The sequence below is a fragment of the Sulfuricaulis sp. genome (assembly GCF_049587675.1).
Taxonomy (GTDB): domain Bacteria; phylum Pseudomonadota; class Gammaproteobacteria; order Acidiferrobacterales; family Sulfurifustaceae; genus Sulfuricaulis.
The window spans coordinates 1-45531 of record NZ_JBAVEJ010000298.1 but is presented as its reverse complement, the minus strand read 5'-3'; the positions used below and the strand labels follow the sequence as shown (position 1 = coordinate 45531).

General features: G+C 58.8%; 54 protein-coding genes and 1 tRNA gene. 18 read left to right on the top strand and 37 right to left on the bottom strand.

Translation table 11 applies throughout. The annotated features are described in order from the left end of the window. The 15 genes from WB402_RS15305 to pcnB all read right to left on the bottom strand — a co-directional run. Window positions 1-378 (bottom strand): HAD family hydrolase (locus WB402_RS15305; RefSeq protein WP_424209375.1); only part of this gene is annotated, 378 nt, incomplete at its 3' end. Further along, a complete protein-coding gene (zwf, locus tag WB402_RS15300) occupies window positions 375-1787 on the bottom strand; it encodes a glucose-6-phosphate dehydrogenase (RefSeq protein WP_424209373.1) in 1413 nt (470 codons plus the stop codon). The genes zwf and WB402_RS15305, both read right to left, overlap by 4 nt. A 1-nt stretch (window position 1788) precedes the next feature. Then, a complete protein-coding gene (gene gnd, locus WB402_RS15295; protein ID WP_424209371.1) occupies window positions 1789-2811 on the bottom strand; it encodes a phosphogluconate dehydrogenase (NAD(+)-dependent, decarboxylating) in 1023 nt (340 codons plus the stop codon). 215 nt (window positions 2812-3026) lie between these two features. After that, a complete protein-coding gene (locus WB402_RS15290; protein ID WP_424209369.1) occupies window positions 3027-3191 on the bottom strand; it encodes a hypothetical protein in 165 nt (54 codons plus the stop codon). Window positions 3192-3725: 534 nt separating this feature from the next. Further along, window positions 3726-4067 carry a hypothetical protein gene (locus WB402_RS15285; RefSeq protein ID WP_424209367.1) on the bottom strand — a complete coding sequence of 114 codons (342 nt, stop codon included), beginning with the start codon at window positions 4065-4067 and terminating at the stop codon, window positions 3726-3728. 146 nt (window positions 4068-4213) lie between these two features. Next, the gene (locus WB402_RS15280; protein WP_424209365.1) at window positions 4214-4588 is read right to left on the bottom strand and encodes a helix-turn-helix domain-containing protein; all 375 of its coding nucleotides are present in this window, start codon (window positions 4586-4588) and stop codon (window positions 4214-4216) included. 13 nt (window positions 4589-4601) lie between these two features. Continuing rightward, complete coding sequence (locus WB402_RS15275; protein WP_424209363.1) at window positions 4602-4904, bottom strand: type II toxin-antitoxin system HigB family toxin; 303 nt, start codon at window positions 4902-4904, stop codon at window positions 4602-4604. A 650-nt stretch (window positions 4905-5554) separates the two neighbouring features. Continuing rightward, the gene (locus WB402_RS15270) at window positions 5555-6517 is read right to left on the bottom strand and encodes a patatin-like phospholipase family protein (protein ID WP_424209361.1); all 963 of its coding nucleotides are present in this window, start codon (window positions 6515-6517) and stop codon (window positions 5555-5557) included. Window positions 6518-6715: 198 nt separating this feature from the next. Continuing rightward, window positions 6716-7366: a hypothetical protein gene (locus WB402_RS15265; RefSeq protein WP_424209359.1), complete on the bottom strand. Its 651-nt coding sequence runs from the start codon at window positions 7364-7366 to the stop codon at window positions 6716-6718. Between the two features lie 240 nt (window positions 7367-7606). Then, entirely contained in the window at window positions 7607-7987 is a 381-nt protein-coding gene (gene panD / locus WB402_RS15260) for an aspartate 1-decarboxylase (protein WP_424209357.1), read from the bottom strand. 57 nt (window positions 7988-8044) lie between these two features. Then, window positions 8045-8896 carry a pantoate--beta-alanine ligase gene (gene panC / locus WB402_RS15255; RefSeq protein WP_424209355.1) on the bottom strand — a complete coding sequence of 284 codons (852 nt, stop codon included), beginning with the start codon at window positions 8894-8896 and terminating at the stop codon, window positions 8045-8047. Next, the gene (gene panB / locus WB402_RS15250; RefSeq protein ID WP_424209353.1) at window positions 8893-9699 is read right to left on the bottom strand and encodes a 3-methyl-2-oxobutanoate hydroxymethyltransferase; all 807 of its coding nucleotides are present in this window, start codon (window positions 9697-9699) and stop codon (window positions 8893-8895) included. The genes panC and panB overlap by 4 nt, the downstream gene beginning before the upstream one ends. Then, on the bottom strand, window positions 9696-10346 hold the full coding sequence (locus tag WB402_RS15245; protein WP_424209351.1) for a deoxynucleoside kinase: 651 nt from the start codon (window positions 10344-10346) through the stop codon (window positions 9696-9698). The genes panB and WB402_RS15245 overlap by 4 nt, the downstream gene beginning before the upstream one ends. 36 nt (window positions 10347-10382) lie before the next feature. Beyond that, a complete protein-coding gene (gene folK, locus WB402_RS15240) occupies window positions 10383-10889 on the bottom strand; it encodes a 2-amino-4-hydroxy-6-hydroxymethyldihydropteridine diphosphokinase (protein ID WP_424209349.1) in 507 nt (168 codons plus the stop codon). Next, on the bottom strand, window positions 10882-12237 hold the full coding sequence (pcnB, locus tag WB402_RS15235; protein WP_424209385.1) for a polynucleotide adenylyltransferase PcnB: 1356 nt from the start codon (window positions 12235-12237) through the stop codon (window positions 10882-10884). The genes folK and pcnB overlap by 8 nt, the downstream gene beginning before the upstream one ends. A 124-nt stretch (window positions 12238-12361) precedes the next feature. Here pcnB and WB402_RS15230 point away from each other — a divergent pair. Continuing rightward, window positions 12362-12437 (top strand) — tRNA-Glu (locus WB402_RS15230). A gap of 55 nt (window positions 12438-12492) precedes the next feature. On the opposite strand, the gene WB402_RS15225 is transcribed toward WB402_RS15230, so the two are convergent. From WB402_RS15225 to queD, 3 genes are all read right to left on the bottom strand, one after another. Continuing rightward, window positions 12493-13143 (bottom strand): ankyrin repeat domain-containing protein, encoded by a 651-nt coding sequence (locus tag WB402_RS15225; protein WP_424209347.1) that lies wholly within the window; start codon window positions 13141-13143, stop codon window positions 12493-12495. A 186-nt stretch (window positions 13144-13329) separates the two neighbouring features. After that, the gene (locus WB402_RS15220; RefSeq protein WP_424209345.1) at window positions 13330-14019 is read right to left on the bottom strand and encodes an alpha/beta hydrolase; all 690 of its coding nucleotides are present in this window, start codon (window positions 14017-14019) and stop codon (window positions 13330-13332) included. 6 nt (window positions 14020-14025) lie between these two features. Beyond that, window positions 14026-14385, bottom strand: coding sequence for a 6-carboxytetrahydropterin synthase QueD (queD, locus tag WB402_RS15215; protein ID WP_424209343.1), 360 nt, complete (start codon window positions 14383-14385; stop codon window positions 14026-14028). Window positions 14386-14533: 148 nt separating this feature from the next. Here queD and WB402_RS15210 point away from each other — a divergent pair, with 148 nt between their 5' ends. After that, a complete protein-coding gene (locus tag WB402_RS15210; protein ID WP_424209341.1) occupies window positions 14534-15349 on the top strand; it encodes a sulfurtransferase in 816 nt (271 codons plus the stop codon). On the opposite strand, the gene WB402_RS15205 is transcribed toward WB402_RS15210, so the two are convergent. After that, window positions 15339-15548: a hypothetical protein gene (locus WB402_RS15205; protein ID WP_424209339.1), complete on the bottom strand. Its 210-nt coding sequence runs from the start codon at window positions 15546-15548 to the stop codon at window positions 15339-15341. The genes WB402_RS15210 and WB402_RS15205 overlap by 11 nt on opposite strands. Before the next feature lie 389 nt (window positions 15549-15937). Between WB402_RS15205 and WB402_RS15200 the strand changes: the two genes are divergently transcribed. Beyond that, a complete protein-coding gene (locus WB402_RS15200) occupies window positions 15938-16384 on the top strand; it encodes a host attachment protein (RefSeq protein ID WP_424209337.1) in 447 nt (148 codons plus the stop codon). Between the two features lie 151 nt (window positions 16385-16535). Further along, entirely contained in the window at window positions 16536-18782 is a 2247-nt protein-coding gene (locus tag WB402_RS15195) for a response regulator (RefSeq protein ID WP_424209335.1), read from the top strand. Here WB402_RS15195 and WB402_RS15190 read toward each other — a convergent pair. Then, entirely contained in the window at window positions 18779-19936 is a 1158-nt protein-coding gene (locus WB402_RS15190; protein WP_424209333.1) for a pyridoxal phosphate-dependent aminotransferase, read from the bottom strand. The genes WB402_RS15195 and WB402_RS15190 overlap by 4 nt on opposite strands. Then, window positions 19933-20697 (bottom strand): HAD family hydrolase, encoded by a 765-nt coding sequence (locus tag WB402_RS15185; RefSeq protein WP_424209383.1) that lies wholly within the window; start codon window positions 20695-20697, stop codon window positions 19933-19935. Before WB402_RS15185 ends, WB402_RS15190 begins: the two co-directional genes overlap by 4 nt. Window positions 20698-20857: 160 nt before the next feature. Between WB402_RS15185 and dksA the strand changes: the two genes are divergently transcribed. The 7 genes from dksA (at window position 20858) to WB402_RS15150 (ending at window position 26709) form a co-directional block, all read left to right on the top strand. Further along, window positions 20858-21307, top strand: coding sequence for an RNA polymerase-binding protein DksA (gene dksA, locus WB402_RS15180; protein ID WP_424209331.1), 450 nt, complete (start codon window positions 20858-20860; stop codon window positions 21305-21307). 68 nt (window positions 21308-21375) lie between these two features. Next, on the top strand, window positions 21376-22683 hold the full coding sequence (locus WB402_RS15175; RefSeq protein WP_424209329.1) for a dihydroorotase: 1308 nt from the start codon (window positions 21376-21378) through the stop codon (window positions 22681-22683). Between the two features lie 23 nt (window positions 22684-22706). Beyond that, window positions 22707-23501, top strand: coding sequence for an undecaprenyl-diphosphate phosphatase (locus WB402_RS15170; protein WP_424209327.1), 795 nt, complete (start codon window positions 22707-22709; stop codon window positions 23499-23501). Window positions 23502-23510: 9 nt separating this feature from the next. Beyond that, window positions 23511-24146, top strand: coding sequence for a DedA family protein (locus WB402_RS15165; protein ID WP_424209325.1), 636 nt, complete (start codon window positions 23511-23513; stop codon window positions 24144-24146). A 108-nt stretch (window positions 24147-24254) separates the two neighbouring features. After that, on the top strand, window positions 24255-25493 hold the full coding sequence (locus tag WB402_RS15160; protein WP_424209323.1) for a diguanylate cyclase: 1239 nt from the start codon (window positions 24255-24257) through the stop codon (window positions 25491-25493). Between the two features lie 30 nt (window positions 25494-25523). Then, window positions 25524-25724: a hypothetical protein gene (locus tag WB402_RS15155; protein WP_424209321.1), complete on the top strand. Its 201-nt coding sequence runs from the start codon at window positions 25524-25526 to the stop codon at window positions 25722-25724. A 31-nt stretch (window positions 25725-25755) separates the two neighbouring features. Next, entirely contained in the window at window positions 25756-26709 is a 954-nt protein-coding gene (locus tag WB402_RS15150; RefSeq protein WP_424209319.1) for a hydrolase, read from the top strand. A gap of 17 nt (window positions 26710-26726) precedes the next feature. Here WB402_RS15150 and WB402_RS15145 read toward each other — a convergent pair whose 3' ends face one another. The 12 genes from WB402_RS15145 to WB402_RS15090 form a co-directional block, all read right to left on the bottom strand. After that, window positions 26727-27194 (bottom strand): DUF2127 domain-containing protein, encoded by a 468-nt coding sequence (locus tag WB402_RS15145; RefSeq protein WP_424209317.1) that lies wholly within the window; start codon window positions 27192-27194, stop codon window positions 26727-26729. A 39-nt stretch (window positions 27195-27233) separates the two neighbouring features. Beyond that, entirely contained in the window at window positions 27234-28445 is a 1212-nt protein-coding gene (locus WB402_RS15140; protein ID WP_424209315.1) for an MFS transporter, read from the bottom strand. A 9-nt stretch (window positions 28446-28454) separates the two neighbouring features. Beyond that, on the bottom strand, window positions 28455-28874 hold the full coding sequence (locus tag WB402_RS15135) for a chromate resistance protein ChrB domain-containing protein (protein ID WP_424209313.1): 420 nt from the start codon (window positions 28872-28874) through the stop codon (window positions 28455-28457). Window positions 28875-28886: 12 nt separating this feature from the next. Next, window positions 28887-29228, bottom strand: a complete 342-nt coding sequence (locus WB402_RS15130; protein ID WP_424209311.1) for a thiosulfate sulfurtransferase GlpE — start codon at window positions 29226-29228, stop codon at window positions 28887-28889. Between the two features lie 74 nt (window positions 29229-29302). Then, the gene (gene chrA, locus WB402_RS15125) at window positions 29303-30700 is read right to left on the bottom strand and encodes a chromate efflux transporter (RefSeq protein WP_424209381.1); all 1398 of its coding nucleotides are present in this window, start codon (window positions 30698-30700) and stop codon (window positions 29303-29305) included. A 268-nt stretch (window positions 30701-30968) separates the two neighbouring features. Next, a complete protein-coding gene (rluB, locus tag WB402_RS15120) occupies window positions 30969-31853 on the bottom strand; it encodes a 23S rRNA pseudouridine(2605) synthase RluB (protein ID WP_424209309.1) in 885 nt (294 codons plus the stop codon). Next, window positions 31846-32541 (bottom strand): SMC-Scp complex subunit ScpB, encoded by a 696-nt coding sequence (scpB, locus tag WB402_RS15115; protein ID WP_424209307.1) that lies wholly within the window; start codon window positions 32539-32541, stop codon window positions 31846-31848. Before scpB ends, rluB begins: the two co-directional genes overlap by 8 nt. Further along, on the bottom strand, window positions 32541-33344 hold the full coding sequence (locus WB402_RS15110; RefSeq protein WP_424209306.1) for a segregation and condensation protein A: 804 nt from the start codon (window positions 33342-33344) through the stop codon (window positions 32541-32543). Before WB402_RS15110 ends, scpB begins: the two co-directional genes overlap by 1 nt. After that, window positions 33341-34564 (bottom strand): tryptophan--tRNA ligase, encoded by a 1224-nt coding sequence (locus tag WB402_RS15105; protein ID WP_424209304.1) that lies wholly within the window; start codon window positions 34562-34564, stop codon window positions 33341-33343. The genes WB402_RS15110 and WB402_RS15105 overlap by 4 nt, the downstream gene beginning before the upstream one ends. After that, window positions 34561-35217 (bottom strand): site-2 protease family protein, encoded by a 657-nt coding sequence (locus WB402_RS15100; protein ID WP_424209302.1) that lies wholly within the window; start codon window positions 35215-35217, stop codon window positions 34561-34563. The genes WB402_RS15105 and WB402_RS15100 overlap by 4 nt, the downstream gene beginning before the upstream one ends. 79 nt (window positions 35218-35296) lie before the next feature. Then, a complete protein-coding gene (locus WB402_RS15095; RefSeq protein ID WP_424209300.1) occupies window positions 35297-35920 on the bottom strand; it encodes an L-threonylcarbamoyladenylate synthase in 624 nt (207 codons plus the stop codon). Between the two features lie 6 nt (window positions 35921-35926). After that, window positions 35927-36838: a PHP domain-containing protein gene (locus tag WB402_RS15090; RefSeq protein ID WP_424209298.1), complete on the bottom strand. Its 912-nt coding sequence runs from the start codon at window positions 36836-36838 to the stop codon at window positions 35927-35929. Window positions 36839-36895: 57 nt separating this feature from the next. Between WB402_RS15090 and WB402_RS15085 the strand changes: the two genes are divergently transcribed. The 6 genes from WB402_RS15085 to WB402_RS15060 all read left to right on the top strand — a co-directional run bounded on the left by WB402_RS15085 (window position 36896) and on the right by WB402_RS15060 (window position 41001). After that, on the top strand, window positions 36896-37636 hold the full coding sequence (locus WB402_RS15085) for a hypothetical protein (RefSeq protein ID WP_424209296.1): 741 nt from the start codon (window positions 36896-36898) through the stop codon (window positions 37634-37636). A 143-nt stretch (window positions 37637-37779) separates the two neighbouring features. Beyond that, complete coding sequence (locus WB402_RS15080; protein ID WP_424209294.1) at window positions 37780-38373, top strand: septation protein A; 594 nt, start codon at window positions 37780-37782, stop codon at window positions 38371-38373. A 3-nt stretch (window positions 38374-38376) separates the two neighbouring features. Further along, complete coding sequence (locus tag WB402_RS15075; protein ID WP_424209379.1) at window positions 38377-38676, top strand: YciI family protein; 300 nt, start codon at window positions 38377-38379, stop codon at window positions 38674-38676. Window position 38677: 1 nt separating this feature from the next. After that, complete coding sequence (locus WB402_RS15070) at window positions 38678-38944, top strand: BolA family protein (RefSeq protein WP_424209292.1); 267 nt, start codon at window positions 38678-38680, stop codon at window positions 38942-38944. A 43-nt stretch (window positions 38945-38987) separates the two neighbouring features. After that, on the top strand, window positions 38988-39848 hold the full coding sequence (locus tag WB402_RS15065; RefSeq protein WP_424209290.1) for a peptidylprolyl isomerase: 861 nt from the start codon (window positions 38988-38990) through the stop codon (window positions 39846-39848). Window positions 39849-39990: 142 nt separating this feature from the next. Further along, window positions 39991-41001, top strand: coding sequence for an esterase-like activity of phytase family protein (locus WB402_RS15060; RefSeq protein WP_424209288.1), 1011 nt, complete (start codon window positions 39991-39993; stop codon window positions 40999-41001). Window positions 41002-41032: 31 nt separating this feature from the next. Here the strand turns inward: WB402_RS15060 and WB402_RS15055 are convergent, their stop codons facing one another. From WB402_RS15055 to WB402_RS15045, 3 genes are all read right to left on the bottom strand, one after another. Next, window positions 41033-41401, bottom strand: a complete 369-nt coding sequence (locus tag WB402_RS15055; RefSeq protein ID WP_424209377.1) for a DUF1499 domain-containing protein — start codon at window positions 41399-41401, stop codon at window positions 41033-41035. 87 nt (window positions 41402-41488) lie between these two features. Further along, window positions 41489-42433, bottom strand: coding sequence for an alpha-E domain-containing protein (locus tag WB402_RS15050; RefSeq protein WP_424209286.1), 945 nt, complete (start codon window positions 42431-42433; stop codon window positions 41489-41491). Further along, window positions 42430-43884 (bottom strand): circularly permuted type 2 ATP-grasp protein, encoded by a 1455-nt coding sequence (locus tag WB402_RS15045; RefSeq protein ID WP_424209284.1) that lies wholly within the window; start codon window positions 43882-43884, stop codon window positions 42430-42432. The genes WB402_RS15050 and WB402_RS15045 overlap by 4 nt, the downstream gene beginning before the upstream one ends. Before the next feature lie 201 nt (window positions 43885-44085). On the opposite strand from WB402_RS15045, the gene WB402_RS15040 reads away from it, so the two are divergent. Next, window positions 44086-44829, top strand: coding sequence for a peptidase (locus WB402_RS15040; RefSeq protein ID WP_424209282.1), 744 nt, complete (start codon window positions 44086-44088; stop codon window positions 44827-44829). Here the strand turns inward: WB402_RS15040 and WB402_RS15035 are convergent. Further along, window positions 44826-45531: putative zinc-binding metallopeptidase (locus WB402_RS15035; protein WP_424209280.1), on the bottom strand; the 706-nt coding region annotated here is incomplete at its 5' end. The genes WB402_RS15040 and WB402_RS15035 overlap by 4 nt on opposite strands.

The following is a 45531-nucleotide window of genomic DNA, read 5'->3' as shown; positions in this document are numbered from 1 at the left end:
TCGCTGTACCTTGCGCGGCTGGAACACCACGTCGCCATCCGACAGAATCACCGTCGGTCCCCAACGGCGCAGATGGGCGACGACGTCGAGTGCGCCGGGGTACAAGCGATCTACAAACGGGTAGTCCACCAGAAACGAAGACATCATCAGCAAGCGCGGATCATTCATGACGCCAACACGGTAGCGTTGCAAGGCGCCCAGGTAGTCCGCATAGCCGAGTTCAACTCGCAGCGCTTCGAAAATTTTCCAATATCTATCCCGGCTCTCGTCGCCGAACTCCTGCGCAAGATGCCCGCCCAGGTCGGCTACGATGCGATCGTTATCGAGCAGGGTGTTGTCCACATCCAGCAGGAACACCACCTCGCTCGACGCTGTCATTTTGACGCCTTCACCGGTATTGGATTGTGCCAACCTCCGTTTACCGCGATGAGCGCGTCAGCTTGTTTCGGCCCCCAGCTGCCGGGTTTGTAGGAGTGAGTCCGGTGGTGGTTATTAAGGACTGGATCGACCGCGGCCCAAGCAGCCTCCACGGCATCCTCACGGGTAAAGAGCGCGCCATTGCCGGCCATGGCGTCGCCCAAAAGCCGCTCGTAGGGCGATTCCTCTCCCGGCCGTTCATCAATCAGAAAGAGTTCACGCTGGTCGCCGACGAACTCCTTTCCCGCGCGCTTGACGCGAGCAGCCAGGGCCACGGCGGAGTTCGGGGATAACCGAAAGCGTAGATAGTTGGCCCGCCCGGCCGGGGGCGCTGAATCGGCGAACAACCGCTGCGGCGGCGGCTTCAGCTGGACGATCACCTCGGCAGCCGTCTCGGCCAGACACTTGCCGGAGCGCAGGTACCACGGCACCCCTTCCCAGCGCCACGAGTCGATGAAGAGCCGCAGGGCGCAGAATGTCTCGACGTCGGAATCCTTCGCCACGCCCGGTTCCTTACGGTAGCCGGCGTACTGGCCGCGCACCAGGTCGTCGGACTTCAGAGGACGCATCGCCTGGAAAACATCGGCGGTTTCGCCGTGCACGGCCCCAAAGCCCCTATAGGTCGGCGGCTCCATGGCAAGCAGCGCGACGATCTGAAAGAGATGGTTCTGGATGACGTCGCGCAGGCAGCCGGCGGTTTCGTAGAACGCTCCCCGGCCCTTGACACCGAAATCCTCGGACAGGGTTATCTGGACGCTGGCCACGTAGTTGCGGTTCCAGATCGGCTCCAGGAACGAATTTGCGAAGCGGAAATACAGGATATTCATGATCGCCTCCTTCGCGAGGAAGTGATCGATGCGGAAGATCGAGTCTTCCGGAAAAAACCGACGCGCAACGCGATTGAGCTTGCGCGCGGAAGCCAGATTGCGTCCGAACGGTTTTTCGACGATGACGCGCGCCTGATCGGCCAAGCCGGCAGCGCTGAGCCCCGTGATGACCGTCGCGAAGAGCGCTGGCGGGATAGCGAGGTAATGCGCCGGGCGGTGGGCATCGCCCAGCGCCTTCTTGAGTGCTTGGAAGGTGTCTGGGTCGTTGTAGTCACCGTCGACATAGCGGAGCAAGGAGAGTAGATGGCGCAGAGCGGACCGGTTATCTATCCTGCCTGATTTCCTTATGCCGTCCTCGGCGCGCTTGCGCAAATGCGCCAGACTCCACTTCGGTGAAGCGACGCCGACTACCGGGACGTCAAGAACACCCCGCTTAGCCATCGCATAGAGCGCCGGAAAGATCATCTTATGTGCGAGATCGCCCGTGACGCCGAACAGCACCAGCGCATCGGACGGTGTCGTGCCATCTTTGGAGTTATTCATTTCAGCGCCCTCCCTTCTTCTTCTCGTCGTGCCCGCCAAACTGTTTACGCATTGCGGACAACACCCGATCGGCGAAATCCGCATCACCGCGCGAGCTGAAGCGTTCGTAGAGCGCGGCGCTAAGAACAGGGGCTGGCACCGATTCATCGATGGCAGCCGCGATCGTCCACCGCCCCTCGCCGGAATCTGACACGCAGCCCGCGTAGTTTTTCAGACCAGGGTCATCGAGAAGCGCGCTGGCGGTGAGATCCAGCAACCACGAGCCGATCACGCTGCCGCGGCGCCAGACTTCCGCGATCTCGGACAGGTCCAGTTCATACTGGTAATACTCCGGGTTACGCATCGGCGTCGTCTCGGCGTCTTCAATGCGTGGCCGCTTGCCGGCGTCGGCGTTGCGCAGAATGTTCAGCCCCTCAGCATAAGCCGCCATGAGGCCATACTCGATGCCGTTGTGGACCATCTTGACGAAGTGACCGGCTCCTTGCGACCCGCAGTGCAGGAAGCCCTGTTCGGCCGTGCCATCGCGCTTTTGTCGGCCGGGCGTGCGTGGCGCTGCGTCAACGCCGGGGGCAAGTGTGGCAAAGATCGGAGCCAGGTGCCGGACGACCTCTTTTTCGCCGCCGATCATCAGGCAGTAACCCCGCTCGAGTCCGGCAACGCCGCCGCTCGTTCCGACGTCCACGTAATGAATTCCCCGCGGTTTCAACTCGGCGCCACGCCGAATATCATCGCGGTAATAAGAGTTACCGCCATCAATGACGATGTCTCCCGCTTCGAGCAGCGGAACCAGTGTCGCCAGTTCCTGATCCACCGCGGCCGCCGGCACCATCAACCAGACTGCGCGTGGTCTGGACAACCGGGAAACCAGATCTCCGAGCGAACTCGCGCCAACGGCGCCAAGATCCGCGAGTTTCTCAACGGCTTGCGCGCGCACGTCATAGATCACGCATTGGTGGCCACCCTTTATCAGGCGCTGCACCATGTTGGCCCCCATGCGCCCTAATCCAATCATGCCAAGCTGCATTTTTGAGTCCCTTTCTTATACTTAGCTGTGCGCCCCTCTTATTCAAAGTGCGCGTGGTCTATGAATGCAGTGGTAAAGTGTTCCTGGCAGTCATTGACGAGAGGAATAGCCTGATCGTGCGGTTCAACACCATAAACAGTCACACTCGACTCGTTGTCCGCAGTACACGTTTGAAGAATGGTAATTATGGTAGACAGTCTCCCGACACCGATAGTTCATCTTGAACGTCTTCCAATCCGCCGGGGGGCGCGAAACAAAGCTCCGGGGCCACAGATCGTGCCGTCGTGCATCAGCCCGCATTTGAGAAATCCCTGCTGGCCCGCATGGATGTTGTCACTGCTGAACAGAAGCGACTCATCGGGGACAGCTACCCTGTGCATAATGGAATGGTCGCCCTGTGCATGGCGAATTGTTAATCACGCGGGGAGGTGTCCCTAACGAATTAATACTTGCCGCCACACTTATCGGAATCAGCGAGGGGATCTGGCGAACCAACCCAACCTGCCGCGTGGAAGCTTCTCACAATCGTCGCCCCGGCCTTGTGCCAGATTTGTGCCAGGGTTAAGACTGGCTGAGACTGGTTTACCGAGGATTGTGACTGGGAATGACACAGCAGCAAGCGATGCAAGTCATTGATCGGTAACAGCTAGCTGTGCCCCCCATCTTTCTCAAAATCTGGTAGGAGCAATCCCGTGTCGGTTCGATTCCGACCCTCCGTACCATAAAATCAAGGGGCCACAGCCATGTGGCCCTTTCGATTTTGGGTTCCGAACAATCACGGTTGCGGATTGATTCAGAGACCATGGCGACGTGATTTGGAATTCGCCAGGGAACCGGTGTTACCAAGGAACTTGCGGTGGCAGCCGCCTGCTCGGTGAGCCCGCAAGCAACGGCTGGCAACAGATTGGCCGGATTTATTTCCCACCCTTAGGTGGCGGGAATTTGTAGTAACGGTTGTCGAGATAATCCACCACGTCGCTGATTTCCTCCGCGCTCCAGTTGAGCTGCTGCTGGTTCGACCAGCGGATCACCCAACCTTCCAGTGCTTTCAGCGAGTTAGCGCGACGGTCGCGGCGTATGTGCGCGCTGCTCTCGTGACACGCTATGCAGTGATTTTCATACAGCATCTGGCCCTGTGCTGGTGTGATATCAGGCGCGGCTGCTGGCGGCTTTTTCTGGGGCACACTTTCAGCAGGAACTGGCGGCGGATTGGAGGTTTCGGACTTGCCGGGCACCGCTGCAAACGCCGATGTCATCACCAACGATGCTGATAAGACTATAACGCACCTATCGGTCATGCGGGTGCGAAACTTCCTGTGGTTCAATGTCGTCATTTTCGTCTAGTCAAGATGATTGCGCCGACTTCCATGATTCAAAATACGTTTCCACCTCATCCACAAATTCACGCGGCACGCGCTTTTTTGGGCTGTCGGATGAGACATTCGGCCGGGATGCCCAATCTCTTGTGCAGCGCCCAGATCATCTTTAATGTCAGCGGCCGCTTGCGGCTGAGAATCTCATAGACACGGTTGGAGCGGCCGATCATGGGTTCGAGGTCTTTCACGGACAGTCCTTTGCTTTCCATCGTGTACTTGATCGCCTCGATGGGGTCGGCCAGGTCGAGCGGGTAGTGTCTGGCTTCGTATGCCTCCACCAGCGTGACCAGCACCTCAAGCCGATCGCCTTGGGGCGTACGGGGCTTGGCATGCATCAAGGCTTCGATTTCCTTGAGTGCCGCTCGATAGTCAGTTTTGGTCTTAATGGGCTTGATGTCCATCGTCGTGTCTCCGTCAAATGGTTTGCGCGTCGATCCGGTCGTACTGGGCATGGGTTCCAATAAATCGGATATACACCACACGGTAGGCGTAGTTGATCCAGACCACGATGCGATATTTGTTGCCAGCGATGTTGAACACGGCGCGTCCATCCTTGAGGATACTGGCCGTTCCAACATCGCGTTTCAATTCCGCCGGCGATCCCCAATGTGCTTTGAGAGTATGTCGATACCACGCGAGGGCAGGTTCCTTGGCATCCAGATACGCCGGATTTTGTTCCCAGAACGCCTTCAACGTGCTCCGCGCGATCACTCCCATGAACAATATGATAGTCCCAATATGGGACTACTGCAAGGGGTAAGGACCACGCTACCGCCTTGTCCCTGGCGAATTAATACTTGCACCCACACTTGTCTGAATCGGTGAGGCGAGCCGGCGAACCAACTCAGTCGGCAACGTGCAAGCGCTCAGAATCGGTCTATCGCCCCTTGTGCCAGATTTGTGCCAGGGTGAGATTGGGTGAGACCGGTTTTCCGGGGATTGAGACTGGGAATGGCACAGCGGCAAACGATGCAAGTAGTTGATCGGACATAACTGGCTGTGCCCTCCATCATCCTCAAAATCTGGTGGTGGCGACACCGTGTCGGTTCGATTGCTCGGCACTTTCTTCGCTGCACATTCCCTGCTTCGCTCGAAAGCCGGGGCTCGGCTCCTGCCTCGCCCGCTCAGCGGGACAAATTTCTGTGCTCCACATCCACGCTTCGCACAGAAATCCGGCCAAGCCATCCCTGGCTTGGCGCTCGCGGCTCCCAGGTCCGCCGCTCGCCCGCTGGACCTTTGCCTGTTCCCGCTTCGCCCATGCGCCTTGCCCTTCGGGCCACGCTACGCGCGTCCATATCTGTTCCTGACAGAGTTGTCCGACCCTCGGTACAATCTCAACCCGCAGGGTGAGGTGATGCATCCTGCGCTTAGCTTGCCGCCTCAAGCAGATCCTTGATCTCCTCGATTTTTTCCCGCGCCGCCGCGCGGCCGGCCGCGATTGCTTCCTTGCCGCGGTAAAATTCAACTCTACCGATGCGGCCGACATCAGGCACCAGCATGAGATCTGGCGGGTTCCTGGCCGCGTGCAGTCGCACCATCTCCGCTTGCGTGATAGCCATCACCTGATCCAGCACCCGGCGCGCTGTCCACCACGGTTTCATGTCCTGGGCCTTGCGGTAATTCTCGAGCTGCGCTTCCAACCATTCCTCGAGTCCCTGCGTGCGCGCCATCCAGGGTTGCCGCAAGAGTTGCCGGATGCGTACCGGCAACTGTCTGGATTTCGGTTCGTGGACGCGCTTGGTCTGTTGACGCACGGCGAAATGCACCGCCACGGCCACCACCGGGCCACCGAAGCGTTCGCGGGCCACGTCAAACGGCACGGGATTCAGCACGCTGCCGTCCACGAGCCAACGGCTCTTGATGCGGTGCGGCGCAATCAGTCCCGGAATTGAAATGCTCGCGCGCACGGCATCGACCAATCCGCCGCGGTCGACGATCACCTGTTCTCCGGTTTCAAGATCGGTGGTGACGGCGGCATAACCCATGGGGAGATCTTCTATATCGTGTGCGCCCAGCTTGGTATTCAGAAAATCCATGATCTTCCTGCCGGACACCAGGCCTCCGGTCGGCAGGTCCGGCATGAACAGCTGCAGCGTCTGCTTCCAGTCGAATTCCGTGGCGAGACTAACCAGTTCAGCGATGGGCATACCGCTCGCCGTAAACGCGCCAATTTCGGCACCGATGCTGGTACCAACGATGGCGCGTATGGGAATGGCATTTTCCGCCAGTGTCTGCAGGACGCCGATATGCGCCAGGCCGGCGGCCCCGCCGCCGCTGAGCGCCAGCACGATGCCGGATTTTCCGTGAGAAAGATTATCCTGGGGCTGCATACCTGCGCCGATCCATGAATATTCCGCGCAGCGCGGAACTATCGAAGAAATTTACCGGACGATACCCTGTCTGAATAGGGCCGTATAGCAAACCGATGAAATCGTCGCCAGCGCGGCGGGGTCTATCTATTCGACGTTAGGCGGTAGATCGTGTCGGGAGGAAGAAGTTCAAAAACCCGGGCCGCTCAACAATACCAGCTACTGAAACGCCGAACAGGAAAGCCGCAGATGCTCTCCCTGCATGGCGCCAGCCGGTACGGTGACAGCGTATACGGTCGCAGCATTTCCGCATTTCCACTCGGCGGTGAAAACCTTGGCACAGTTCGGCGCGGCATCTTCCGGCGCGGCCATGTCGATTTGATATTGGCAAACGGCCTGTCCGTCGCAGGCACGCGCCACCTGAGTCGTGGCATTACCGGATCTTGCGCCGCAATTGCCGCCATAGGTGCCGGTTACCACCCTGATCGTGGATTTGGCGTTTTCCATTTTTTCGTTCGCGCCCGGTTTGTCCGCCGGCATGGCTCCGCCCGGAGTCGCCATGGCAAGCCTTACCATCGCTCCATCCTGGTTATTGCCCAACGCCCGCGTGGACGCAGATAACGGCGCACTCACGCTTTCACGCAGCCTGTCCCGTAGCGCATCTGTCTCGTTAAAGTGCATCGCCAACCCCACGGTCAGGAGTATGACACCCACGATGATCGCTCCGATTCTGCCCATTTTCCCGGGCTCGATCTTGCCCTCGATCTTGCCGAGCACCGCGAGCAGGAGAAAGATAGTGGAGGCAAGCACGAACATGCGCGCCAACGGCACATCAACTAGCCTCATCATGATGTCTTGCATATATTTCATCGTCCTTTGCTACCCTGGTCTTGTCATGGGCCCCATAGTGCAAATAGTAGATAGACTACCGGCATGTCATCCGGCCAATGATCTGTCCAAGTTCGCCGCTGGTCGCGGTTTGCCCTAATACTCCCGGGACCGGCATGCCAAACGCAGGCAGACTGAGGAGACAGGCATCACGGTTCGCTGATCAACCAGCGAAAACACGGAATACATCAGGAGAAACGCCGGGGATACCCGGATCGGCGGTCAGGCGACCTGGACCGGGATGGAATTACGCGTATGGGTAATGTGGTTGTGACTGTTGACGTACACCAGGCGCGGCTTGAAGGTGGCGAGCTCCTTCTCCTCGAATTCCGCGTAGGCACAGATGATGACGATATCGCTCGGGCTGGCCTTGTGCGAGGCGGCGCCGTTGACAGAGATGATGCCCGAGCCTTCCTCGGCGCGGATGGCGTAGGTGGAGAAGCGCTCGCCATTCTTGAGGTTATAGACCTCGATGCGCTCATACTCGCGGATATCGGCGGCATCCAGCAGGCGGCCGTCGATCGCCACCGAGCCCTCGTAATCGGGCTCGGAATGCGTGACGGTCACGCGGTGCAGCTTGGATTTGAGCATGATGCGGCGCATAAATTTCCTCCGGCGAATGACTATATTATCGGGTCTAATTCGCGCGGATTCAAATAGCTATTTCAGTTCGAATTCAACGTTATCAATCAGGCGCGTGCGCCTGAGCCACGCGGCCGCCAGCGCCACCAATCGGCGATCCTCGGGCTGCGGCACGGCCAGGTCGGTCTGCCGACGCACGCTGACATAATCGGGCCGGAAACCGTGGGATTTGAGCGACTCCACGGCCGCCTCCTCCGCTTCCTTGGTCAGGCTGCCGTGCCGCAGCACCCGGTCGCGCAGGGCGCAAAGCGTTTCGTACAATTGCGGCGCGGTCCGGCGTTCGGATGCGCTCAGATAATTATTGCGCGAACTCATGGCCAGTCCGTCCGGTTCACGCACCGTGTCCACGCCGACGATCTCCACGGGAATGCCGAGATCCTCGACCATGAGGCGGATCAGCATTAATTGCTGATAATCTTTTTTACCGAAGATCGCCACGTCGGGCGCGACCAGCATGAGCAGGCGATGAACCACAGTGGTCACGCCGCGGAAATGGCCGGGACGGAAGGCGCCGCAGAGATCCTCGCTCAGTCCCGGCACTTCGATGACAGTCTGCGCGCCGCGCCCGCGCGGGTAGATAACGGTGTCCGAGGGCATGAACACCACGTGCACGCCGGCCGCGAGCAAGGCCACCTTGTCATGGCCCGGCGTGCGCGGGTAGGAGTCGAAGTCCTCATTCGGGCCGAACTGCAGGGGATTGACGTAGATGCTGGCTACCACCGCCTGCGCATGCTGACGCGCCTCCTGCATCAGATGAATGTGTCCGGCATGCAGATTGCCCATGGTGGACACTAAAGCGATGCGCTTGCCGCCCTGCCGCGACTTCGCCATCTGCTCCCTGAGACCGGCGGCGGAATCAACCGTGATCATGGGGCATGAAAACTGTGCTCAGGTCCGGGGAAGGTGCCGGATTTTACGGCGGTGATGTAGGCCTTCACCGCGGCTTCGGGGCTGGCCGCGCCATGCATGAAATTTTTGGAGAATTTTGGGCTCGGACGCGGATAAAGTCCGAGCATGTCATGCAGCACCAGCACCTGGCCGTCGCAATCGGGGCCGGCGCCGATGCCGATCGTGGGAATCTCCAGGTCCAGCGTGATGGACTTGGCCAGTTCCGACGGGACCGCCTCTAGTACCAGCAGGCTCGCGCCGGCATCCTGCATTACTTTCGCGTCGTGACGTATGCGCTCCGCCGCGGTCGCTTCACGTCCCTGCACGCGGTAGCCACCGAGCTGATGCACCGATTGCGGCGTCAGGCCCAGATGCGCGCACACCGGTATGCCGCGCTCGACCAGAAACCGCACGCTCGCCGCCATCGGTTCGCCGCCTTCGAGTTTCACCACCTGCGCGCCCCCCTTCTGCATGAGACGTCCCGCCGAGGCGAAGGCGTGTTGCGGGCTTTCCTGATAACTCATGAAAGGCATGTCCGTGACGATCAGCGCGCGCTCAACGCCACGCGCCACGCAGCGGCTGTGATACACCATGTCGGCGACGCTGACCGGTAGCGTGGTATCGTGGCCCTGCATCACCATGCCCAGCGAGTCACCGACCATGATCATGTCGACACCGGCACGGTCGAGCAGGCTGGCGAAACTGTAATCGTAGGCGGTGAGGCAGGTGATTTTCTCGCCGCGGCGCTTCATCTCCCGGAGCGTACTGACGGTGACCGGCTTCACAGGCTGGCGGCGAGAGGATTCAGGAAATGACGGCCGCTGCGGATCTTGCGGATGTGCGACAACAGCATCTGGAAATCGTCTTCGTTGTCGACGATGTTGATGCGCTCGGCGTTCACCACCAGCAGCGGCGCTGCGGTGTAATGGTGGAAAAACTGGGTATACGCGTCCACCAGAAGCTGCAGGTATTCGCGATCGATCTGTCGTTCATAGTCCACCCCGCGGCGGCGCATGCGATCGTGCAGCACTTCTACCGGCGCCTGCAGGTAAATCACGAGGTCCGGCACCGGCAGGTGAAGACTCATTTGCGCATAGACCTGTTCGTAGAGCCGCAGTTCGTCGTCGTCCAGATTGGCGCGCGCGAACAGCCTGTCCTTGTCGAGCAGGAAATCGGCGACGAATCCGTTGCTGAACATGTCACCCTGCTTGAGCGACTCGATCTGGCGCGCGCGCTGGAACAGGAAAAACAATTGCGTCGGCAGCGCGAACTGCTTGCGCGACTGGTAGAACCGCTCAAGGAAGGGATTGTCCTGCGGCTGCTCAAGCAGCGGCTCGGCGCCGAACGCGTCCGCGAGACGCATGGCGAGGCTGGTCTTGCCCACGCCGATCGGACCCTCGACGACAACATAACCCGGATTGACGGTATTCATGTGCTGATGCTTCCCGCTTCTGGACCTGTCTTGTCCTTAAATATCCATCTTCTGCACCCGCTGACCGGTGCAATCCGCCAGCAGATCGCGCAGCGAACCATGCCCCGGTATCACCAGGTCCGGTTCGAGTTCGGACAAAGGATACAGGACGAAAGCGCGTTCGTGGAGTCTCGGGTGCGGTACGGTCAGCGCCGCGCTCTGGATGGCCTCGCTGCCGTACAGCAGCAGGTCGAGATCGAGCGTGCGCGGGCCGCCCTTCTCGCCACGGCGCTCACGCCCATGCTGGCTTTCAATTTCCAGCAGATCATGCATTAACGCCAAAGGGGCCAGCCCGGTACGCACACGGCAGACGGCATTGACGAAATCAGGCTGATCCTGCCGGCCCACCGGCGCACTGTGGTAAAGCGAGGAGCAGGCTTCCACGCTTGTCTGCGCCATCCGCGCCAGTGCCGCGACGCCGGATCGTATCTGCACCACGGGATTGTCCAGGTTGCTTCCCAATCCTATATAAGCGTGCGCATCGCCGTGCGATGAATTACTCATGTCGGGGCACCTGCGCGGACGATGGCCGCCGGCGACGGCGGCGTTTGCGTTTGCCAGTACCGGTGGCCGGCGCCATCTGCGCCGTCATGGCGCGGCGTTCATCGTCTCCCGCCGTCTGGAAATGCGTCCACCAATCAGCGAGTGCCTGATCGGCTTCGCCGGTGGCGGCGCGCAGCAGCAGAAAATCGTATGCCGCACGGAAGCGTTTGTTTTCCAGAAGGCGGAACGCCTGTTGACCGGCGCGCCGCTCGAAACGATCCTGCATGCTCCAGATTTCGCGCATCGGCACGCTGAAGCGCTTGGGGATGGAGACGTACCGCAATTGTTCCCGGAGCACCTGATCCGCGGCGCGGAACATGGCGTCATAGCTATTTATGCCGCTCGCGATCAGTTCACCCATCTGTTGTCTTACGGGTTCCCACAGCATGGCGGCGAACAGAAACGCGGGCGTGACCGGCTTGTCCTCGTTCACGCGCGCGTCGGTGTTGGCCAGGGCGCGTGGCAGCAACGTCACGGGAAATCCCTGTTCTTCGCGTTCGAGGCTTTTTTCGGTGAGCGGGAACAGATGCTGAAACAGTCCGTAATGACGCAACATCTCGTAGGTCTCGAGCGCGTAGCCGCTGTGAAACAGCTTCAATACCTCCTCGAACATGCGCGCCGGAGGCACGGTGGTCAAAAGTGGCGCGAGATCGCGGATCGGCGCAGCGGTTTTTTCCTCGAACTTGAATCCGAGCTTGGCCGCGAAACGCACGGCCCGCAACATGCGCACTGGGTCTTCGCGATAGCGCGACTCAGGGTTGCCGATGACGCGCAGGACACCACGCTTCAGATCCTCCGCCCCGCCGACGTAATCCATGACGCTGAAATCGCGGATGTCGTAGTACAGCGCGTTGACCGTGAAATCGCGCCGCACTGCATCCTCTTCCTGGGAGCCGAAGATATTGTGATCGGTCGCCTCCGCGGGCGCGTCGTCCTCGAATTTCTCGATATCTTCTATTTCATCTTCAATTTCTTCGGCTTCTTCGCCTTCCTGCGGAATAGGCTCCTCCGAAGCGTCATGGGGAATCGCGCGGAAAGTGGCGACCTCGATGATCTCGCGTCCAAAGCGCACGTGGACCAACCGGAAGCGCCGGCCGATCACGCGCGCGTTGTGGAACAGTTTGCGGATCTGTTCCGGGCGGGCATCGGTCACGACGTCGAAATCCTTGGGTTCGCGTCCCAGCATCAGATCTCGCACGCACCCCCCCACGAGCAGGCTGGCGTAACCGGCGTCTTTCAGACGGTACAGGACCTTGAGGGCGTTTTCGCTGATCAGCGCGCGGGAGACGTGGTGCTGCGCGCGAGGAATGATGACGGGGTTGTTAATGGTTCTTCCACCTAATCAGATGGCCGATATGTAAACGATCTGTTGGTGCTTTGTCGGCCCGCACGTATAATAACACCCCTTTCGACGCGGTGCGCCGACTCCTCACGCTCCCATCGTCTAGTGGCCTAGGACGCTGGCCTCTCACGCCGGTAACAGGGGTTCGAATCCCCTTGGGAGCGCCAAAAACAGAAAGGGCCCAAAGGGCCCTTTTTCATTGCCGGTCTCTGTCACACCCCTTCAGTTTTCCGTTGCGCCGGCCTTTTTCAGTAATTCGGTAATGCGCGTATAACCGCCGCGGATGGAGATCTTGACCGCCGTGTCGTTGCGTCCGTCCACGGCATTCACGTCCGCACCGTTATCGAGCAGCATTTGAATAATATCGCTGTAACCCTTGTAGGCCGCCGCCATCAGCGGTGTCTTGCCACTGATGGTCCGCACATTCACGTTCACACCCTGGTTCAACAGCGACTGCACGACCGCGATGCGCCCTTTGAGAATAGCGGTGAACAACGCGGCCGCGCCGTGCGCGGTCTTGGAGCGACCACTCTTCTCGAGACCCGTCGGCAACTTGAGCAGCCGATTACTTAGCGAGATAACGATCATGGCCACCAATCCCAGCATGGCGATCTGGGGATCGAAACCGAATTCATTGGCGATGTTCGACGGCACATTGGCGCCGACGGCGAGCGCCACGATCACAAGAATAAGGGTGAACTTGAGATACCTGACCAGGGCGACCGCCACCACGGCGATCAGACCTCCGAGCAGATAGCGACGGTCGAAGTTGATCTTATCCGTCCATTCGCTGGGCAGATTGGCGCCGATACTCAGAAGGATGACAACAATAACGAGACCCCAGTCACGCGGCGATTCTTTTAATATGACCACAACAGCTCTCCTCTGTTCTGATGCCTTTGAAGCTAACGCCGCCGTCTATTGGCTGCCAAGTGGCGCTTAGCCCTAAGTCTAGATGATTTTCCGCCGTGTGAAGTCCAGGGCCGATCCGATAACCACAGCAAGGAACATCGCCTAAACCACGACCACGCCACGCAAAATCCGCCCCCGCTGGCCATTTCACCCCGCCACGTTCAAAAGCGCGCGCCCCAACCAGCGGGAAATATCCCGAATTTCATCCGGGCCGACGGTGTGTCCGATGGAATAAACGCGCCATTCCGGGTAAAGCCCGTGTGACGCCATGAGCCGGTGGACTTTCTCGGCGGCGGCAAAGGGGACCATCCGGTCGTCCGTACCGTGCGCCATGAAAACCGGCACGGCGGCATTGGCCTGATGAATCTCAGCCATCAGATTTTCGGCAAATGGCACCGGTGCCGACAGTGAAATGATGCCGGCCAACGGCTTCGGATAACGCAGGCCGGTGTGCAGCGCAATAGCTCCTCCCTGAGAAAATCCGGCGAGCACAATTCGCTCGCCGGGGATGCCGCGCTGCACTTGCTCCTCGATTAACGCCTGAAGGATTTCTTGCGATTCCCGGATATGCTCCGCGTTCTGCTCAATACCGTGTTCCGTCATGGCGATGTCATACCAGGCGCGCATGATATAACCGCCGTTAATGGTCACCGGCCGGAACGGCGCCTGCGGAAACACGAAACGCAGCGCGGGCTGCGCCGGCAAGTGCAGCTCGGGAACAAGACCTTCAAAGTCATGTCCGTCGGCACCCAGGCCGTGCAACCAGATGACGCTGGCCAACGGGCGCTGCCCGGTTTCGATGACTACCGGAGATTCGTCGCGCGGGTGGATGTCCATGCGCGTTCAGTCTTCCCCGCGATATAGACAACCGGCGGTGCAAGTCTCGCGCACGACAATTTCGGAAAGCCGCGGTAGCGCAGGCTTGAGCTTGCGCCAGATCCATCGCGCCAGGCGCTCGCTCGTGGGATTCTCCAGACCTTCGACCTCATTCAGATAATGATGATCGAGTTGTTCATAAATTGGCTGGAAGGCCCGGGTGATGTCAGCGAAGTCCATGACCCAGCCTGCCTGCTCCTGCACCGGCCCGGTCACACGTATTTCTATCCGGAAGGAATGGCCGTGCAACCGGCGACATTTGTGATTTTCCGGAACATTCGGCAGAAGATGTGCCGCTTCAACGGTAAATATCTTGAATATTTCCACAGGAATAAACCGGTGTTAAAAATGATCGGACAAGTTTAACGGCTTTCCCGGTCCACGGGAACCATACGGTTCTCGCCGCATTATCCGGCCAGCGTTAGAATATCCCGTCGCTCAACTCCCATTGGTTCATCGCGTCGACAAAGGAATCATGCTCCAACTTCTTCTGCCACTAGTTGTCGAGCCGGCGGAGCTGGTCGGAAATCTGGACACAGAAAACCTATTGATTGTCGATCTGTGTCGACCCGAAATCTATGCGCAAACCCACGTGCCGGGCGCGGTACATATCGACTATGCGCAAATCGTCGCGGCACGTCCGCCCGCCATGGGAATGTTGCCAAGCGAAGCGCATCTGTCCGAAGTATTCAGCAGTATCGGCCTGACGCCAGACAGACATGTAGTGGCCTACGACGACGAAGGCAGCGGGCGCGCCTCGCGGCTGCTCTGGACACTGGATGTTATCGGTCATACGCACTACTCGCTGCTGAACGGCGGCTTGCATTCCTGGCTCAACGATCGGCATCCGGTCAGATCTGAAGCGGTTCGCGGGCCGCAAAGTAAATGCGCGGTGAAATTTCACGACACAGCGGTGGCGGACAAGAACTACATCACGAGTCACCTGCGAGATCCGAATGTGGTCTTCGTGGACACGCGGACACCGGCTGAGTACCGCGGTGAAACCCGACGCGCCGATCGCGTCGGCCATATTCCCGGGGCGGTCAACTTCGACTGGGTCAACGCCATCGATCAGACGCGCAGCTTGCGCTTGAAGCCGGCGCAAGAACTACAGCAGATCTTGTCGCAAATGGGAGTGACGCCGGACAAGGAAGTGATCGCCTATTGCCAGACGCATCACCGTTCGGCGCATACTTATATAGTTCTGAAAAGCCTCGGATACCCCCGCGTGCGGGGGTATCCGGGTTCATGGTCGGAATGGGGCAACAGCCCCGAAACGCCTATCGAATAAATGGCCACCCGGCATCGCGGCGATGATCAGCCCAGCGGTTGTCCACTCGCGTGAGATGACGCACCGCACGATCGCGAACCAGCACGGCGTAGATGTCTCCCCCGTACACCATGGCCGCGGTTTCCCACCGCCCGGCATCGTCCGTCTGCGCGGATTTCAATGCCGTTATTTTTCTTTTTAACGCCTTCACCCATTTCATTATTATCGACCCCCCTTTTTTCCTCCAACCCGTGGTAATTCGGGTACTGCCAGATACTAATGGCAATTCCTGTGCCACTCGGGAGAAAACTAAGGCCACGCTTATTCAACACACTGAATTACAGATGAATTGGTAAAAAAAATTCACTCGTCTGCCTGACAGTTATCAGAGATGAACGGTTGATTTGTAATGGCAGGTTTACACAATTTGATCCTCCAAATGCATCATTCATGCAAACGGATAACTCGCCTGTTCTTCTGCGATGATTCTTGTCGCGACTAATCAAGGATTTAGATAACATCCCAAAAACTGCTGCACGGTCTTTTCTTCATCCGGTAGAATGTAAAAAAACCCGACGAAACATTCTTAGTTTGCAGAGGGGCATACTTATGATGAACAACACATGGATTCTCGTAGCCCACCGGGGTGGGGCAAGGCTATTCGAAAACAAGGGCCCGGGTAAAGGGCTGAACCTCCTCCACAACATCCCGCATCCCGAGGGTAGACTCAAAAACAAAGACATCGGTGCCGACAAACCAGGACGCAGTTTCGACAGCAATGGCCAGGGACGTCATTCGTTGAGCTCCGAACAGGAACCCACGGCACATGTCACAGAACAATTTGCCAAACAGTTAAGCACGATGCTGGATGACGGACGCCACCAGCAGCTTTACGGGAAACTCGTGCTGGTCGCTGAACCGCGTTTTCTGGGCAACCTGCGTGCCGCCTTGAGCACGCCGACTGCAGCGCTGGTGACAGCGACGGTCGGAAAGGACCTGGGAGGCGTGGAACTACACAACATGCCCAAACATCTGACCGATACTATCCGCCTGTAAGTTGTCCTTCCCGAACCGGTTTCCTCCCGACTTTTTTGCAGCGCGGCGTAGTTGCACGTGCCCTGCGTTCTGGCCTGCGCACGGCCTCTCCGTCATAACATCTACACTTAGAGAGGAGAAATCTCTTATTCTCGGAGCAATACCGGAAACCATGGATCAGCGACAACGACTCGCAGAAGATCACCTGCTGCTTCGGGAGCGGGCTTCCCAATACGCGTTGTACGGCGTCTACATCGCCAGCGCCAGCGTGGTCATCGCCACGCTGTTGGTGTGCTATGTGATGGTCGATGCGATTACCATCGAGGGCATCATCCTCGCGCAGAAATCGAATATCGCGCTGTGGACGGTGGACTCCATGCCGTTCTTGTTCGCCATGTGGGGGCAATATGCGAGTTTCCGCATGGCGCGCGAGGCCAACGATCTCGTTCAGCACAAGACGCAATCTCTGCGCGAGGCGCTGACCCAGGCGGATTTCACCAGCAAGGCCAAGAGCGATTTCTTCGCCAAAATGAGTCACGAGCTGCGCACGCCCATCAACGGCATCATCGGCATGAGCGACCTGATGCTCGAAACGAAACTCTCGGTCGAACAGCGCCGTCATGCGGAAATCATCAAGTCATCGGCGAGCGGGCTGTTGACGCTGATCAACGATCTCCTCGATTTCTCCAAAATCGAATCCGGCAAGCTGGTGCTGGAGGAAATAGATTTCGACTTGCGCGATTGCATCGAAAAATCTGTAGCGCTGCTGGCACAACAGGCGCACATGAAAGGGATCACGCTCACCAACCTGATGCAGCCGGACATGCCGAACCGCCTGCTCGGCGACCCGGGACGGTTGCGGCAGATCATCATCAACCTGCTGGGCAACGCGATAAAGTTCACCCATCAGGGCGAAATCGTTTTGAGCGTCAAGAAACTCCCCGAGGAATCCGCCGATCGCCTGCGACTGCTCATTGAAGTCGCCGACACCGGCATCGGCATCTCGCCAAAGGACCAGGCGAAACTTTTCCAGCCGTACAACCAGGCCAAGACATCGACCACCAACCGCTACGGCGGCACCGGCCTCGGCCTTGCCATCACCAAGGAACTGGTCGAGGCGATGGGCGGGCATATCGGCGTCAAGAGCAAAGAAGGCAAAGGCAGCATTTTCTGGTTCGCCGTCAACCTGCGAAAACCTGTTGTCGTCAGTGTCACACGCGCTCCTGCGCCGGTCAGTCTTCAGGAACTGCGTGTGCTGGTGGCTGACGGCAACATTCCGGCACGCGTGAACCTCGTGGATCAGCTGAAGACATTGGGCATGGAGGTGCAATCCATCGGCAACGGCAACGCAGCCTTGCAGATGATCCGCTCAGCGGCGGATTCCAGTTTCCGTTTCGACCTGGTGATGGTGGATATGTTCCTGCCGAACCTGAGCGGCGAGGAACTGGGACACGAAATCAAATTACATCCGGAAATGCGCGACACGATTCTCGTGATGATGACGTCCGCCGGCGTGCGCGGCGACGCGCAGCGTCTCAACCAGGCCGGTTTCGCCGGGTACTTCGGCAAACCGATACCGCCCGAAGACATGCACGGTCTGTTAAAGGCGGTCATGGCGACACGGGGGATGGACGAACAGGAACGCCAACGCGCGGGCTTGGTCACAAAATACACCCTCTCGGAAATGCGCAAGAAACAATCGCGACTGCTGCTCGTGGAAGACAGCCCTGTCAACCGGGAAATTATGCTCCACGTGCTGTCCAAACTCGGCTACACAGCCGATATCGCCGAAACCGGTCTTGCTGCCGTCGAGGCGGTGCGGCGGGAATCCTACGGTCTGATCCTGATGGATCTGCACCTCCCGGATATCAACGGCGTCAAGGCAATCGAGTCCATCCGCGCGCTTCCGGGCACTCATGCCAAGACCTCCATCATCGTGCTGACGGCGGGCGCCACGGATGCCGAGAGGGAGCGCTGCCGTGTTCTGGGTGTGAAAGATTTTCTTACCAAACCCGTGGAATCCGGCGTTCTGGGTGACATGCTGAAACGCTGGAGCACGCAGCAATCCCCCTCATCCAACCTCGCTAATACAACGCCGGAAACATCCGACGACACAGCCGAAAAAGACACGGTCCGTCCCGATCCAAAGTTGGTGGAAATCTTCATCAAGGAAGCCACGCAAAGACTGGCCTCGCTGCGCCAGGCCTTCGCCGCTTCCGACGCACAACGCGCTGCGCGCGAGGCGCATACCCTCAAAAGTTCGAGCGCCTATTTCCAGGCCCATGCCATGCATGCAGCCGCGGAGCAGCTTGAAAAAATGGCGGACAACAGCCAGCTCGGCAAGGCAGGACCCGTGTTGCAGGCGCTCGAAGGCGCCTATGCCGCCCTGCGCTCACGTCTTAAAAGAGACATGATCTAGGTATTCGTAAAGTAATCCCGCAGCCGAGAAACACCTTCGCGCAGATTTTCCAGCGTATTAGCGTAGGAAAAACGCGCATGCCGTGCTGCCTGGTGGCTCCCGAAATCCAGACCCGGTGTGATGGCCACGCCGGCGCGCTCGAGCAAATCGAGTGCCAACGTCTGACTGTCATCGGTGAAGCTCGAACAATCCGCATATAAATAGAATGCGCCCGTCGGCACCACCGGAATGATGAATCCCAGTTCGCGCAAGGCCGGCAGGAGATAATCACGCCGTTCACGGAAAATATTCCGGCGTTGTGCCAGTTCTTCCTGTACTCCGGGAGTAAATGCGGCAAGCGCCGCGTGTTGCGCCACGGTGCTCGAGGCCAGGAAAATATTCTGGGCGAGCTTGTCGATCGATGGAATGTAAGCCATCGGCGCCACCAGCCAGCCCAGGCGCCAGCCGGTCATGCCGTAATACTTGGAAAAGCTGTTGACCACGAATACTTCCGGCGAATGCGACAGGGCCGTGACCGTCTCTTCCCCGTAAACCAATCCGTGGTAGATTTCATCTACGATCAGGACGCCGCCAAGTTCAGCCACGGCTCGCACGATCCTCGCCATCTCGTTGCCGGAAATCAGCGTGCCGGTGGGATTGGAGGGCGAAGCGAGCAGTACCGCTACCGTGCGTTTTGTCCAGTGACGACGGATCAGATCGGCGTTGAGCTGATACGCCGTCGCAGCATCCACGGGAATGCTCGCCGCCTCCCCCTCGAACAGACGCACAAAATGACGGTTGCAGGGGTAACCCGGATCGGCCATGAGCACCTGATCGCCGGGATTGATCAAGCTGGCGAAAATCAATTGCAGCGCACCCGAGGCGCCGGGCGTCACCACAACTCGCGCGGGATCGGGACGTGCACGGGCAGGATAACTGGCGGCGATGGCGGCGCGTAGTTCGGGCAGGCCGAGCGCCGGCGTGTAGTGGGTATGTCCGGCCTGGAGCGCCGCGATGCCGGCCTGCACGATGCCCTCCGCGGTCGGGAAGTCAGGTTCACCGATCTCCATATGGATGATGGACCGTCCATGCGCCTCCATGGCGCGTGCCCGAGACAGAATATCCATCACATGAAACGGCTCGATAAGGTTCAGACGTCTGGCAAATGGCTTCATGCGTCGGCCTGTAACTGCTCCAGCAGTTTAAGATCGAGACAGCATGCGCCATTCACGTCGTATCCGGACAACCCCTGAAACGGACGGCTGGGCTCGCCGAGATGATCGATAACCATGGCTGCGCCGTGAAAATCATGGGCGCGCGTGTAGTCATTCACCGTTATGACGGTCTTGAGGCCTGCCGCCTGCGCCGCGCGCAGGCCATTTTCCGAATCCTCGAAAGCCATGCATTGCGCCGGTGAGAGACGCAATTGATTGAGTACATAATAATAAATATCAGGCGCCGGCTTTTTCGCCGCAACCACATCGCCCGCGCCGATGACCTCAAACCATAAAATGGCCTCGGGTGAAACGGCGTGGCGCAGCAGCGCGGAAACATTGTCCGGTGTGGTGGTCGTGGCAATGGCCAGACGCACGCCGCGAGCACGTGCCTCCTCAAGCAGGCGCCGCACGCCCGGCCGCAGCGGGATGCCTCCCTGTCCCAGCAGTGCCGTGTAATGACGCGTCTTGGCGGCGTGCAACCGCACTACCAGCGCTTCGAAATCGGCCGGCTTCACGTAGTCCTGGCGATACTGGTCGACGTAATAACGGATGCGTTCCTTGCCGCCAGTAACTGCCAGCAGCTGGCCGTACAGTTCCACGTCCCAACGCCAATCCAGCCCGACCTCGGCAAATGCCTGGTTGAATGCCACCCGGTGTCCGTCACGCTCGGTGTCGGCCAAGGTCCCGTCCACATCAAAGATCAATGCCTCGAGTGCCATGAAATTGTCACCAAATCCCGGTAAATCTGTCATAACGGCGGCGCCTGCTCGCCGTGTCTATACTCTAACGGTTGCGACACCCGGGGGATTCTGGTATAGATTCGCGCTTATTTTTTTACCCCCCACCCTTCGGGGGCTACATTATTGCAGGAGTTGAAGCATGTCAGCCAGAAAAAAGAAGGAAAAGGAACAATCCGTCTCTCCCGTTTCGGGCATGAAACCCTACGTGGCGAAGAAGGGCGAGAAATACATGAACAAAAAACAGCAGGAACATTTCCGTTCCGTGCTGAATGCCTGGAAGTCGGAATTGGAGGAAGAAATTTCCCGCACCGTGCAGCAGATGCGCGACGTGCCGGAAAATCCGCCCGATCCGAACGACCGCGCGAGCCAGGAAACCGACATGTCGCTCGAACTGCGCTCGCGCGACCGTGAACGCAAACTCATCAAGAAGATCGATGAGTCCATCGATCGCATCGACACCGGTGATTACGGTTACTGCGAAGTCTGCGGTGTCGAGATAGGTGTGGAGCGCCTGGAAGCCCGCCCGACGGCCGAGCTCTGCATCGACTGCAAGACGCTCGACGAAATCCGCGAAAAGCAGATGGGCTGACCCCGGCTTTCTGACATTTACTTTCCCGCAAACTCTTCCGCGATAACTTCTCCGCACCGAGATCGCCTTTGCCAAAGCTACTGATCCGCAACGCCCGCCTCGCGCGCCCGGACGGATCAATCTTCGAAGGCGACCTACTGTGCCACGATGGCGTGATCGAACGCATCGCGGCGCAAATCACCGCCCCCGCGGACGAAACACTGGATGTCGGGGAAAACCTTCTGCTCCCCGGCGTAATCGATCCGCAGGTGCATTTCCGCGAACCGGGCAAGGAATACAAGGAAGACCTCGGCTCCGGCTCGCGCGCCGCGGTCAAGGGCGGTGTCACCAGCTTTCTGGAGATGCCCAACACCGATCCGTCAACCAGCAATCAGGCGGCACTCGACGACAAGCTCCGGCGCGCGGCGGATAAATGCGTCGCCAACTACGGATTCTTTATCGGCGCCACCCCCGACAATCTCGACGAGATCAATCGCGCCGGCCCGGCCTGCGGCATTAAGATCTTCATGGGCGCGAGTACTGGCAACTTGCTGGTGGACAAGGCAGAGGATCTGGAACGGATCTTCGCCAATGGGTCGCGCCTGATTGCGGTACACGCCGAGGACGAAGCGCGCATCCGCGCGCGCCGTGAGCAGTTCAAGGACCGGACTGACGTGGCGGTACATTCCGACATCCGCGACAACCAGAGTGCGCTGCTGGCGACGGAATTGGCGCTGGCACTTTCCCGGAAATATCGCCGCCGGCTGCATATTCTGCATCTCTCCACCCATGAGGAAGTGGAACTCCTACGGCGCGACAAGCCCACTTGGGTGACGGCCGAAGTCATCCCCAACCACCTGCTGCTAAATGTGAACGACTACGCGCGGCTCGGCGCACTGGTGCAGATGAATCCGCCGATCCGCCGCCCGGAGGACAACGCCGCCCTCTGGGCCGGACTGCGCGACGGCGCGATCGACTTCATCGCCACCGATCATGCACCTCACACACTGGAGGAGAAGCACAAGCCCTACCCGCAATCGCCGGCCGGGATGCCGGGAGTGGAAACTTCTCTGCCGCTGATGCTGACAGAGATGAAGGCGGGACGCTGCACGCTCGCGGAAATCCAGAAATGGATGTGTCACGGCCCGGCCGAGGCCTACGGCATTCGCAACAAGGGAAAGATTCTCGAAGGCTGGGATGCCGATCTCACGCTCGTGGACATGGAACACACCCGACCGGTACGCAATGAAGAAATGTTTACCCGGGTCCGTTGGTCGCCGTTTGACGGGCGCAAGCTCACCGGATGGCCGATCTACACCATTGTCGGTGGCCAGGTGGCGTTCGATCGCGGAAAAATCCGCGACGGCGTGCACGGCCGTCCACTCTCATTTACATAAACATAAACAAGAAAGAAACCCGCATGGAATTCGCTCTTCTGATCAAGGCAGTCATTCTCGGTATTGTCGAAGGCCTGACAGAATTTTTGCCGGTCTCCTCCACAGGCCATCTGATCATCGTGGGAGATCTGCTCAATTTCAACGACGAAAAAGGCAAGGTCTTCGAAATCGTCATCCAGCTTGGTGCGATTCTCGGCGTGGTTTGGGACTATCGCGTCCGCGTCGGGCGCCTGATCACCGGCATCGGCAGCCGGCACGAGCAGCGTTTCATTCTGAATCTGTTCATCGCCTTCCTTCCCGCCGCGGTGGCGGGCTTGTTGCTGCATAAAACGATTACCGCCCATCTTTTTAATCCGTTAACCGTGGCGGGTGCACTCATTGTTGGCGGCATTCTGATCCTGGTAATCGAACGCCTGCCGTTGCGCGTGCGCGTGAACAGCATGGAAGACCTCGGCCCGCTCGACGCCCTGAAGATCGGCATCGCCCAGACCTTCTCGCTCTTCCCCGGCGTATCGCGCGCCGGTGCCACCATCATGGGTGGATTGCTTTCCGGCCTGTCGCGCACCGCGGCGACGGAATTTTCCTTTCTGCTGGCGATGCCGATCATGTTCGCGGCCACGTTCTACGAGCTGTTAAAGAATCACGAGTTGTTGCACGCCACGGACATCCCGTTGTTCGCCGTCGGTTTCGTCATGTCCTTCATAACCGCGCTGGTCGTCGTCAAGGCGTTCCTGAAATTTGTATCGCGTCATGATTTCACGTCATTCGCGATCTATCGCATCGTCTTCGGCGTGCTGGTGCTGTGGTATTTCTGGTAGAAGCCCGTCATGGAAATCATCACACAAGTTATTGACATTTTTCTGCACCTCGACCATTACCTGGGCGGGTTCGTTCGCGACCATGGTTCGTGGATTTATTTGCTGCTTTTCCTGATCGTTTTCGCCGAGACCGGCCTTGTGGTCATGCCGCTTCTGCCTGGCGATTCGCTGCTGTTTGTCACCGGGACACTGGCAGCGGCCGGAGGCATGGATATCGCGTGGATTATCGTTGTTCTTATCAGCGCGGCGATCTGCGGTGACAATACCAATTACTGGGTCGGCCACCATCTGGGCCCCAAAGTGTTCCGCCGTCACGATGCACGATTCCTCAACCCCCGACATCTGGAACGCGCGCAGGAATTTTATGCACGCCATGGCGCCAAGGCCGTGATAATCGGACGATTTCTTCCTATCATCCGCACATTTGTACCATTCGTGGCGGGTATCGGCCGCATGCCTTACCTCAGGTTTCTTTCTTTCAGCATCCTTGGGACTTTTCTGTGGGTTCTGGCGTTCGTGCTTGCCGGCTATTTCTTCGGCAACATTCCGATCGTGAAACGCAACCTCACCTTTGTGATCTTTGGCATTATCGTGGTATCGCTGCTCCCCGGCGCCGTCCAATACTGGCGCAGCCGCCGCGTCTAGACTGTGCCGGTTTTACCGGCGCGAACGCCTCCATCGCCTCATTTGGGCTGAAATTCAAGTCTATTCAAGACTTTGAATGTGTCCCACGGCTGCGCTATGGTTATTCTAATGGACACACAAACACCGGGTGCCGGCAAAACCATGCCGGACACCGACATCCAGCCGAATCAAGGGATGAGCCTCAAGCCAGAAACCGCTGCGTCCGCGGCCGAAAAGGTCCGGGTGCTGGTGGCAGATGACTCGCGCGTCATTCGCAAGGCCATCAGCAAGATACTCAGCAACGAATTCGAACTTATCGAGTTCGGGGACGGAGAATCCGCGTGGGACCACTTGCTCTATGACGGCTCCATCGAGGTGCTGATCTCCGACATCGAGATGCCGAAACTCGACGGTTACTCGCTTATCTGCCGCGTTCGCGCCGCCGATGCGGAGCGGATACGTAATATTCCCATCATCATCATCACCGGTGCCGACGATGAGTTGACTCGCGAGCGCGCGTTCGCCTGCGGCGCGACCGATTTCATCATCAAACCCATTGACGGCGTGCAGTTGCTGGCGCGAACCCGCGCCCACGCCAAGCTCGATCAGACCACGCGCAAGCTGGAGGAAACCTCCACGGCGCTGGAAGAACAGACGGCCGTCGACCCGCTCACGCAACTGCACAGTCGGCGTTACTTTATGCAGCGCGGCGTGCAGGATATCGCTCACGCCAAACGTCATAACAGCGATGTATCCATCATACGCATCGACATCGACAACTTTCGTTCACTCTACAAGAAATATGGCGATCAAGTCTGCGATCAGATCCTCATCTGGCTCGCCAAAAGACTGACTGCCTCGAGCCGCACGGAAGACACCGTGGCCCGTACGGGAGGCGGCGAGTTCGCCATCCTGGCTCCGTCATCGGGGCGCATGGAAGCCGCGGTACTGTGCGAACGGGCGCGCGCGGCGGTCAACGCCGAACCTTACAAAAACGAAGATGTCACAATACCGCTGACGATCAGCCTTGGTCTGGCGACGCTGGGACGTGACCCCGGGGATACTATCGAGGAACTTCTCGTGGTGGCCGAACAGCGCATGACGCTGGCCAAGGCGGCCGGCGGAAATCGTCTCGGTGTCAGCTATCAGGAGGAAGCACCCAAGCCGGAAGAATCCGTCATCGAACAGCCCGATCTCGAAACCGCGCTCAAGATGCTCGGCGCCGACGAGGGCGGCAAACTGGTGCCATTTCTGCCGGACCTGGTCATGCGTTGCCTCCCCCTGCTCGAATTCTGCAACAAGAAACTGGACCTGGGCCTGGGTTTCGCCATCGAGTCCTTGAAGGAAAAAATCGCGGATATGCGATAATGGTCTGAAGTCAGCTCGGCAGTTTGGACCATGAGCGAAAACGAAACGTTTTACAAAGCCTTCCGCCGCAACTTCAGCAGCCTGCTGAGATGGCAGCAACTCGATGAATTCTGGAATGTCGTGCGCCGCAACCCCGGCGCCGGCTGGGTCATGAGCCTGATTCCACCACAACCGATAGAAAGCCAGCATCCGTTGCTCGCCAGTCACCAACATTGGTGGCTGACTCTCTGAACCTGAGGTCAGCGTTTTCGCTTCCATATCCATGGATGGATGCTTCAAAGCCGCCTGGTGGTGCCGAGGTCCGCATGGTCAAACCCTGTGGGCACGCCTGGCGCGTCGCCCTCCCCATGTCGCACTTTGGCGTGAACGTTTGGAATTACCGGACGGCGATTTCATCGACCTGGATTGGACGGAAAAAGGCAGCGGGCCGATCGTCATCGTTTTGCATGGCCTGGAGGGCTCGTCCGAATCGCCATACGCCCGCGGGCTGCTGCGTGCGATTGAGCACCGCGGCTGGCGCGGTGTCGTCATGCATTTCCGCGGCTGCAGCGGTGAGCCCAACCGCCTGGCACGCAGTTACCACTCCGGCGATACCGGCGATCTAACTTTCCTGGTCACGACCTTGCGCCGCCGCGAACCCCGCGCGCCGCTGGCAGCCGTGGGATTTTCATTGGGCGGAAATGTCCTGCTCAAGTGGCTGGGAAAGACCGGTGGAGTGACACCATTACACGCAGCCGTGGCGGTATCGGTACCGTTTGTACTGCATAGCGCCGCCGACCGGCTGCAACTAGGCTTTTCGCGGATATACCAGTGGCAGTTGTTGCGCTCCCTGCGGCACGCCGTGGACGCGAAACGACGCCGCATGGAATTGCCACTGAAAATACGGGACTTATCGACGCTGAAAAATTTCCGCGATTTCGATGAGTACATCACGGCGCCGTTGCACGGTTTCGACAGCGCCAATCATTACTATACCGTGTCGAGCTCCCGGCAGTATCTCGGGGGAGTTACCGTGCCCACCTTGCTGCTGCACGCGCGCGATGACCCGTTCATGACCGAGGCGGCCATACCCCGGCCGGATGAATTGTCTGAATCCGTGACGCTGGAGCTCACGCCTCACGGCGGGCATGTCGGTTTTGTCGCGGGGATCTGGCCATGGCGGCCGCGCTACTGGCTGGATGAACGCATCCCGGCCTATCTCGCCCGATATCTATAAACCGGCCGCGCAGTTCATCATGTCCCTGTGTTTTTGAAATAATCGCGCCGCCAGTAGGTATAGAGCGCGAACCCCCACCAGCAGAGGACAATGATGATGCTTGTCAGCATGATCGCCTGCATGATTAGCGCGCTGTCGACGCCCTGCGATCGCAAGGTTTCTTCGTATCCGCTCATCTGCTGCGCGATGAAGTTCTCCATCGCATGCCGGCCCAGGATAAATTGCAACTTGTCGAAGGTGTAAAGCGCCGTGGTCACGAAAACCAAGGTATAACTCCACTTCCGGGCGCGCCATAACCCGACTCCGAGCGCCGTGAAGAGCGCGGCATACGCAAGGTGATATATCCCGACACCGATACCGCTTCTTATTTCTCCGAACAGCGGCTCTTCTGCGGTAAGCGACAGGAGTTCGAAAGCGGCGGAAACCATGAGCAGCACCGCCGTGGTGCGAAATGTGAAATGGCCTTTTTTTCTGCCCGGCTCCATCTTGTCTTCCTCCTTGCTGATTCGCGGTAAATGTACGCTTCAAAAAAATGGTCCCTGCAGCCGTTCCTCGGGCGGTTTGATGTGGCGGAAAGCTTTGTAAAGCGCGATATCGTAAACAATCTTCATGCCCGCGCCAATCAGCAGGGGTGTGGCCAGTGCGAGCCCCTGCATCAGGAAACCGGCGAAAAACGGTGCGGTGGCCCAGCCGCCCATGCGCACCAGGTGCGTGACACCGGATGCAAACGTCCGCTCCTCGGGCCTGACCATCGCCATTACGTAGGACTGACGCGTGGGCACGTCCATCTCCACCAGGCCTTCACGCAGCAGGAAGAGTAACGCCGCGACCGCGAAGCTGGGCGCGAACGGCACCGTCATGAGCAGGATGCTTGAAGGGATGTGGGTGAACACCATGGTGTTCACGAGACCAATGCGCGCAGCCAGCCACGCCGCGCCGAAGTGCGAAGCCGCGTTGGCTGTACGTGCACAGAAAAACAAAATGGCGATCGTGGCCTCATCGACCGCGAACCGCTGATAAAAGAAATACGCCAGCAGCGCCGTGCCGAGGAACCCTCCGGCTAGGCTGTCGAGCGCGAATAATGCCGATAATTTCCAGAGGATGCGGTGGCTTTGTGGCGCAAGTTTTACCGACACAGACGGCTTGTATGCCTCGGCTGTGGGCGACAAACCGGCATACAGCAGTACGCTCAGAACCAGCAGACCGGCATAGACCGCGACGGTCGCATGGAACGACGCCAGCACATCTACATCGAAGGACTCGCGCAGCAGTACCGGCAAGGCCGCCAGCACGCCACCAAGAGCATGACCCATATCCTGCAGTACGTTATACCAGGCAAAGGCTCGCGTGCGTTGTTCAGGCAGGATAGTGCCAGGCAGAATCGCTTGCTCCATCACGAGTGAAGCGCCGCGGTCCCGACCCATGCCGTTGACCATGCCGATAAACGCGACCACACAAACGGCGGGAAGGCTTGAAGTAACAATCAGTGCAAGCCCGCCAGCCGCGCTGGCGGCACCGATGACGAGCAAGGATCGCCGCCGGCCCAGTCGGTCGCCGAGAAACGTGACGATCAGCGTAGAGAGCGCTGCGCCGGTGAGACCGGAACCGATGACGAGACCGATATCGGCAGGCGTGAAGGCGAGCTTGTCGAGGTAAATCCCAAGCAGCACGCCCATCAAGCCGGTGGCGATCGCGCGCAGGAACGCGGCCGCATTAAGTATCAGGCGATCGCTCATCCGCGCCGGCTACGCGCCGCGGCACCAAGCATACAGAGCGTCGTAAACCACCATGCCGTGCCTGAGCATCTCGTGGTCGTCCCGGAAGTTCTGCGCCAGTCCGCGCGACACCGCGAGCAGTCCCGCTGCTTCCGGGGCAAGATCCGGCTGACCGGTGTCAGCGGCACGTACAATGACCGCGAGCTTTTGCAGTTCGGGGTCTGTCAATTGATATTTCTTGAGAAACGCATCAAAGCTGCAAAACTCCCCGACGTGGCCCAACTCCACGCCAGGGACGTCATAAGGAATCGCGCCGGTTTCGGCTGCCACTCTCATCACCCGGTCCCCTGGCACGTACAAGAATTCCGGTGTCTTGTCGATAAATCGCGCGATCAGCCAGGGGCAGGCGATGCGGTCGATCTTGGGACGTTCACGGGTAACCCATTTCATGATGCGCCTGCGTTACTTTGGCTTGGTGGCACCGCTATCAACGGTCTGTCCCCCGCTGGCCTTCCATGCCTCGATCCCGCCTTCGATGAACCGCGCCTTGACGCCCTTCGCCTTCAGCTGATCCACCACCGAGTTACTGACAGAACCGCCGCGCGCGCAGTAAATCACGATTTCCCGGTCGAGTGGCAATGCCGTGCTCCATTGCGTCAGTCTTTCCGGATCGAGCCAGGCCGCACCCGGAATCTTCTGGCCGTCGGTGTCGTAATCGACCCGGCGCCGCACATCGAGCAGCAGAATGGTTTTGCGGTTTTCCAAAAGCTGCTTGAGCTCGCTGGGCACGATGGTCCGGTTCATGCTGGGCTTTCCTCGAAAAGGATGAGATGACATAGATGCAATTAAAGTAATTATCTTCTAATCCCGCAAGTCCGCTAGGCGGAAATAATTGGCTTAATCAAAGCATATCCAAGACCGACCAGGCCGCAGACTCCAATCACCGGAATGATTCCAATCTTGAAACGCCACAACGCGATAAAGGCAAGCACGCCGATCAGCGCGGAGAACCACTCAAAACCGGTAACCAGCGTCTGCACGCTGAACGGTTGAGAGAACCCCTGGGGCCACAATACGTGGTAGGCGAAGAACACTGCGAGATTCAGGATCACGCCGACGACGGCGGCGGTGATGCCGGTCAGGGGGGAGGTGAATTTGATGTCACCGCGAGTAGACTCGATCGCCGGGGCTCCCAACATGATGAACAGGAACGACGGCAGGAACGTGAATAACGTCGCCACGGTCGCTCCGGCCATGCCCGCCAGCGCCAGCGACTCAGGACCGAACAGTTCCTTGGTCCAGCCGCCGACGAAACCCACAAAGGCCACGACCATAATAAGCGGTCCGGGCGTGGTCTCGCCCAGGGCCAGGCCATCGATCATCTGGACACCAGTTAACCACTGGTAGTGCTCCACGCCGCCCTGGTAAACATAGGGCAGAACCGCATACGCACCGCCGAAAGTTACGAGTGCCGCTTTCGTGAAGAACCAGCCCATCTGCGTGAACCCGCCTTGCCAGCCAAACTGTACAAACAGTACCGCCATCACGCCGAACCAGATGAGAAGACCGACAGCACCATAGGTGATTACACGCGCCCATCTGAACCGTGAATGCTCGGGCGGCGGCGTGTGATCATCAATCAACGCCGGACCATAACCCTTTTGACCGTCACCGTGATGACCGCCAGTCTTGAACTTGTTCGGCGCAATGCGTCCGCCAAAATAACCAATCGCGCCGGCGGTCAGCACGATATAGGGGAATGGCACGCTCAAAGCGAAGATCGCCACGAACGCCGCCGCCGCCATGGCCCAGAGCACAGCATTTTTCAAGGCGCGTGATCCAATGCGATAGGCCGCGAAAACCACAATAGCGGTTACCGCCGGCTTGATGCCATAAAGTATTCCGGCCACCGACGGGACATTGCCGAAGGCGAGATAAATCCAGGTCAGCGCAATGAGAATAAACAGCGAAGGCAGCACGAACAGCACGCCGGCGGCGATGCCGCCTTTCACGCCATGCATCAACCATCCAATGTATGTGGCCAGTTGTTGCGCTTCCGGGCCGGGCAACAGCATGCAGTAATTGAGTGCGTGCAAAAAGCGGTGCTCCGAAATCCAGCGACGCCGCTCGACCAGCTCCTGATGCATCATGCTGATCTGCCCTGCCGGGCCGCCGAAGCTGATGAAGCCCAGCTTCAGCCAGTAGATAAAAGCCTCAGCGAATGAAATCTCGGCGGGCGGGCTGGCGGCGTCGTGTGCTTTCGATGCAGTCGGCATGATGGTCTCCAATATTAATTATTTTTGGTGAAGCACATGTAAAGAAATCGATAGCCTGGCTCACTTCCTTGAGCAACTTTTCATCATCGATGAATAGCTGGCGCACGCACCGACAACCGGATAATACACACCTCGAAACCGAGGTGACACGCTTCAAGACGCCTGGAGAAATATTGATCAATCCAGATTGAAATATCTGGCCAATTTCGATCAACCGGCCAGACGTGATGCCAACCCAGTCTATCTTGAAATGAAGAAAAAGGATTTTTTAAGGCCGGCGCACCGTTCGTTTGCGCCGCGCGCCCTGATGTGCCCGTGAGATGCCGGGTCCACGCTGTGGACGGTCCTTGCTGCGCGGCTTGAGCGGTCTGGACGGGTTTTGTTTTGGAGGCGTCGGCAATTTCAAGCCGACAAAATCATACAAGGCCGCGGCGGATTCATCATCCATCTCGATCGTGCGTCCGGTGTGGAAATGCGACGGGAGCTGGACGGGGCCAAAGCGAATACGCATCAGCCGGCTCACCTTGATGCCCACGGCCTCCCACAACCGGCGCACCTCGCGGTTGCGTCCTTCCTTCAATACAACGTGGTACCAGTGATTCGCGCCGGCGCCGCCGGCATCGACGATGGAAACAAAATGCGCCGGACCGTCTTCCAGCATCACGCCTTCTTTCAATCGCGCGAGCATTTCGTCGCTCACCTTGCCGAGAACGCGCACCGCATATTCGCGCTCGATCTCGTGCGACGGATGCAACAGTCGATTGGCCAGTTCGCCATCCGTTGTGAACAGCAGCAAGCCGGAAGTGTTGAAATCGAGGCGACCAATGTTGATCCAGCGCGCGCCACGCAGCTTGGGAAGTTTTTCGAAGACCGTCGGCCGGCCCTGGGGATCGGAACGCGTGCAAACCTCACCCACCGGCTTGTGGTAAATCAGGATACGCGGCTTGGCCTGGAAGGCATGCGTCGGGACCTTTCGTCCGTCGACATTGAGGGTTTGATCCGGCGTGACTCGCGCGCCGCGCGTGGCGGGCTTACCGTCCACGGTGATGCGGCCTTCTTCGATCCAGCGCTCGATCTGCCGTCGTGAACCCCAGCCGGCGCGCGCCAGAACCTTTTGCAGCTTTTCCCCGGCGGGGACGCCCCGGTCACTCACGCTCGGCCGAGCGGACCTCGATCAAGGTCTCCGGCTCAGGCACGTCTTGCGCCCCATCTTGCGATTCCCCGTCAGGAGCGGACATGGCAGCGGGAGACGATGTCTCCGCGCCCGGTTCCAGGTCCAGACGCAGATTCAATTCATTGCTGATGACGTCCAGGTCGCGCAGCGCCGAAAGCGGCGGCAACTCTTCCAGGCTTTTCAGGTTGAAATGCTCGAGGAACTCGCGCGTGGTGCCGTAAAGCGCGGGACGCCCCGGAACATTGCGTATGCCCACCTGGTGTATCCACTCGCGACCCAGCAGCGTCTTGATGATGTCGGTGCTCACGGACACGCCGCGGACATCCTCGATATCGCCGCGCGTCACCGGCTGGCGGTAAGCGATGATGGCCAGAGTCTCGAGCAACGCGCGTGAATAGCGCGCGGGACGTTCTTCGGCCAGCCGGGTGATCCAGGGGGCGTATTTATCGCGGGTCTGAATCCGCCAGGCACGATCGATCTGCTTCAGCTCAACCACGCGCTCGGCGTATTCCTCTTCCAGCTGGCTGATGGCATCGCGGATTTCCTCGCGCGTCGGCGGCGATTCGGACGGAAACATCGCCAGCATCTTGTCGATGGTCAGCGGCTGGCCCGCCACCAGCAGCGCCGCCTCGATGATATTCTTCAGTTCTGCGTTGGGCTCGCTCATCAGGCCGCCGCCTTGAGATGAATAGGTGCAAAGGGTTCCTGCTGGACGACAACCACCAGCGATTCCTTCAGCAGTTCGAGAATCGCCATGAAGGTCACCACCAGACCGCGTCGACCCTCGTTCAGGTCGAACATTTCCTCGAAACTCACAAACGTCTCACTATTGATTCTCGCCAGTATCCGGGTCATGCGTTCGCGTACCGATAATGGTTCCAGCTGAACACGATGATGCCGATAAAGTTCGGCACGCACAAGCACCTCTTTGAAAGCGTCCAGAAGATCGAACAAGCTGACATTCGGCTCGATACGCTTGACGGGCGGGTGATCGTTTTCGATGACCACCAGATGCACCTCTCGCCCCACCCGCGGCATCTGGTCCAGGGATTCGGCGGCGGTGCGGTAACGTTCGTATTCCTGAAGCCGGCGTATCAGTTCGGCGCGCGGGTCGGCCTCCTCGCCTCCCTCACTGGCCGGCCGCGGCAGGAGCATGCGCGATTTTATTTCCGCCAGCATCGCGGCCATGACCAGGTACTCTGCGGCAAGCTCCAGTTTCACCGTCTGCATCAGCTCGACGTAGCCCATGTACTGGCGCGTCACTTCGGCGATGGGAATATCCAGGATATCTAGGTTCTGCTTGCGGATGAGATACAGCAACAAATCGAGCGGGCCCGAGAATGTTTCGAGGAACACCTCCAGCGCGTCCGGCGGGATGTACAAATCTTCCGGCAGCTTGGTGAGCGTCTCGCCACGGATGACGGCAAGCGTAACGGCAAGTGGTGATTCCGTGTCGGTCGGTGTGCTCATCCGTTGTATCCCAGTCCAATGGCGGCGCGGACTTCAGCCAAGGTGGCTTCCGCCGCCTCCTGCGCACGCTTGGTGCCGTCGGCGATGATGCTCTTCACTGCCAGCGGGTCGCGCGAAAATTCCGCAGCGCGTTCCTGCATCGGTTTCAGTTCCGCCAGCACGGCATCAATGATGGGCTGTTTGCATTCAAGGCAGCCAATTTTCGCCGAACGGCAGCCGTTTTGCACCCAGTCCTTCTTTTCCTGGTCCGAGTAGACGAGATGAAAATCCCACACCGGGCATTTGTCCGGATTTCCCGGGTCGGTACGATGCACGCGCGCCGGGTCGGTGGGCATGGTTCGAAGCTTCTTTTCCACATCCGCCGGCTGATCGCGCAGGCTGATGACATTGTCATAAGACTTGGACATCTTGCGGCCGTCGAGCCCCGGCATCTTGGGCGCGTGGGTCAGCATAGCCTGGGGTTCGGGGAGAATGATCTTGCCTCCGCCTTCCAGAAACCCGAACAGCCTTTCCTTGTCACCCAAGGCGATGTTCTTCTGCCGCTCGAGCAGCGCACGCGCCGTCTCCAAGGCCTCACGGTCACCTTGCTCCATATAGGCCGTACGCAGCTCGCGATAGAGCTTGGCGTTTTTCTTGCCCATTTTCTTGATGGCTTCTTCGGCCAGCTGTTCGTAACCCGGCTCCCGCCCATAGAGGTGATTGAAGCGACGTGCGACCTCGCGCGTGAGCTCCACATGAGCCACCTGATCTTCACCCACTGGCACCATACCCGCACGATAAACAAGGATATCGGCACTTTGCAGCAGGGGGTAACCCAGAAAACCGTAGGTCGAAAGATCCCGATCTCCCAACTGGAGCTGCTGATCCTTGTACGACGGCACGCGCTCCAGCCAAGATAAGGGTGTGATCATCGATAGCAGGACATGGAGTTCGGCGTGTGCCGGTATGCGGGACTGGATAAACAGGGTGGCATTATTCGGGTCCACCCCGGCCGCCAACCAGTCCACTACCATGTCCCATACGTTTTCCTCGATGATATGCGGGTCTTCGTAATGCGTGGTCAGGGCATGCCAGTCGGCCACGAAAAAGAAACATTCATACTGGGACTGGAGTTGTACCCAGTTTTTCAGCACCCCGTGATAATGCCCTAGGTGCAGCTGGCCGGTGGGGCGCATGCCTGAGAGGACCCGCATCGGCTGTCCAGGAAGGACGGTGCTCATCCCAGCCCCACCAGCTTCATAATCAGATGCTCAATTCCGTTTATTGGCGGACCGATAATGACACTCAGGGCCCCGGTCGCGAGAAGCGCCAATAGAATAAAAAAACCGAAAGGCTCAATTCGGGCCAACTGCCAAGCCAAAGGGCCCGGTAGAAGTCCCACAGCAACCCTCCCGCCATCAAGCGGAGGTAGAGGAATTAGATTAAGAACCATCAATATAACATTGATTTCTATACCATATATTCCCATGTACTGCATAGGCATGCCAGCCCATGAAAATGTCCCGAGATGCACGCCAGCAATCGCAATAATTGCCCAGAACAATGCCATCACCAGATTTGCTCCGGGACCGGCCGCTGCCACGATCGCCATGTCGCGTTTGGGGTGACGCAGATTTTCCCAGGTAACCGGCACTGGCTTTGCCCAGCCAAATAGAAAAGGGGCATGCATCAGTAGCAAGAGGCTCGGTATCAGCAGGGTACCAATCGGATCGATGTGTTTCAGGGGGTTAAGCGTCAGGCGACCCAGTCGCTGTGCCGTAGGGTCGCCAAATTGCTTGGCCATCCACCCATGCGCGACCTCGTGGACCGTGATGGCAAACAGCAAAGGCAGGAATATTACGGCAACTATCTGGGGGAGGCTTAGGTCAGGCATTGGCCGCGGAGTATATCAGGGGCACAGGCAACATAAAAACGTGAAATTTGTCTTTATCCAGTTGATTTTCAGGAGATATTCAAACCGTAAAGCGCGCAGCGTCGCCCTTTCCCTGACGCGTGAGCGTGGCTTGGCCGGCTTCGAGCTCGACCACGGTCGTCGGCTCCAGGCCACAAAACCCCCCGTCCACCACCAGATCCACATCGTGCTCAAGCCGGTGGCGGATCTCCTCAGGATCGCTCAGAGGCTGATCATCTCCCGGCATCATCAGGGTGGAGCTCATCAGTGGTTCATTCAGTTCGGTTAACAAGGCTTGGGCAATGACATGGTCTGGTACGCGCAACCCGATGGTTTTGCGCCTGGGATGCTGCAAGCGGCGCGGTACCTCGCGTGTGGCCGGCAGTATGAAAGTATACGGCCCGGGCGTGTTGGCCTTGAGCAGACGGTAGTCGGCGTTGCTCACACGCGCGTACTGCGCCACTTCGGAAAGGTCGCGGCACACCAGCGTGAAATTGTGATTATCATCCACGCGGCGAATACGGCGGATGCGTTCCATGGCCTCTTTATCGCCGATATGGCAACCGAGGGCATAGCTCGAATCGGTGGGGTACGCGATCACCCCGCCCGCGCGTACGATGTCCACCGCCCGTTTGATCAGTCGCGGCTGCGGATGCGTCGGATGAATTTGAAAATATTGCGCCATGTCGCCCTAGGACAAGCTTCCTGCCACGGCCTGGCTCGTGACCGGTCCGGCCATTTTCCAGTCCCGCCAGACGGGAACACAGTCTTCCGGCAAAGCCGGCAGTCTGCCGAGATCCATCCACGTCTTCTCCGGTCCATGGTAATCGGAACCGGCCGAGGCGAGAAAATCCTGTTCGGCGGCAACGCGCGCAAAATGCCGATTGGCCTCGGGCGTATGACTGCCGGAAATCACTTCGATCGCCTCACCGCCGCATTCGCGGAAATCGCCGAATAAGCGCAGCACTTTGCCGGCGCTCAGTTTGTAGCGCGCCGGATGGGCCACCACCGCCTGGCCGCCCGCGGAACGAATCCAACCCACCGCCTCGTCGAGCGTCGCCCATTGGCCGGGCACGTGGCCGGGCTTTCCGCTCCCCAGAAACTGCTTGAAAGCCTGCTGCATGCCGCGGACATAACCCTGTTCGACGAGAAAACGCGCGAAATGCGTGCGCGAAACGATAGTCCCTTTCGCCAGACGCCGTGCGCCTTCGTATGCGCCTTCGATTCTTTTTTTCTGCAACCGGCGGCCGATTTCCACCGCGCGCCATTGGCGGAACTCGCGCAGGCGCGAAAGACCCTGCTGCAAGGCGTGGCCCGCGATATCGATATTAAGACCCACGATATGAACCGTCAGGCCCTGCCACGTGACGGAAATTTCAACGCCCGCAATCAATCTCATGTCCAGCGAAGCCGCCGTGGCCCGCGCCTCGGCGATACCATCGGTCACGTCATGGTCGGTCAGCGCCAACACGTCCACGCCGGCTGCCTGGGCCCGCGTCACGAGTTCCGCCGGCGTGAGGGTTCCGTCCGATTGCAGACTGTGTGTGTGCAGATCGAAACACCGCGAGGGAGAATCAGCAGAGGGTGTATTGGTATTGCTCATGTCGCAAGCAGGATATCATGAATAAACGCGTTATACTTTAGGGTTACAGGACAACCGATGACCACTACCCTGCCACCCAGCCTTGCCGAAGCGACGCTGCGTTTTGAACACGCGGCGAGGGATATTATTGACACCTATGAAACACGGCGCCCGGCCAACACCAATCAGGTCACGCCGGGACAATTGGCGGAGGCCATCGAACAGTTTCTGGCTATTATCACGCGTATCGATCGGGAGGAAGGCGAAGTCGGGCCGATCGCCAAGGAAGACGCGACCCAGCTTGGCGATTACGGTGTAACGCTGCTCACCGATCTCATCGCTTGGGCAGGTCAACTCAACATGCCCGTGCCGCGGACGGATCTTGAAATCGTGATACTGGCGGCGGCCGACTGGATCATGCGCCACGACGGCCAGATTCGCGCTCTCGATCCAGTGGTCAATGCGCTCGCCAATTTTTCCAACCGCATGCATGACCCGGCGTCGCTCGAACCGATAACCCATTTCATGGGCCGCGTGATTCAGGCCAGTGCCAGCCTCATCAAAGAGGATCTGGAAAAAACCAACCCCGGCCGGCCGTGGCGCGTCCTGCACCTGAACCGCGGCATTGTCGCGACGCGCACGCACAACCCGGAACTCATGGAAAAGGTTTTCGAGGACCTGGTGCGTTATCTGCCGGAAGATGCCGCCGCATTCTTTGCCGAAGGCATGCAGCAGATGGAGGCGCTTAACTACCCTCAACCGGTGCGGCAGGTCATGGGACGCTTTTTCGACCGTTGGACACGGACCCGGATGCACTAGCGAAACCCTGATTAAATTGGCCATTCGCCCTTCGACAAGCCCAGAGCGAACGGACTTAATCAGAGCTTTCCGGCCTCCAAGACGTCCTTGCCGCTTTTGTGGCGGAATGCGAAAATAGCCGCCCTTTTGCCACTGTCTGTACGATGAAATTCCTTTACGATCTGTTCCCGCTGCTGCTGTTCTTCGCGGCCTTCAAGTTCTACGACATCTATGTCGCCACCGCTGTGGCGATCGCCGCGTCATTCCTGCAAACCGGACTCTTCTGGCTCAAGCACCGCCGCTTCGAGACCATGCACCTGATCACGCTCGGCGTCATTGCCGTCTTCGGCGGCCTGACGCTGGCGTTGCACGATGAAACCTTCATCAAGTGGAAGCCCACGCTGGTCTATTGGATACTCGCGGCGCTCTTGCTCGCCAGCCAGTGGTTCGGAAAAAAAACCATCATCGAGCGCATGATGTCGGCGCAGGTCGCTTTGCCGACGCCGGTATGGAAACGTCTCAATCTGAGCTGGGGAATTTTCTTCGCGGTACTCGGCGCGGTGAATATTTACGTGGCGTTTTTCTACGGCCTCGATCTCGACGCCGACACGCGACGCAGCATCTGGGTCAACTTCAAGGTCTTCGGACTGCTGGGGTTGACACTGCTCTTCGTCGTGGGACAGGCCTTCTTCATGGCCAGGCACATGCAACATAAACCGGAAGACGGTGAATCGGTCGCCGACAGGACGGGAAAATAAATGATGTGGTACGTCATTAACGGCACCGATACCGAAGACAGCCTCGAACGCCGGCTGTCCGTGCGCGCAGCACATGTGGCGCGCTTGCAGCAACTTCAGGACGAAGGTCGCCTGCTGCTCGCCGGCCCCTACCCGGCCGTGGACAGCAATGACCCCGGCCCCGCCGGGTTCACCGGCAGTCTGATCATCGCCGAGTTCGATTCGCTCGAGGACGCGCAGACCTGGGCCAAGTCCGATCCGTATGTCGAAGCAGGCGTTTATGCCAATGTCAACGTCAAACCGTTTCGCAAGGTGTTACCATAAGATGGAACGTGTAACGCTGATCGAAAACCGCTTGCGCGAAGCCTTCACACCCCAGAAAATTGAAGTACGCGACGACAGCCGCCTGCACGCCGGGCACGAAGGCGCGAAAAGCGGCGGCGGGCATTTCGCCGTCACCATCGTCTCGCCGACGTTTCAAGACAAGAGCCCCGTGCAGCGGCATCAGATGATTTACCAGGCGTTGGGCGACATGATGAAAAAGGAAATTCATGCGCTCAGCATTCAGGCTTTCACACCGGACGAGCTCTGAGCGGATCCGTCAGTCAAACCACAACCGTCACCAAGGAAAATCCATGTCAACCCTACGCACATCCCTCATCGTGTTACTGGCCGCGGCGGGCCTGCTCGCCGCCGGCTGCGACAAAAAACCCGCCGACCAGGCCAAGCAGGAAGAGGCCAAGCCGGCCGCCAAGGTCATCGCCACCGTCAACGGCGACAACATTATGGAGACGGACTATCAGGGCTATTTGCAGATTCGCCAGCAGCAGGTCGGTCCGATCGCGGACAAGGACAAGGAAAAGAAGATCGTGCTCGATGAGATGATCGACAAGATGCTGCTCGCGCAATACGCCGTGAGCAACAAGATCGATCAGGACCCCGAAGTCAGTTCGCTCATGAAGCGCGTGCGCGAGGAAATCCTGGCGCAGGCCGTTAAACGCAATCTGCTGCGGGAAAATCCGATCTCCGAAGACGACGTCAAGAAACGTTTTGAGCAGGAAGTGGAGAACACGCACAAAACTGAATACAAAGTGCGCCACATCCTCGTGAAGGAGGAAAGCGAGGCCAAGGACATCATCGCGCAACTACAAAAAGGTGCAAAGTTCGACAAACTCGCCAAGGACAAATCCATCGACACGCAGAGCGGCAAGAACGGCGGCGAACTCGGCTGGATCAATCAGGGAATGGTCGTCCCCGAATTCTTCAACGCCCTCATAAAGATGAACAAGGGCACGATATCGACCGAACCGGTGAAATCAGACTTCGGCTGGCACATCATCAAGGTCGAGGATACCCGTCCGCTCAAGATCCCGACTTTCGAACAGTTCATGGCGGATCAGCACGCGCGCGCCAACATCTACCGCAAGATGCAGGATGACAAGATCAATAACCTGCTGAAAGACATCAAGGCCAAGGCCAAGATCACGGTCAACTGAGACGGCCATGACCACCCCATCCCGCCACGGGCGGGATGGGTTTTTTTGTACGCCACATCTCAGCGCTACTACTGAAACAAGTATCGCAGCGCTCCATTGTCCACATCCGTTCCTGACGATTTTTTCCGTCTAGAATTTCTCCATGGAGAGGCATTTCCTCAAAACGGGACTCATCGCGGTCGCCATGCTTGCGATATCGGCCGGCGGGTATGCTGACACGCCGACCGAGCTGGAAACCCGGTCCGTCGCGCTATCTGAAACAATCAAAATTGGCGACCGAATAGGTCACATCCGTTTCCTCGGCATGCTGCAGTTGCCGAATCCGACGGTGGACGGGATGCGCTTTTCGCAGCTTTCCGGCCTCGCCTGGGACGATGACGACGGTATCCTGTATGCCATCTCCGACAAGGGCTTTCTGTTCCATCTGCAACCGGTATTCGAAAACGGCGTGCTGACGGGCCTGAAGATTCTTAAGGCATTCCATCTGCGCGAAGCCGGAAACAAAAAACCGTTCAAAGGAACGCACGCCGATTCCGAGGGTCTGGATATCCTGAAAGGACACAATGGTCACAAGGGCGATGCGGAACTGATCATCAGCTTCGAGCGCTTTCCGCGCATCGTGCGTTACAGTCCCGATGGCTACGCCACTGAAGAATCTCCCCTGCCCGCGCCCCTCAATGGCGCCAGGATGTATCAAGACTCCAACAAAATGCTGGAATCCGTGTGTGTCGATTCCAGGCTAGGAATATTGACCGTGCCCGAGGCCCCGCTCAAGGCAGAGCACCCGGGGTACACACACATCTTCAGCCTCGACGGCAGATCCTGGATCTATCCGTTGCCGGCAGGCAATCGAATCTCCGCGCTGGAGTGTCTGGGAAACAACCGGGTCATGGTGCTGGAAAGCAATTTCAGTGGCATCCTCGGCCGCCTCGAGGTATTCCTGAAAATAGCGACATTGTCACCCGACGGTTCGCTCACGGAAGCCGTGCCAGTTGAAACGGCCGTGGCGCTCGACAGCGGCAAGGGTCAGCAGATCGACAACTTCGAGGGTCTGGCGCGACATCGCGGCAACCGCTTCTTCCTCGTCAGCGACGACAACGACCTGTTCTTACAGCGATCGCTTCTGATGTATTTCGAATTGCTGGACGATTGAATATCGGCCGCATTCGCATGATGTGGATCCGTTATTTGACCAGCCTGCGGGACTGCAAAACGGACCTCAAACGCTCCACCCTGCTCCGATTGACACCGAAGTCCGAGTATCCGGTTCTCGAAGCCGAACGGACAGCGATAATTCCTTCGCCAGGGCGCAACTCGAGCTCCAGGTCATCCACAAACCGGAATACCATGCTCCGGCACTCGGCGTGCAGATAGTTGTCCGTTACCTCCGTTATCGTTGTCCGGGGAATATCATTCACCGCCTCCCTGACCAGTAACCATGCCTCCTTCGCAGGAACGATGATCGCGAATGGGGGCACGTGATGCGACGGTTCGGCCGCGTCACTTGATACGCAGTTGGGAGAATCCGGACAGGAGGCGAGTCGACCGGGCATGCGCTCAATCCCCTGCACCGCGAAAACCGGCATCGCGTGCAGCAGAAGCAGCATCAAGACCGTCAGTCGTATACGCCATGACATGGTTTACGCCGATGAAATATTAGCAAGGAAATAAGTATCGCTGATGGCGCGATTCAGGTCGATGAGTCCGATTTCGAGTGTGTCGATGAATTCGTGCAACTCGGCCTGATCGAAATTCTCCGGATGGGCCGCGGTCACCCGCTCTTTGAGATCCGACACGCAGCGCAGCGGCAGTTCCCGGCGCGGAAGGTGCCGGAGACAGAATTCGACCTCGCTGACGGTGTGATAGAAGGCCCGCGGAAACAGCCGCTCCTTGAACAGGAACCGCAGCACGTCCGGACGGCTCACGCGAACCTGCATGGCGCGCCGGTACATCTGGTAGGCGGAAAGGGATTTCAGCACGCTCATCCACTGGATGTTCTCGAACGGGGTAAGTTCCTTGCTCATCTCCGGCAACAGATTGACGGTGCGCACATCGATGATGCGGATGGTCATGTCGGCGCGCTCCAGGTTCCGGCCCATGCGAAGCATGTCGTAGCCTTCATCGTGGGTCATGGTCCCGGCGAGCAGCCCCGTGATCTGCTGCACACCCAGTATGATGCCGCGCAGGTATTCATAACGGCGGCGATGCCCGAGACCGCTTGCCAGATTTCCCTTGGCGTACAGATACAGTTCGTTGACCTGCTCCCAGGTCTCGCGCGGGATGAAATCGCGCACGGTGCGCGCATTCTCGCGGGCAGACCCGAGCGAACTCAGGATCGAGCCGGGATGATTCGTGTCGCCGATGAGATATTTCACCACGCTGCGCTCGTCGGTGTCGGCATACTGCTCACGAAAGGCTGAAAGGTTTCCGGAAATCTCGATCAGCGGCGCCCATCCGGGCTGCACGCGTTTGGGCAGATCGAGCAGCAGATTAGTGTTGACGTTGATCAGGCGCGCGCTGTTTTCGGCGCGCTCCAGGTAGCGCGCCATCCAGTAAAGATTCTCGGCCACGCGCGAGAGCATCATGACGAGTCGTCCTCGACGATCCATGTGTCCTTGCTGCCGCCGCCTTGCGAGGAATTCACCACGGTCGATCCCTTGCGGAGCGCGACGCGCGTCAGGCCGCCGGTCGTCACGTACACCGACTCGCCGGAAAGAATGAATGGCCGTAGGTCGATGTGGCGCGGTTCGGCGCGTGTGTCAACCAGCGTCGGCGTAGTCGAGAGGCTGATGAGCGGCTGGGCGATGTAATTGCGCGGGTCACGGCGGATCAGGCGCACGAATTCATCCCGCTCCTTCTGGGTGGCGTGCGGCCCGATCAGCATGCCGTAACCTCCCGATTCATTCGCCGGCTTGACCACGAGCTTGTCGAGATTGGCGACCACGAATTCGCGTTCTTTTTCATCCATGCACAGATAGGTCGGCACGTTTGGCAAAATCGCCTCTTCGCCGAGGTAATACTTGATAACCTTCGGCACGAAGGCATACACCACCTTATCATCCGCGACCCCGGCGCCAGGGGCATTGGCGAGCGCGACATTTCCGCTTTTCCAGGCGCGCAACAGGCCGCGCACGCCGAGCTGCGATTCGGGATTGAACGCCTCCGGGTCGAGAAACAGGTCGTCGATGCGGCGGTAAATCACATCGACGCGCGTCAGCCCCCCGATGGTGCGCATGTACACGGCATCGTCGTCTCCCACCACGAGGTCGCGCCCCTCGACGAGTTCGACGCCCATCTGCTGCGCCAGGTAGGAATGTTCGAAATAGGCGGAGTTGTAGATGCCCGGCGTCAAAACCACCACTTCGGGTTTGTTGCCCGGGCGCGGTGCAATCGAGCAGAGCATGTCGTAAAGCTGCGACGGATAATCATCCACCGGGTCGATGCTGTATTGCTCGAAAAGCTCCGGGAATACGCGCTTCTGAACCAGGCGGTTCTCGAGCATGTATGACACCCCCGAGGGGACGCGCAGGTTATCTTCCAGAACGTACACCGTCCCGTCCCTGTCGCGCACCAGATCCGAACCACAGATGTGCGCCCACACGCCGCGTGGCGGATTTACGCCGACGCATTGAGGCCGGAAGTTTTTCGACGACGCCAGGACTTCCCGGGGGAACGCCCCGTCATTCACAATACGCTGATCGTGGTAAAGGTCGTTAATGAATAGATTGAGGGCATGGACACGCTGCTTCAGCCCCGCCTCGATGCGCCGCCATTCGCTGGCCGCGATGATGCGCGGAATGATATCGAACGGCCAAGCGCGGTCGATGGAACCGCCCTCCTCAGAATAGACCCGGAAGGTCACGCCCATGACACGGATAGCCGCCTCGGCCGCCTGCTTGCGCTCCTCGATCTCGGCGTCCGTGAGCGACTTCATGTAATCGCACAGGCGTGCGGCGGCCGGCCTCGGTTTGCCGGCGGCGCGTATCAACTCATCATAGAGGCCTTTGGCCCGGTAAGCCCCCCAACGGATCGCCATGACGGGAGTCTCTCAGAACAATTCACAATCATGCCTTGACGCAAAGCAAAGTCGATGCCAAGCGGCTAAAGTGATAGTAACATAGCAGTATTGCCACAACGACTCGCCGCCCTGAGCAATTTCGGTCACCAATTTGGTGCGCCGCATGAATGTTTGCACTGCGACGTGGCAATGTCACGGCCAACGGAGAACTGAACCACCATGACGTACTGTCTCGCCATCAAGGTCAACAATGGCCTGGTGTTCGCGTCTGACTCGCGTACCAACGCCGGCGTGGATTACGTTTCCACCTACAGCAAGATGCACGTGTTCGGCGCTCCGGGTGACCGGTTGATCGTGCTCATCACCTCCGGCAACCTCGCCACCAGTCAGGCGGTCGTCAACGCTATTCAGCGCGACCTCGACGATCCTTCGGCGCAGCAGAATCTCAACTCGTTTCATTATCTCTTCGACGCCGCGCACTACGTGGGCCATCTCAGCCAACGCATTCAAAACGAGCATGGCCCGGTACTGAAGGAAAACGGCGTCAGCGTCGAGGCGAGCTTCATCCTCGGAGGGCAGATCCACGGCCGTGACCCCAATGTCTACATGATTTACCCGCAGGGCAACTACATCACCGCCTCGCCGGAAACCCCCTACCTGCAGATCGGCGAGACCAAGTACGGCAAGCCAATCCTTGACCGGATCATCCGCCCGGAAACCAGCCTGGAGGATGCGGCGCGCTGCGCGCTGGTTTCGATCGATTCCACCATGCGCGCCAACATCTCGGTCGGCCCACCGGTCGAACTGGCGATATACCAGCACAACATTCTGTCCCTGAATCGCCGCCTGAGCTTCGACTACGGCACGCCGTTTTTCAGCACCATGCAGAAAAGCTGGAACGAGGGGCTGCGGCGCGCTTTTAACCAGCTTCCCCGCTTCGACTGGGAATCCCCCAGTACCTAGGTGGTCACCGCCAACACCCGGCGGTGCACGAAACGAAGCTTCTTCGAAGCGCTTTCCGTCAGCGCGAACGGGTAGGCATCTTCCAGGCCCATGCTGCGATTGAGCGAATTGAGTGCCAGGGTCAGCTGCGCCCAGTCGCTGAGCAAATCCTCGAACCCGACCGGCGCGGTCCGCTGCTTCACGGCATCATTCGCCGCCACCGGCGTACGCAGGGTTCGCCCGCCGATGGTAAAGCCGTAGTCATGCGCGGTCTCGAGCGTGTCCACCATGTGCAGGTAATGCGCCCAGGTCTCGGCCCAGTCTTCCCAGGGATGCGCGCTGGCGTAGGCGCTGACGAAAGACTTTTTCCAGTCGGGCGTCGGCCCCTCGCTGTAGTAACGGTTCAGGGCCAGTTGGTAGTCGGATCGTTCATCACCAAACAATTCCCGAAACGGCGCATACCACTCCGTATCACGAATGAGACTATCCCAGTAGTAATGAGCGATTTCATGGCGGAAATGGCCGAGCAGCGTGCGGTACTGCTCGCCCATTCTCTCGCGCATAACCTCGCGCGCGCCCGGATCGGCCTCGGCAATGTTGATGGTGATGAGCCCGCTGTGGTGTCCGGTGAGCACACTGTGACCGGCGGCGACATCGGTGAATTCAGTAACGGCAACAGGATCCTGCAGGAATTCAAACGCCAGCCCTTGTTGTGAATCACGG

Excerpts from the sequence above, each read along its gene's own strand:
- gnd (WP_424209371.1), bottom strand. The coding sequence starts at position 2,811 with ATGCAGCTTGGCATGATTGGATTAGGGCGCATGGGGGCCAACATGGTG.
- WB402_RS15090 (WP_424209298.1), bottom strand. The coding sequence starts at position 36,838 with ATGAGCAATACCAATACACCCTCTGCTGATTCTCCCTCGCGGTGTTTC.
- WB402_RS15270 (WP_424209361.1), bottom strand. The coding sequence starts at position 6,517 with ATGCAGCCCCAGGATAATCTTTCTCACGGAAAATCCGGCATCGTGCTG.
- WB402_RS15280 (WP_424209365.1), bottom strand. The coding sequence starts at position 4,588 with ATGGACATCAAGCCCATTAAGACCAAAACTGACTATCGAGCGGCACTC.
- WB402_RS15265 (WP_424209359.1), bottom strand. The coding sequence starts at position 7,366 with ATGAAATATATGCAAGACATCATGATGAGGCTAGTTGATGTGCCGTTG.
- WB402_RS15220 (WP_424209345.1), bottom strand. The coding sequence starts at position 14,019 with ATGGACATCCACCCGCGCGACGAATCTCCGGTAGTCATCGAAACCGGG.
- WB402_RS15190 (WP_424209333.1), bottom strand. The coding sequence starts at position 19,936 with ATGAAGCCATTTGCCAGACGTCTGAACCTTATCGAGCCGTTTCATGTG.
- WB402_RS15130 (WP_424209311.1), bottom strand. The coding sequence starts at position 29,228 with ATGAACCGGACCATCGTGCCCAGCGAGCTCAAGCAGCTTTTGGAAAAC.
- WB402_RS15290 (WP_424209369.1), bottom strand. The coding sequence starts at position 3,191 with ATGCACAGGGTAGCTGTCCCCGATGAGTCGCTTCTGTTCAGCAGTGAC.
- WB402_RS15080 (WP_424209294.1), top strand. The coding sequence starts at position 37,780 with ATGAAATTCCTTTACGATCTGTTCCCGCTGCTGCTGTTCTTCGCGGCC.
- WB402_RS15095 (WP_424209300.1), bottom strand. The coding sequence starts at position 35,920 with ATGGCGCAATATTTTCAAATTCATCCGACGCATCCGCAGCCGCGACTG.
- WB402_RS15160 (WP_424209323.1), top strand. The coding sequence starts at position 24,255 with ATGGACACACAAACACCGGGTGCCGGCAAAACCATGCCGGACACCGAC.
- scpB (WP_424209307.1), bottom strand. The coding sequence starts at position 32,541 with ATGAGCGAGCCCAACGCAGAACTGAAGAATATCATCGAGGCGGCGCTG.
- dksA (WP_424209331.1), top strand. The coding sequence starts at position 20,858 with ATGTCAGCCAGAAAAAAGAAGGAAAAGGAACAATCCGTCTCTCCCGTT.
- WB402_RS15110 (WP_424209306.1), bottom strand. The coding sequence starts at position 33,344 with ATGAGCACACCGACCGACACGGAATCACCACTTGCCGTTACGCTTGCC.
- WB402_RS15245 (WP_424209351.1), bottom strand. The coding sequence starts at position 10,346 with ATGAATACCGTCAATCCGGGTTATGTTGTCGTCGAGGGTCCGATCGGC.
- WB402_RS15050 (WP_424209286.1), bottom strand. The coding sequence starts at position 42,433 with ATGATGCTCTCGCGCGTGGCCGAGAATCTTTACTGGATGGCGCGCTAC.
- WB402_RS15150 (WP_424209319.1), top strand. The coding sequence starts at position 25,756 with ATGGATGGATGCTTCAAAGCCGCCTGGTGGTGCCGAGGTCCGCATGGT.
- panD (WP_424209357.1), bottom strand. The coding sequence starts at position 7,987 with ATGCGCCGCATCATGCTCAAATCCAAGCTGCACCGCGTGACCGTCACG.
- WB402_RS15135 (WP_424209313.1), bottom strand. The coding sequence starts at position 28,874 with ATGAAATGGGTTACCCGTGAACGTCCCAAGATCGACCGCATCGCCTGC.
- zwf (WP_424209373.1), bottom strand. The coding sequence starts at position 1,787 with ATGAATAACTCCAAAGATGGCACGACACCGTCCGATGCGCTGGTGCTG.
- WB402_RS15165 (WP_424209325.1), top strand. The coding sequence starts at position 23,511 with ATGGAAATCATCACACAAGTTATTGACATTTTTCTGCACCTCGACCAT.
- WB402_RS15055 (WP_424209377.1), bottom strand. The coding sequence starts at position 41,401 with ATGCCCGGTCGACTCGCCTCCTGTCCGGATTCTCCCAACTGCGTATCA.
- WB402_RS15070 (WP_424209292.1), top strand. The coding sequence starts at position 38,678 with ATGGAACGTGTAACGCTGATCGAAAACCGCTTGCGCGAAGCCTTCACA.
- WB402_RS15105 (WP_424209304.1), bottom strand. The coding sequence starts at position 34,564 with ATGAGCACCGTCCTTCCTGGACAGCCGATGCGGGTCCTCTCAGGCATG.
- WB402_RS15040 (WP_424209282.1), top strand. The coding sequence starts at position 44,086 with ATGACGTACTGTCTCGCCATCAAGGTCAACAATGGCCTGGTGTTCGCG.
- WB402_RS15170 (WP_424209327.1), top strand. The coding sequence starts at position 22,707 with ATGGAATTCGCTCTTCTGATCAAGGCAGTCATTCTCGGTATTGTCGAA.
- WB402_RS15155 (WP_424209321.1), top strand. The coding sequence starts at position 25,524 with ATGAGCGAAAACGAAACGTTTTACAAAGCCTTCCGCCGCAACTTCAGC.
- WB402_RS15195 (WP_424209335.1), top strand. The coding sequence starts at position 16,536 with ATGGATCAGCGACAACGACTCGCAGAAGATCACCTGCTGCTTCGGGAG.
- WB402_RS15060 (WP_424209288.1), top strand. The coding sequence starts at position 39,991 with ATGGAGAGGCATTTCCTCAAAACGGGACTCATCGCGGTCGCCATGCTT.
- WB402_RS15285 (WP_424209367.1), bottom strand. The coding sequence starts at position 4,067 with ATGACATCGGCGTTTGCAGCGGTGCCCGGCAAGTCCGAAACCTCCAAT.
- WB402_RS15045 (WP_424209284.1), bottom strand. The coding sequence starts at position 43,884 with ATGGCGATCCGTTGGGGGGCTTACCGGGCCAAAGGCCTCTATGATGAG.
- WB402_RS15075 (WP_424209379.1), top strand. The coding sequence starts at position 38,377 with ATGTGGTACGTCATTAACGGCACCGATACCGAAGACAGCCTCGAACGC.
- WB402_RS15100 (WP_424209302.1), bottom strand. The coding sequence starts at position 35,217 with ATGCCTGACCTAAGCCTCCCCCAGATAGTTGCCGTAATATTCCTGCCT.
- folK (WP_424209349.1), bottom strand. The coding sequence starts at position 10,889 with ATGAGTAATTCATCGCACGGCGATGCGCACGCTTATATAGGATTGGGA.
- WB402_RS15200 (WP_424209337.1), top strand. The coding sequence starts at position 15,938 with ATGATGAACAACACATGGATTCTCGTAGCCCACCGGGGTGGGGCAAGG.
- WB402_RS15185 (WP_424209383.1), bottom strand. The coding sequence starts at position 20,697 with ATGGCACTCGAGGCATTGATCTTTGATGTGGACGGGACCTTGGCCGAC.
- WB402_RS15210 (WP_424209341.1), top strand. The coding sequence starts at position 14,534 with ATGCTCCAACTTCTTCTGCCACTAGTTGTCGAGCCGGCGGAGCTGGTC.
- WB402_RS15275 (WP_424209363.1), bottom strand. The coding sequence starts at position 4,904 with ATGGGAGTGATCGCGCGGAGCACGTTGAAGGCGTTCTGGGAACAAAAT.
- WB402_RS15065 (WP_424209290.1), top strand. The coding sequence starts at position 38,988 with ATGTCAACCCTACGCACATCCCTCATCGTGTTACTGGCCGCGGCGGGC.
- WB402_RS15145 (WP_424209317.1), bottom strand. The coding sequence starts at position 27,194 with ATGGAGCCGGGCAGAAAAAAAGGCCATTTCACATTTCGCACCACGGCG.
- panC (WP_424209355.1), bottom strand. The coding sequence starts at position 8,896 with ATGATCACGGTTGATTCCGCCGCCGGTCTCAGGGAGCAGATGGCGAAG.
- WB402_RS15140 (WP_424209315.1), bottom strand. The coding sequence starts at position 28,445 with ATGAGCGATCGCCTGATACTTAATGCGGCCGCGTTCCTGCGCGCGATC.
- WB402_RS15205 (WP_424209339.1), bottom strand. The coding sequence starts at position 15,548 with ATGAAATGGGTGAAGGCGTTAAAAAGAAAAATAACGGCATTGAAATCC.
- WB402_RS15085 (WP_424209296.1), top strand. The coding sequence starts at position 36,896 with ATGACCACTACCCTGCCACCCAGCCTTGCCGAAGCGACGCTGCGTTTT.
- chrA (WP_424209381.1), bottom strand. The coding sequence starts at position 30,700 with ATGCCGACTGCATCGAAAGCACACGACGCCGCCAGCCCGCCCGCCGAG.